This is a genomic window from Klebsiella sp. A-Nf5 (assembly GCF_002810545.1).
Taxonomy (GTDB): Bacteria; Pseudomonadota; Gammaproteobacteria; order Enterobacterales; family Enterobacteriaceae; genus Klebsiella; species Klebsiella variicola.
On the sequence record NZ_PIOG01000184.1, the window covers coordinates 1 to 54,695 of the forward strand.

Consider the following 54,695-nt stretch of genomic DNA (forward strand, 5'->3'; position numbering starts at 1 on the left):
CGATGACGGCTATCCAGACTGCGCTCATTACAACTTCACCAAACCACTAAAGCCCATAAAGGCCAGAGACATTAAACCGGCGGTAATCAATGCGATGGCATTACCACGAAACGGCGCGGGCACATCGGCCACTACCAGGCGCTCGCGGATCGCCGCGAACAGCACCATCACCAGCGAGAAACCGACGGCGGCGGCAAAGCCGTACAGCGCGGACTGCAGGAAATTGTGTCCCAGATTGATATTCAGCAGCGCCACCCCGAGAACCGCACAGTTGGTGGTGATCAGCGGCAGAAAGATCCCCAACAGGCGATAGAGCGCCGGGCTGGTTTTACGCACCACCATTTCAGTGAACTGGACCACCACGGCGATGACCAGAATAAAGGCCAGCGTGCGTAAATAAACCAGATTTAACGGGATAAGGATCCAGGTATCAATCAGCCAGGCACAAATAGAGGCCAGCGTCATCACGAAGGTGGTGGCAAGCCCCATCCCCATTGCGGTTTCCAGCTTTTTGGAAACCCCCATAAACGGGCACAGGCCAAGAAACTTCACCAGAACGAAGTTATTGACAAGGACAGTACCAATAAAGAGCAGTAAATAATCAGCCATCATGCGACCTGAAACGAAAAAAAGCCGCTTATTATCGAATAAAACGATACCGGCGACAACAGGTTAAATGTGGGGTTATTACGGATGAACAAAGGTCCGTTTTACCCGCTGTGAACGGCGAAAATAGGGCGCCAGGAGCGCGGCAGCCAACAATGGAAACAGCAGCTGACGCAAAGCAAGAACATCCGAGACGGGAGAGAAGGCAAAAGTCTTTATCGCCAGCAGCAGAGTGATGAGCAACCAGATAATATAGTGCTTAGGGACCAGCGAGCGCCGCTTGAAGAACGCGATAGTCAGCCAAAGCGTGTAATACCACATGGCGACAGCAAACAGCAGTGAAGCGAGCCACAGTACCATATGTCCGGTGCTCATAGCGCGCAGCAGGGCATACGTCTGCGTCGACATGAGGGCATTGGCAAAAAACAGCAGCGATAAGGAGGCGCTCAGCAGCGCCACCAGCAACCAGGCCAGCGGTGCCAGCAGCCATCCGCCGATGCGTTCTGCAGATTGAGACGTCATGTTACTCCCCTATTCAACGCCAGTAATGAAAATCAGGCCGGGAAGTATAAGCAACTGGCGTGAAGGATGACAGCCTTACTGCACGAATCGCCAAACGGATTTAGGCACCTGGCCCACATCGAACAATTTACCGCCGGAGACCAGCTCTGCCCGGCGGTGGTCGGCCGCACGATACATATTCACGATCTCTTCGGTGTCGGTCAGGGAGTAGTTAAGGTGATCAAATAGTTTTTCAAGACTTTCGAGCGAACTGATTTTGCGGAATTTTAATAAATAGTCCAGAACGGTCATTTTCGTATCCATTTTATAATCGGAATAATTATGTTGAATATTATCAGCATTCACTAAACCTACTCTCAACCAACGGCGCCTTCTGAATGGGGCCGGGTGGAATGATTCAGGTTATATAAACCCATGACAAGGGGCGAGAGCCGACCTTGAAGAGCAGGGAGAAGTTTAAGAATATTCTAAAACCAGACCGGGCGCCGAATGGCGCCCGCAAGTGAAGATTAACGCTGTTCGCCGTGACTGGCAATAACAGATTTGTACCAATAAAAACTCTTCTTTCGTTTGCGAGCCAGATTTTGCTGGTGATCGACATAGACAAAGCCGTACTGCTTTTGATACCCGTTAAGCCAGCTCAGCAGATCGATAAACGACCAGGGATAATAGCCGCGCACATCCGCCCCTAGCGCCAGCGCCTTTTCCACGGCGCCAATATGGCTGCTCAGGTAGTCGATTCGCGGGTCGTCGACCACTTCACCGGCAATAATCGGGTCTTTCGCCCCCAGGCCATTTTCGGTGATATAGATCGGGATATCGCCATAGCGTTCCTTGATCATCATAATGCCGTCCGTCAGCCCCTGCGGCCAGATTTCCCATCCCCATTCGGTATAGGTGCTCTGCGGATTACGCGCGAAATAGAACAACCCCTCCACGCCAGATTCGCCACCGGTGGGGATGTCGGGCGGCTGGGCGGACACCGTTTCCCGGCGATAGTAATTCAGCCCAATAAAGTCACAGCGGTTCTCGCGCAGCAGTGCGTCATCGTCCGGGGAAAAGCGCGGTACCCCCCACAGAGCCTGGGTCTGCGCCAGCAGAGCAGCTGGATAGGTGCCTTTCAGTACCGGGTCGTAAAGCCAGTGAGTATGGATGGCGTCAGCCAGTTCGGTGGCCTTTTTGTCTGCCTCACTGTCGGTGAGCGGAGTATGCGGCTGTAGCACATTGACGAAGCCAATCTCGCCCGCCACGCCACTCTCGCGGAGCGCCTTCACCGCCAGCGCATGGGCGATAAACACGTGGTGGCAGGCCTGAATGGCACGCGCTGGATCGCGGACCGCCGGGGGATGCAGACCGTTGATGTAGCCGTGGCCAATGAACACGATGGTTTCGTTAAAGGTCGCCCACAGCTTCACCCGTGAACCAAAGCGCGCATAGCACAGGCGGGCGTACTCGGCGAAGGCCTCGGCGGTACTACGTGCTTCCCAGCCGCCCTCATCCTGCAGGGCCTGCGGCAGGTCCCAGTGATAGAGGGTGATCATCGGCTCAATATTGTGCGCCAGCAGTTCGTCGATCAGATCGCTGTAAAACTGTACTCCCGCTTCATTCACTTCACCGCGCCCGTTGGGCATCAGTCGGGGCCAGGAGATAGAGAATCGATAACTTTGCAGGCCCATTTCGGCCATTAACGCGACGTCTTCGCGAAAACGGTGATAGTGGTCGACCGCGACATCGCCGGTGGTGCCTTCAAAGGTGGTACCCGGCAAGTGAGAGTAGATATCCCAGATTGACGGTCCTTTGCCGTCTGCGTCGTGCCCACCTTCAACCTGATACGCTGCGGTAGCGGCACCCCATAAAAAATTGTGCGGAAAAGCGGCCATGAATAAGCTCCCTGTCTGATGATAAAGGGAGTGTAATAAAAGCGATGATAACTGTGCAACCGGTTTCTGAAACCGGTTGCACAGTTGCGAGGCGGGTCACTGTTTTACGGCGGCGCTACTTTGTCTGCACCACATCCGCTGGCGGTGGGGCCTGATAGTTATCAATATGGTGCGCGATAACCAAAAGCAGTGCGGAAATACCAAAAACAATCCAGCCAATAAGTTCTACAATACGGGTAAAAACAGTCGTCATAACACATCAATATCCTTTGAACACAGCGTAAAATGTTACTCCATGGTCAGCAGATCACAAGGGGTATCTGTCTGATTTTGCACATGTGCGGGAAAAAATCAGGGTGTTAAATGATAAAATTTGCTCACTATTTGTAAGATTATTCTCATCAACATGATATTGACATCAGCTGAATAAGTGAGGCGGTAACATGAGTGACGCGATCCGGGTAGGGCTATTAGGTTACGGTTACGCCAGCAAAACGTTTCACGCGCCGCTGATCGGCGGCACGCCGGGCATGGCGTTGACGATGGTCTCCAGCAGCGAGGCCGGCAAAGTCCATGCCGACTGGCCAGGGGTCAGGGTGGTGAGTGCGGCAAAGGACTTGCTCAACGATCCTGATATTGATCTGGTGGTCATCGCCACCCCGAACGATACCCACTTTCCGCTGGCGAAAGCGGCGCTGGAAGCGGGCAAGCATGTGGTAGTGGATAAACCTTTTACCGTGACACTGTCACAAGCACGCGAGCTGGAGGGGCTGGCGAAGCATTGTGGCCGGGTGCTGTCGGTGTTTCATAACCGCCGCTGGGACAGTGATTTCTTAACCGTCAGGGCACTGATTAACGAAGGTCAACTGGGGGAAGTGTGTTACTTCGAGTCGCATTTCGATCGCTTCCGCCCCCAGGTGCGCCAGCGCTGGCGGGAACAGGGAGGCCCCGGAAGTGGGATTTGGTATGATCTGGGGCCGCATCTGCTCGATCAGGCGGTGGTGCTCTTTGGCCTGCCGGTGAGTATCACGGTCGATCTCGCTCAACTTCGCCCCGGCGCGCAATCCACCGACTATTTTCACGCCGTGCTGGCCTATCCCCAGAGGCGGGTGGTGCTGCATGGCACATTGCTCGCTGCGGCGGAGAGCGCGCGCTTTATCGTCCACGGCTCGCGGGCCAGCTATATTAAGTATGGCCTTGATCCCCAGGAGGAACGGCTAAAAAACGGTGAACGACTGCCGCAGGAGGACTGGGGGTATGATATGCGCGACGGTACTCTGACCCGCGCCGAGGGCGACGAACGAAGCGAGGAGACATGGCTGACGCTGCCGGGCAATTATCCCGCCTATTATGCCGCCATTCGCGATGCGCTTAACGGGGAGGGAGAAAACCCGGTCCCGGCCAGCGAGGCGATTCAGATCATGACGTTGATTGAGCTGGGTATCGAGTCGGCCAGACATCGCGCCACGCTCAGCCTGGTGTGAGGGGAAGCCCGGCAGCGCGGCCGCCGGGCCGATGATCAACCTTTCGCCACCCGCTGAATAAGAGCGGCTTTTTCCTGTTCGCTCAGAAACGCCTGGGTCAGACCGTTGATCTGCGCCTGACGGATCTGCTCCCGGCTCAGGCCCGCCGCCGGCGCCGCCACGGTGTACTCGTGAATAATATCGACGCCCTGCACCGCCGGATCGTCAGTGTTGAGGCTCGCCAGCACGCCGTGCTCAAGGAACTGCTTCAGCGGATGTTGGGCCAGCGAAGCCACGGTGCTGGTTTGCACATTCGAGGTCAGGCACGATTCAATGCCGATCTGATGTTCGGCCAGGTAGTCCATCAGGGCCGGATCCTCTACCGCTTTGACCCCATGACCGATACGCTCCGCGCCCAGCTCGCGGATGGCCTGCCAGATACTTTCCGGTCCGGCCGCTTCGCCAGCGTGGACGGTAATATGCCAGCCAGCGTCGCGGGCCTGATTAAAATGGTTGAGGAACAGCGCGCCCGGGAAGCCCAGCTCATCACCGGCCAGATCCAGCGCGGTGATGCCCTCGCGGTGGGCGAGCAGCGCCGCCAGCTCTTCCTGACAGGCCGCTTCACCGAAGGTGCGGCTCAGAATGCCGATCAGGCGGGCGTCGACCTGAAAATCGCGGCTGCCTTCACGCACGCCCGCGATCACTGCCTCTACCACGCCGTCGACGGGAAGCTGGTGGGTCATCGCCATATAGCGGGGAGAGAAGCGCAGCTCAACGTAGTGCAGACCATTGCGCGCGGCGTCTTCGACGTTCTCGTATGCCACGCGACGGCAGGCTTCCAGTGAAGCAAGGACTTTAACCCCCCAGTCGAGCTTGGCGAGAAAACTGACCAGATCGGGCTCGAGGCTGGTGACCTGGACGTGGGGACGCAGCGTGTCGAGGGTGGAAGCGGGAAGGGCGATATTAAACTCGCGGCCAAGATCGAGGATGGTTTGGGCCCGGATGTTACCGTCAAGGTGGCGGTGAATGTCGGTTAATGGCAATGAAGAATCAATCATGGTCGCACTCTTTTTTTAGTTAAAGTGCACGTCATTATACAACATGTACATAACTGTTTAAAAGCATTGAAAAAATCCATTCGATACAAACAGCTGGGGGCACTCAGGTCATTTTTCCGCTCTTTTCGCTGCGCCATTTAAAACAGCGAACGACGTTCATGATTGACGCGATCCTGACCAGACCAGAAAAGCGCACGCGCTGACCGCGGCGCCGGCAAGGCAGACCGCCTGCCATCCCCAATGGGAATAAAGTTGCGTGGCGACGATAGCGCCTGCCGCACTGCCCAGCGAATAAAAACACATATAAGCCCCAACAAGGCGGCTTGCCGCTGCAGGCCTGGCGGCAATAATCAGGCTCTGGTTGGTGACATGCACGGCCTGCACCGCAAAGTCCAGTGCGATAACACCCACTATTAGCCATAGCAGAGAGGTTTCGGCAAAGGCGATAGGCAGCCATGAGAGCGCCAGCAGCGCCAGCGCCAGGCCGGTCGAGCGCTGCGCCCATCCCTGGTCAGCCCACTTGCCCGCCCTTGAGGCGGCCAGCACGCCAGCGATGCCGGCCAGGCCAAACATCCCTGTCTGGGTGTGCGACAGGGAAAGGGCGGTGAGCGGCATGACCATGGTTGTCCACAGCATACTGAAAGCGGCGAAGATCAGTAGCGCCAGGATCCCGCGCTTTCTCAATTGCGGTTCAGTGGTATACAGCTGAAAAACTGACTTCAGTAAGGAAAGGTAAGTGGGCTTTTGCGACTGCGGCGTGGGCGAAGGCATGACTTTCCAGATGACGCCGGCAATCAACAACATCAGACAGGCAGCCGTGAGATAAACGGCTCGCCAGCCGGCGATATCAGCGATCGCGCCTGATATAAAACGAGACAACAGAATGCCTGAAACAATTCCGCTGGTCAGGGTACCCACCGCCTGGCCCCGTTTCTGCGGCGTCGCCAGTATCGCCACCCATGCCACCATCAGCTGCACCACCACCGCCATCAGGCCGACGATCAGCATGGCACCCAGCAGGATCGCGATATTAGGGGATAACCCTGCCACGACTAACGCCGCCACCGACAGCAACAGCTGAGTCATCATCACGTGTTTACGGTTCAAACCGTCCCCGAGCGGAACCAGGAACAGCAAGCCGATGGCATAGCCCACCTGTGTCGCGGTGATGACGCTGCCCATCATGCCGGGCGACACCTTCAGGCTGACCGCCATCGAGTCGAGTAACGGCTGAGCTGAATAAACGTTGGCTACCGCCAGCGCGCAGGTCAGTGAAAACAGCGCCGTTATCCCCGCGGTCAGCATCGTGGCAGGGGCGGAGGCGGTCGGGATCTCGTGCTCGGTACACAAACTTGCCTTGCATTTCATAAGAGGCCTGCACTCTGGTTGCTTTTTAAAACTAGTGTGCCTATAAAATTAGCCATAGTGGTTTTCTTTTGCAACTGCTACGTGTGAAGATTAAGCTGGCATCAGTAGACTGATTGACGGAGAGCATGCAGATGGCGAAACAGGAATCACTCAGAACCAGTGAATGTCCGGTGGCAAGGACGCTGGAATCAATTGGTGAGCGCTGGTGCCTGATGATTATTCGCGAGGCATTTGATGATGTGCGGCGATTCAGCGAGTTTCAAAAGAATCTAGGGCTGGCCAAAAATATCCTTGCCTCGCGGCTGAAGCACCTGGTTGATATCGGTATTTTCGCGATTTTACCGGCATCGGATGGCAGCGCCTACAAGGAATACGTCCTGACTGAAAAGGGGCGATCTGTGTTTCCCATTGTTGTGGCGATGCGGCAATGGGGAGAGCGTTATATGTTTGATTACGGGGAAACCTATTCTGTCCTGCTGGATAACGAACACGGTCAGCCGCTTCAGTATCTGGATGTGCGTTCCGCTCAGGGGGAGAAACTGCAACCTGGCGACTGCCATCGCCGGCGCGTTGTGTCGGATATCAGCGGTGAATGAAGGCCTGAAGAGGGGCGCGGTGCGGTGGGAATCGGTTCGATGACATCGCGCCCCGGCCGTACAGCGAAAAGCGGACATACTAGCGTTCGGCAACCTTCGTTTCAGGTAAATCTATGATAACCAGTGTGCCAAAGCTGCCTGTTTCCACAATATGAGGAATACCTGCTTTGGCGACATAAAGCTGGCCAGGCGTGACAGAGATTTTTTCTCCTTTCACATTCAGCTCCAGACGTCCGTCAATGACCAGTAATCCCTCGTCATACTCATGCACTTCTTCGCTTAATGAGCGTTCATCCATTCGTAAAACTTTGAGATTCGCTGTGCCAATGCGGCCTAATACTTGTGAGTGCCAGGCTTCCGGTAACACCTGTGCTTCTGCGCTAAGGTCATAAAGCGACATAACGTCATTCCCTTTGATGTTCGTTTTAGGCACTTATGTCATAGAAATGCTCTGCCGTCCTATAACAAATATGGAAAAACAAGTCGAAGAAGCGGCTAACCCTTTCTCCTCAGCCCCTTGCCCTCCAGGATTTTGTCGTATCTTTTTCCTGGAGGTTTCTGATGACAACCCTCTGCACGTTGCGACAGGCGACTCACCGCCAGCAGAATAATCATTTACATTTATATTTTATTTGAATGTATTCATGTTACATATTAAATTCTGCTTACTTTATCGACGATGAGGCAAGGATGCGGATGTGGAGAGCGTAATCCATAACAATATTGAGGGTTTTCTGCTGCTGCTATTAAGCATGTGGCCGATTCTGATTGTGGTCTTTATTGGCGTCGCGATTTCTTTCTATACCATGCTGCTACGCAAAACGGCGCTGGCCTGCCTGCTGTTCGCCGTCGCTATCGGCGCCGCAGGCTGGAGCCTCGCTTAGCATCCGATCTCAGGGTTTATCCAGCAGACTCATGCTGGAGGTGGCGGCGCCATCATTGAGATTGGACGGTGCATGCCAGTCGCGGCCAGCCAGTGCGCTATCGCCCTGGCCGCTGCTGGCGACCGTATCCTGTTGCGTCGACATCGTCGAGCCTTCCAGCGCTTCATCGGCCCCCGACTGATCGGGCAGGGAGCTGGTATACCCGCCATTGTTTGAGTAAGTATCCATACCATTCACTTCATTCGGTACCGTGTCGGTGGTGGTGCCATCATCGTTTATGCAAAATGATCCGCCAATGCCGTTAGGCTGGCAGTCCGCAGCGAAAGCCGGGACAGCCAGCGACGCCAGCAACAATAGCGGTAAGCCGATTTTCTTCATTCTCATCTCCATGCGCAACGTGGCTCGACAGATGCTCTCTACTATAGAGAAGGACAGGGCGGTGGAAGGTGACAAAACTGTTTAATTTTGTAATAGCGTACCGACTGCCGGTTGCCTGTTCGCTTCAGCACGTCGAGGCATGCTGCGCCTTCCCGGGTCGGCGCAATGCGGTAATCAATTGTTAATTCAACGTAAAGGTTAATGAAAATTTAAGAGAAGGCCGCTATGTTGGCGATATCACTCTTTCCATTAAGGAAATTCCATGCGCGATAAATATTCGGGCCTGCAGATCGGTATTCACTGGTTGGTCTTTTTGCTGGTGGTGGTGGCTTATGCGGCAATGGAGCTACGTGGATTTTTTCCCCGTAGTGACCGGCCGCTGATTAATATGATTCATGTCTCCTGCGGGATCACCATCTGCGCGCTGATGGTGGCGCGTTTGCTGGTGCGGCTGAAGTCGCCAGCGCCGCCGATCGTGCCGAAACCGTCGCCGATGATGACCGGTTTTGCTCATCTCGGCCATCTGGTTATCTATCTGCTATTTATTGCCTTGCCGCTGATCGGGATGGTGATGATGTACTGGCGCGGAAATCCCTGGTACGCCTTTGGCCTGACCATGCCGTATGCCCCGCAGAGCGATTTTGAGCGGGTGGACACCCTGAAGGCGATCCATGAATGGTTAGCCAACGCCGGGTACTTCGTGATTGGCCTGCATGCCCTTGCCGCGCTGGTCCATCATTACTGGTGGAAAGATAATACCCTGCTGCGGATGATGCCCCGTAAGCGCTAAATAGTCGTTACCGTTTTGCCTGACCCCGTCCCGCGACGGGGTTTTTTTTGCCTTTATGGGTAATAAAATATAGTATACCCCCCTATATGATACGGAGGCGTAATCGTGCCACATTCACCTGAAGATAAAAAACGGGCGCTCAGTCGCGTACGCCGCATCCGCGGCCAGGTCGAGGCCCTCGAGCGCGCGCTGGAGTCCGGCGAACCCTGCATGACAATCCTGCAGCAGATTGCCTCAATTCGCGGTGCGGCAAATGGCCTGATGGGCGAAATGGTGGAGATCCACCTGCAGGACGAGCTGGTTAGCGGCGAGACCACCCCGGACCAGCGGGCCGCGAGAATGGCAGAGGTCGGTCATCTGCTACGATCCTATTTAAAATAACATCACGACGAGGAAGAGACAGTTATGAAATCACGCGCAGCAGTTGCCTTTGGTCCTGGCCAGCCGTTAAAAATCGTTGAGATTGACGTCGCGCCGCCGAAGAAAGGCGAAGTTCTGGTGAAAATCACCCACACCGGCGTGTGTCACACCGATGCCTTTACCCTCTCCGGCGACGATCCAGAGGGTGTTTTCCCGGCGGTACTGGGCCATGAAGGCGGCGGGGTTGTCGTGGAAGTGGGCGAGGGCGTTACCAGCCTTAAGCCGGGCGACCACGTGATCCCGCTGTATACCGCCGAATGCGGCGAGTGCAAGTTCTGTAAGTCGGGTAAAACCAATCTCTGTCAGGCGGTGCGCGCCACCCAGGGCAAAGGGTTGATGCCGGACGGCACCACCCGTTTCTCCTATAACGGCGAACCGATTTATCACTATATGGGCACCAGCACCTTCAGCGAATATACGGTTTGCGCCGAGATCTCGCTAGCGAAAGTCAATCCGCAGGCGCCGCTGGATAAAGTGTGCCTGCTGGGCTGCGGTGTCACCACCGGTATCGGCGCGGTGCACAACACGGCGAAGGTCAAGCCCGGGGATAGCGTCGCGGTCTTTGGTTTAGGCGGCATTGGTCTCGCGGTGATCCAGGGCGCGGTGCAGGCGCAGGCCGGACGCATTCTGGCGGTCGATACCAACCCGGATAAGTTCACCCTCGCCAAAGAGATGGGCGCAACCGACTTTATCAACCCGAACGACTACGATAAGCCGATTCAGGATGTGATTGTCGAACTGACCGACGGCGGGGTGGATTTCAGCTTCGAGTGCATCGGCAATGTCAACGTGATGCGCGCGGCGCTGGAGTGCTGCCATAAAGGCTGGGGTGAGAGCGTGATCATCGGCGTAGCCGGTGCTGGCCAGGAGATCAAGACCCGTCCGTTCCAGCTGGTAACCGGCCGCGTGTGGCGCGGTTCCGCCTTCGGCGGCGTGAAAGGGCGCAGTCAGCTGCCGGGAATGGTGGAGGACGCCATGGCTGGTAAAATTCGCCTCGACCCGTTTATTACCCATCGCCTGCCGCTGGAGCAGATTAACGAGGCCTTTGATCTGATGCATGAAGGCAAATCGATTCGCACCGTGATCCACTTTGGCGACCAGTAATCGCTAACGCTGATGGCGTATCGTCACCCATACAAAAAGGGCCCGGATGGGCCCTTTTGCTTAGGTCGATCAGTGATGGTCTGGGAGCGCGTAGGCAATGATGTAATCGCCGCGATCCGGTGACTGACGGGCGCCGCCAGCATTGATAATAATGTACTGCTTACCGGTTTTCGGTGAGACGTAGGTCATCGGGCCGGACTGGCTACCGACCGGCAGACGCGATTTCCAGATCTCTTTCCCGTTCGCGGTATCAAAGGCGCGCAGGTAAAAATCCTGGGTACCGGCGAAGAACAGCAGTCCGGACTGCGTGGACAGCGACGCGCCAAGGGTCGGCATGCCGATCGGAATGGGCATGTGCATCCGGATCCCCAGCGGCCCGGTATCTTCTACGGTGCCAACCGGTACCTGCCACACCAGTTTGCCGGTTTTCAGATCCACCGCGGACATGGTGCCGAACGGCGGTTTCTGGCATGGAATGCCCAGCGGCGACAGGAAACGTTCGCGCATGGCGCCAAACGGCGTACCTTCCATCGGCACGATGCCCATCTCGATCCCGCTGGCGTCTTTCGCCACCTTCGCGCGCGGCACCATATAGTTTGCGAGACCCAGACGCATATCGTTGACGAACATCAGGCTGTTGTTCGGATCCACCGAAACGCTGCCCCAGTTCATGCCGCCGAGCGAGCCCGGGAACTGCAGGGAACGGTCTTCACCTGGCGGGGTAAAGACGCCCTGATGGCGCATCTCTTTGAACTGAATACGGCACAGCAGCAGGTCGATCGGTGTCGCCCCCCACATATCGGATTCGGTCAACGTCTGGTTGCCGATCATCGGCATCCCTACCGAGTAAGGTTGCGTCGGAGAGTAGCGTTCACCTTTGACGTTGCCCGCCGGTACCGGACGCTCTTCCACTTTGGCCACCGGCTCGCCGGTCTCGCGGTTGAGCATAAAGATCATGCCCTGCTTGCTGGTTTGCACCAGCACCGGGGTGGTACCGCCCTTGCCGTCAGGCAGATCGTACAGCAGCGGCTGAGACGGCAGGTCAAAGTCCCACAGATCGTGGTGCGTGGTCTGGAAGTGCCAGCGCACCTGGCCGGTGGTGGCATCCACAGCCACGATAGAGGAGCTGTATTTATCGTCCAGCGCGGTACGTTCGCCGCCAAAGAAATCTGGCGTGGCGTTGCCGGTTGGCAGATAGATCAGATTCAGCTTCGCGTCGTAGGACATCGCCGACCAGACGTTTGGCGTACCGCGCGTATAGGTCTGGCCTTCCGGCGGAACACCGGTCAGCGCTGGATTGCCGGGATCCCACGCCCACGCCAGTTTGCCGGTGTGGACGTCAAACGCGCGGACCACGCCCGGCGGTTCGCCGGTGGAGTAGTTATCCGCGACGCGGCCGCCCACCACTACCACATTGCCCGCTACCAGCGGGGTGGAGGTCTGCTGATAGTAGCCCGCTTTCACTTCACCCATGCCGACGCTGAGGTCGACAATACCGCCATCGCCGAAGCTTTCGCACAGTTTGCCGGTATCGGCATCAATGGCGATCAGGCGGGCGTCGATCGTCGGCAGGAACAGACGACGGGAACAGGCGGCAGGCTGCGTGCCTGACGCTGGCGCGGTTTGCGCCTGGCTATCTTCGTAATAGCCTAAGCCGCGGCAGCGCTGCCAGTTGGGCGAAGAGGATTTGGAGTCATAGCGCCATTTCTCTTTTCCGCTGTCCACATCCAGCGCCAGCACTTTGCTGTAAGGGGTGCAGACGTAGAGAGTATCGCCAATCTGCAGCGGGGTGTTTTGATCTTCCGCCCCGGAGCCATTGCTCTGCGGGATATCGCCAGTATGCGCCACCCAGGCCACCTGCAGCTGGTTGACGTTCTGTTTGTTGATTTGGTCCAGCGCGGCGAAACGGTCGCCGTGGGTGGTATTACCCCAGTGCGCCCAGTTTTTCTGCTGTTCGCCCGGCGCGACGGGCTTCACTGGCACCGCTTCAGTGGCGCTAACCAGTGGTTCGGATTTGAACATCCAGCCAAAGCTCACCGCCAGCGCCACGGCGAGAACGGCGGCGACGCCATATGCCGGGCCTTTTTTTGCCGGTGGGGTGGCGAGGAAAGGCCAGACCAGGGCGGCAAGGAAGGCCAGGACGCCGAGCGCAAACAGGCGCGAGAAGAGCGGCCAGTAGCTCCAGCCAGCGTCACTAATCGCCCAGATCACCGAGGCGATAAACGCCACGGCGTACAACAGAATACCGCCGCGGCGGTTGCGGAAAATCAACACCGCCGCGATGACCATCACCACGCCCATCAGCGCGAAGTACAGTGTACCGCCGACGAGGGCCAGTTTTGCCCCAAGAATACCGATAGCCAGACCGATGATGAGCATCAGTCCGGCGAGAAGCCACTGCAGGATCCGGGGGAATCCGCGCGGCGCGTTGCCAGTTGCCATGTAATCTCCTTAACCACTCCCGCCACTTCACGATGAACCAAATGAAACAGATATTTTCTGTTTTATTTTTGAATGAAGAGGTTTGTACCTTCATAAACGCAGGTTTATTGCTTGATGTGATTTCGAATGAACCATTTGGTGAAATCGCGATATGATAGATCTGTTAAAGAAATTTACGCAATTGTTAATGAATGATTTCGCACTAAATGATTATTTTGCTAAATGTGTTGCGCCGTCAGGCGCACCACATCGAAGCGCATAGGCTCCCCGGCAGGGGCTACCGGGGAGAAAGCGGGGTCAGGCAGGCATTGACTTGCGGATGGCGCTGAGCAGGGTTTGCGTACCTGGCGTGAGCGTCGCATCGACGCGGGTCAGAATGCCGATGGGCTCTCCGGCGCCCTGGGTGGCAATTGGCAGGGCGCTCAGCACACCCCGGCGAAGATCGTCTTTCACCGCCCCGGATGGCACGAACCACACATAGTCGAAATCGACCGTCAGCTGGCGTGACAGCGAAGCAGACAGCGTCTCGATGCACCCCGCGGGCATTTTACAGCCCTGGCTCTGGAGCAACGTTTCGGCGTTTTGCCGCGGTACGGTGCCCTTCGGTGAGACCACGACGGGCCACTCCATTACCCGGCTCAGGGTCACGGTCTCCTGAAGCAGGGGGTGTCCCGGACGAACCACCAGTTTCAGGGATTCGAGGAACAGTAGCTCATAGTTGAGCCCACTCATCAGATCCGGGTCGGACATGCGTCCGATACCGATATCGATCTCCCCGGATTTTAACCCCGCCAGCAGCATGGTGTTGTTCATGGTGGCGACCTGCAGCGTGATGTCTTTTTGCTGTTTATGGAACTGGCCGATCACCGTTGGCAGGATCCCCAGTGCGGCGGTAGGCAGCGCGCCGATACGCACAATGTCGTTATTCAGCCCCTCTTTACGGTTCAGCGCCTGACCCGCTGAGTTAAGGGCATCAAGTACCTTAACGGCATGAGTTAGAAACTGTTCGCCGACCAGGGTGAGTTGCGCCCCCAGACGGCCCCGCTCGAACAGCCGGGTACCGGTTAACTGTTCAAGCTCGTTTAGCGTTTTCGAGAGTGCCGGCTGGCTCAGATTTAAAGTTTCAGCCGCGCGCCCCAGCGTTCCCTGTTGAGCGACGGCCACGAAGGTGTGTAGATGGCGCAAGCGAATGCGCTGACTGAAGAGACCATTTTTTTCCATAGTAGATGATGTTAAAAACACAGCGGTGAAAGAGACAAGCGGCCTTGTTTAAATTTGATAACCAGATAGCAAAATATTATTAACATTTGACCTGATTACATTACAAGATCTTTCCCCACGGTTTAAAACGCCTTCCCCACGCAGGACGAGGGGAAGGCGTTTATCGTCGTGGCCGCTAGATATCGAAAAAGACGGTTTCGTTTTCGCCCTGCAGATAAATATCGAAGCGATAGACCACTTCCGAACCGCGAACCTCGCGTTCGGCGATTAAGGTTTTGCGTCTCACTTCCCACTCGATCAGATTCAGCACCGGGTCGCTGGCGTTGGCCTCGTGTTCATCGGCGAAATACATCCGCGTGTTCAGGCCGATGTTGATCCCCCGCGCGACCACCCACAGGTTGACGTGCGGCGCCATCAGGCGGCCATCGCGGCCGACAACCGGGCCCGGCTTAATGGTGTCAAAGCGCCAGACGCCGGAGGTGAAATCAGAGCAGGTACGCCCCCAGCCGCGGAAGCCCGGGTCGACGGCTTTCTGCTGCTGACGGTCGTCAGGATGGTTATAGCGTCCCGCGGCGTTGGCCTGCCAGATCTCCAGCAACACATCACGCACCGGTGTTCCGGAGCCGTCGATAACCCGGCCTTCAATGGTGATCCGCTCCCCGGTGGTATCCGCGGTGGTGAGGATCGGGCCAAAGTTTTTCTCAAAAATATGAAAGCCCGCGGCGTCAGGCGCCAGACCGATATGAACATAGGGTCCCGCCGTCTGCGAGGCGGTTTCAGGCAGATACTGTTTCATCGGGCGGCCCCCTGAGTACGATTTTCAAACAGCGTGGCGCGATGGCCGCGTAAAACAAGGTCGAAGCGGTAGGCCAGGCAATCCAGCGGTACGGCGGCGTGCATGTCCAGCTCGGCGATCAGCGTGCGTACGGCGTCGTCATTATTAATGGTCCGGACGATCGGGCACTGTTTGATCAGCGGGTCGCCTTCGAAATACATCTGGGTGATCAGGCGCTGCGCCCAGGCGTCACCCGAGAGCGAGAAATGAATATGCGCCGGACGCCAGTCGCTGGCCTGGTTACGCCACGGGTAGGGGCCGGGCTTGATAGTGCGAAAACAGTAATAACCGTTTTCATCGGTCAGCACCCGGCCGCAGCCGCCGAAGTTCGGGTCAATCGGGGCCAGATACTGATCTTTTTTATGTCGGTAGCGGCCGCCGGCATTGGCCTGCCAGACTTCCACCAGGGTGTTTTTCATCGGTCGGCCAAAACCATCGCGCACATAGCCGTGGACAATGATCCGCTCGCCAATCGGCAGGCCTTCTTTGGCATAGTTAAGGATAAGGTCATTATCCAGAGGGCCTAGATCGTCGCGGCTAAAGACCGGCCCGGTGATCTCTGACAGCGAGTTCTGCAGGGAGATCAGGGCATTCTTCGGTGAGCGCAGGACGCTGGTTTTATAGCCCGGCGCGTAAGCGGGCGGGTGACTACTGTAATCGCGATGGATAACCTCGCGCGGGGACCATTTGTCGTTCATCGGATACTCCGTGTAGACGGTAGAGGGGCATGTTGTTGTAATGTCGCCAGAAACAGTGTGTGTAAATGTATTGTTAATTTAAAGTGAAATCACCGGGTGTTTTTCATAACCGTGGGTTATGTTTTGAACAATGACTGGGGCCGGAAGCAGGTTATCGCCATCACAGTTTGTAAATTCTTCCCCCCGCCGTGAGGCAGCTTTCCTACACTCCAGGAAGTATTCACTGGAGGTAACACATCATGGCGAACACCATCACGGCTGATGAGATTCGGGAGCACTTTTCGCAGGCCATGTCGGCCATGTACCAGCAGGAAGTTCCGCAGTACGGGACGCTGCTGGAGCTGGTGGCAGACGTCAATCTGGCGGTACTGGAAAATAATCCGAAGCTGCATGAACAACTGGCCAATGCCGACGAGCTGGCGCGCTTAAACGTGGAGCGCCACGGCGCAATCCGCGTGGGCACAGCGGAGGAACTGGCGACGCTGCGTCGCATGTTTGCCATCATGGGGATGTATCCCGTCAGCTATTACGATCTCTCGCAGGCCGGCGTGCCGGTCCATTCCACGGCCTTTCGTCCCATCGACGATGCCGCGCTGGCACGCAATCCGTTTCGGGTTTTCACCTCGCTGCTGCGCCTGGAGCTGATTGAAAATCGCGCCCTGCGCGAGCGGGCCGAGGCCATCCTCGCCCGGCGCAAAATCTTTACCCCCCGCTGCCTGGCGCTGATTGCGCAGTATGAAGCTGAAGGCGAATTCACCTCTGCCGACGCGCGCGAGTTTGTGCAGGAGGCGCTGGAGACCTTTCGCTGGCACCGGCATGCTACCGTCGATGAGGAGACCTACCATGCTCTGCATCGCGAGCACCGCCTGATTGCCGATGTGGTCTGCTTTCCGGGATGCCATATCAATCACCTCACGCCGCGGACGCTGGATATTGATCGCGCCCAGGCCCTGATGCCCGAGTGTGGTATTGAACCCAAAGCGCTGATTGAAGGGCCACCGCGCCGGGAGGTCCCGATCCTCCTGCGGCAGACCAGCTTTAAGGCGCTTGAGGAGCCGGTGATGTTTGCTGGGGAGCATAAAGGCACCCACAGCGCCCGCTTTGGTGAAATTGAGCAACGCGGCATTGCGCTAACGCCAAAAGGACGCGCGCTGTACGACCGCCTGCTGCAGGCAGCGGGGACCGGAAAGGACAATCTCAGCCATCAGCAGCATCTGCAGGAGGTATTCCGCGAATTCCCGGACAGCGAATTTTTGCTCCGCCAGCAGGGGCTGGCCTGGTTTCGCTACCGCCTGACGCCCGCCGGCGAGGCGCATCGCCAGGCGTTTCGCCCGGGCGACGATCCGCAGCCGTTGATTGAGCGCGGGTGGGTGGTCGCCCAGCCGATTATCTATGAAGACTTTTTACCGGTCAGCGCAGCGGGTATTTTTCAGTCCAATCTGGGCAACGAAACGCAGGCGCGCAGCCACGGGAATGCCAGCCGCGAGGCCTTTGAGGCGGCGCTGGGCTGCCCGGTGGAGGATGAGTTTGCCCTGTACCGACAGGCGGAGGAGCGCAGCAAACGACGTTGCGGTCTGCTATAAAATCAGTACCCTGCTGGCATCAGCCTTACAGGGAGCAGGTTATGCAACATCCGTCGAAACCGTTGGCGAAAACCCGCCAGGGAACCGTGTCCGGGAGCGCAGAGCAGGGGATCCATATCTGGCGCGGCATTCCGTATGCCGCGCCGCCTGTGGGCCCGCTGCGCTGGCGCGCGCCGCAACCTCCTGCCCGCTGGCAGGGCGTCCGCCAGGCCGACGCCTTTTCCGCCGCCAGCTGGCAGGACATTGACTACTGCCGTGAGCTCGGCGGCGGCGATCCCGGCGCTTTCAGCGAAGACTGCTTATATCTCAATATCTGGGCACCTGCTGCTGCGGCGCAGCCGCTGCCGGTGATGGTCTGGCTGCACGGCGGCGGGTTTACCATCGGCGCCGGCAGCCTGCCGCCTTACGATGGCAAAGCGTTAGCCAGCCGCGATGTGGTGGTGGTGACGGTCAACTACCGGCTGGGCCATCTCGGCTTTTTCGCCCATCCGGCGCTGGAAGAAGAGGCAGGCGAACGTCTCTATAATTTCGCGCTGCTGGATCAGATTGCCGCCCTGCAGTGGGTTCAGGAGAATATCCATGCCTTTGGCGGGGATGCCGCTAACGTCACGCTGTTTGGCGAATCCGCCGGGGCGCGCAGCGTGCTGTCGCTGATGGCCTCGCCGAAAGCGAAAGGGCTGTTCCATAAAGCGATTATTCAGAGCGGGTATACGTTACCCGACCTGCCGCGAGAGAAGGCGCTGGAGAAAGGCCGCCTGCTGGCGGAACACTTTGCCTTACCGCAAGCCAGCGCTGAGGAATTGCGGGCGATCCCCGCGGAGGCCTTCTGGTCACTCACCGCACCGCTGAACACAGGGCCGGCCCCCATCGTCGGCGACGCGGTGCTGCCGCAGCCGATGCTGGAGACCTTTTTTGCCGGACGTCAGCACCCAATGCCGGTGATGATCGGCTCCAACAGCGATGAAGCCAGCGTGATGGCCGTGTTTGGCGTCGATATCGCCGGGCAGATCCAGAAGCTGCGCCGTGAGCGCCGCCTGGGTCTGGGGCTGATCAAACTCCTTTATCCCGGCGTGAAGGGCGATGAAGCGCTGGGGCGGGAAGTGTGCCGCGATATGGCCTTCACCACCCTCGGCTATGTGGTGATGCAGGCGCAGCAGCGCGTGGGGCAGCCGTGCTGGCGCTACTGGTTTGATTATGTTGCGGAAGCGGAGCATGACACCTATCCGCACGGCGCCTGGCATGGCAACGAGGTGCCCTACGTGTTTGATAACCTGCGGTTGACCGACCCGGTGTGTCAGTACGCCAGCGAAGCGGATCTGGCCTTCGCCGCTCAGGTCGCTGATTACTGGGCCCAGTTTGCCCGCGTCGCCAGCGGCGACCTGGCACTTTCCGGCGCAGTGCGCTGGCCGGCGTGTCTGCGTGGACGGGATCGTCTGTTGCGCATTGGCTTGCATAAGCGTGCCGGTTTTAAAGTGGAGAATCGCTTTATGCGCGCCCGGCTGGCGCTGTTTCGCCGGGTGATGAAGCATCACGTGACGCTCGAGTAAAGGTGGTTGTTCGTGGTTCCGCAAGGACATGACTCTGCTGAAAGCCACCGGCGGTGGAGAAACCGACACGTGATGAAGATGCCATACCAGGAACCGCTATCCGGTCCGATGACAGGCAGGCCTCAGACTGTGCCTTGCAGTCTCACTTCCCCGGAGATGAAAAAACGGGCTGTTCTGGTAGACAGGGCTTTTTTACCTTTTTTCTGCGGGCAACAATTGGATTATTAATCGTTTTTGTCTAGAGTGGGCGGAATTTATCACGCAGCGTGATGACGCGTTGCGAATCAATTCACCCGTGTAGAAGGACGCTTTCTCAGGCATGAACCGCAGACGTTTTCTTAAATCTTCCATGGCTGTTGCCGCCGTATGCGGAACGTCAGGAGTCGCCTCCTTATTCAGTCAGGCCGCTTTTGCCGAAGACGCGGGCATTGCCGACGGGCAAACGCGTCGTTTCGATTACACCGTGCTGCAGGGGATGGCCCACGATCTGGCGCGCCAGCCATGGGGCGGCGCCCCGCGCGATCTGCCGCCGACGCTGGCCAATCTGACTCCGCAGGCTTATAACAGCATCCAGTATGACGCCAACCACTCGCTGTGGAACAACATTGAAGAACGCAAACTGGACATCCAGTTTTTCCACGTCGGGATGGGGTTCCGTCGCCGCGTGCGGATGTTCTCTCTTGACGCCGCCACCCAGCAGGCGCGCGAGATCCATTTCCGCCCTGAGCTGTTTAAGTACAATGACGCCGGGGTCGACACCCGCCAGCTGGAAGGCCAGTCCGACCTCGGTTTCGCCGGATTCCGGGTGTTTAAAGCGCCGGAGCTGGCGCGCCGCGATATCGTAGCGTTCCTCGGCGCCAGCTACTTCCGCGCGGTAGACAGCACTTACCAGTACGGCCTGTCGGCTCGCGGGCTGGCGGTGGACACCTTTACCGATACCCCGGAAGAGTTCCCTGATTTCACCTCCTTCTGGTTCGAAACAGTCAAAGGGGACGCCACGGTATTTACCGTTTACGCGCTGCTGGATAGCCCGAGCATCACCGGGGCCTACAAATTCACCATCCATTGCCAGGATACCCAGGTCATCATGGATGTGGAAAACCACCTTTATGCCCGCAAGGACATCAAACAGCTGGGTATTGCGCCGATGACCAGTATGTTCAGCTGCGGCAACAACGAGCGTCGGATGTGCGATACCATCCACCCGCAGATCCACGACTCCGATCGGCTGTCGATGTGGCTGGGGAACGGCGAATGGGTCTGCCGGCCGCTGAATAACCCGCAGAAGCTGCAGTTCAACGCCTTCCAGGACAAGAACCCGCGTGGCTTCGGTCTGCTGCAGCTGGACCGCGATTTCTCCCATTACCAGGACGTGATGGGCTGGTATAACAAGCGTCCCAGCCTGTGGGTCGAGCCGCGTAACCAGTGGGGCAAAGGGGCCGTCAGCCTGATGGAGATCCCGACCACCGGTGAAACGCTGGATAATATCGTCTGCTTCTGGCAGCCAGAAAAAGCGGTGAAGGCGGGCGACGAACTGGACTTCCGCTACCGTCTCTACTGGAGCGCGCAGCCGCCGGTGAGCACTCCGCTGGCGCGTGTGCTCGCCACCCGCACCGGGATGGGGGGCTTCCCGGAAGGCTGGGCGCCGGGCGAGCACTATCCGGATAAGTGGGCGCGCCGTTTTGCCATCGACTTTGTCGGCGGCGATCTGAAGGCCGCCGCGCCGCGCGGTATTGAACCGGTGATCACCCTCTCCAGCGGCGAAGCGAAGCAGATTGAGATCCTCTATGTTGAGCCGTTCGATGGCTACCGGATCCTCTTCGACTGGTATCCGACCTCCGACTCGACCGATCCGGTGGAGATGCGCCTGTTCCTGCGCTGTCAGGGCGAAGCCATCAGCGAAACCTGGCTCTATCAGTACTTCCCGCCGGCGCCGGATAAACGTAACTACGTTGACGACCGGATCATGAAATAGTCCCGTGACAGCCGCGGCCCGCAGGCAACGCCTGTGGGCCAGTAGAGAGCCCCATGACTACAGACATTCCCGCAGTACCTGAGTCGATCCCGGTGACCGACGCGCTGACGCTTATCGCGATTGATGAGCGCTACGTCAGCGATCTGCACCAGCTGGTGGTCAAAAACCGCCACTGGCTGCAGCAATCGCTCAACTGGCCCGCCGAAGTGAACAGCGAAGAGGAGACCCGCCGCCATGTGCAGGGTAACGTGATTCTGCATCAGCGGGATTACGCCAAAATGTTTTTGCTGTTTCTCGACCATCGACTCGTTGGCGTCCTGTCGTTCAACCAGATCGAGCCGCAGAACAAAACAGCCTATATCGGTTACTGGATCGATGAAGAGCACCAGGGGCAGGGGCTGCTTTCCCGCTCCCTGCAGGCCTTTATCCACCATTATGCCCGCAGCGGGCTGGTGCGCCGGTTTGTGATCAAATGCCGGGTGGCCAATACCCGCAGTAACCAGGTGGCGTTGCGCAATGGGTTCGTTCTGGAAGGTTGCCTCAGGCAGGCTGAGTATCTGAACGGCAGCTATGACGATCAGAATATCTATGCGCGCATTATTGACCGCGACGAGGCGCTAGAGGGCGCCTAACAGCGGCGTGCGGGTGATGTGCTGCTGGCCGTCAAGCGTTTTCGGGCCGCGCAGATGAATGGCCTCACCCTCCTGCGCGGCGATCTGCACCTCGTCATTGATGGTGACCTGGTGCTCAATGATCACATCGCCGATGATGACGGTCCGCCCCTGAATCAGCACGTCGTCGTCGAGCAGAATCGGACCACCGCGCAGCTGCGCCTCGCCACCGACCATCGCCCGGTGCTTTAACAGGCAGTTGCCTTCAATCACCGCATTCTCCGCAACCTGCGAACTGTAGCGCACGGTGGGAATGGCATCCTCTCCGCGACCGGCGATCAGACGCGCGTGACCATAAACCCGGGCATTATCGCACACCCAGACGTCGTTTTCTTCGTTCCCCTCCAGTCTTGCCTGGTCGAATACTTCTGCCCGGTGTTCGACAAAAGCGTGCTCGACAAAGGCATCGCCGTAGATTTGCGCCTGGTGGAGAATACGCGAGGCGCTAACAGTGGCTCGCTGATAAATCTGCAGGACTTTGTCGCGATCGGCGGTCAGCCCGCGGGCGGCAATCACCTGGCAGTGGGGCAGGAGACGCGCTTCGTCGGCAAGACGACAATAGCCGCGTACCTGGCTGTGATTAACCGTGACGTTGTCACTTATCTGCGCGTGATGGCTAATGTGCGAGGCGTGAATGCATGCCCGTCCGCCGATGGCGGCCTCATGGCTGACCACGCAAGGCCCGGTTACGCGGGCGTCGTCGCGGATGCATGCTCCGGCGAAAACCACGCTGTTGGCATCGTAGATCCAGCACAAGCCCTGTTGGCTGAGAGCGCTTTCCGCGTCAACCCAGCCGCCTTCGCTGCCCGCTTTGACGTCAGCGAAATCGATAAGCGCCACTATCTGGCGCAGGGTGACGCTCTGTTTGCCATCCTCTTGCTGGTAACAATACTGCCGGGTCTGTTCGCTGAGACGGTATTTACGCATTCCCGATCCTCATTACTTATGGTTAACATAAACATAGCAAAGAACGCCGTAGCGCGCGGGATAAGGTTCCTTTAAAATGCAACTTCAAATTAAATTGATATCATCAACAAAATGAAGAGTAAGCAAACGCCGCGGCAGGTGCTGAACCTGCCGGCAGGCTACTTTGGTATGGTGCTCGGCACCATCGGAATGGGCTTCGCCTGGCGCTACGCCAGCACGCTCTGGCCGGTTAGCCGCAGCATCGGCGAGGGGCTGGTGACGCTGGCGATAGCGATGTGGGCGCTGCTCAGCATGGCGTTTATCAGCCGGGCGATTCGTTTTCCGGCGAGCGTGCTACGAGAGATGCGCCATCCGGTCAGCAGCAGCTTTGTCAGCCTGTTTCCGGCCACCACGCTGCTGGTGGCGATCGGGCTGGTGCCATGGTGGCGGCCGCTGGCGCTGGGATTGTTTGTGCCGGGGGTGGCGCTGCAGCTTGCCTATGCCGCCTGGCAAAGTGCCGGGCTGTGGCGGGGGACGCATCCTCACGAGGCCACCACGCCGGGACTCTATCTGCCGACGGTGGCCAATAATTTCATCAGCGCGATGGCCTGCGGCGCGCTGGGGTTTACCGACGCCGGGCTGGTGTTCCTCGGCGCCGGGGTCTTCTCCTGGCTGAGCCTCGAGCCGGCCATCCTCCAGCGTTTGCGCAGTGCGGGCGAACTGCCGACGCCGCTGCGCACCTCGCTGGGGATCCAACTGGCGCCTGCGCTGGTGGCCTGCAGCGCCTGGCTCAGCGTCAACGGCGGGGAAGCGGATACCTTCGCGAAGCTGCTGTTTGGTTACGGCCTGCTGCAGTTGCTGTTTATGCTGCGCCTGATGCCCTGGTATCTTCGCCAGCCGTTCAATGCTTCCTTCTGGAGCTTCTCGTTCGGTATTTCCGCACTGGCCACCACCGGCCTGCATCTCGGCCAGGCCAGGGCGGACGGCTTTTTTCACCATCTGGCAATGCAGCTGTTTATTTTTAGCAATCTGGTTGTCGGCCTGCTGTTACTGCGCACAATTTTGCTGTTGGTGAGCGGGAAACTGCTGGTACAGGTCGACCGGGAAACACTCCTGAATGAGAAGGAAAGATCATGACAACGCGTGACGCGGATTATTTTTGTGAAAAATATGGCCTGACTCGCACCCATTCCGAGGTGCTGCATGCTGCGACGGTGGTGCCGCCGGGGCGGGCGCTGGATCTGGGCTGTGGCAACGGGCGTAACAGTCTTTATCTGGCGGCGAACGGATTCACGGTGACGGCGTGGGATAAAAATCCGATGAGTATCAATAATCTGGAAAGTATTCGCGCTGCCGAGGCGCTGGAAAATCTCCGCACCGCGGTAACAGACCTCAATAGCCTGACCTTTGATGGCGAATATGACCTGATCCTCTCCACCGTGGTGATGATGTTCCTGGAGCCTGACACCATCCCGGGCCTGATCGCCAATATGCAGCGCTGCACCGCCGCCGGCGGCTATAACCTGATTGTGGCGGCGATGGATACCGAAGACTATCCCTGCACCGTCGGCTTTCCGTTTGCCTTTAAACCCGATGAGCTTCGTGAATATTACCAGGGCTGGGAGCTGCTGAAATACAATGAGGACGTCGGCGAGCTGCATCGCACCGACGCCAACGGCAATCGCATCAAATTGCGCTTCGCCACCCTGTTGGCGCGCAAGCCTGCCTGATACGCGGCGGCGTGGGAAGCTGAGCATGGCCCGCGCCGCGTAGTAAGGTGAAGAGCAGGGAAAATAAGCGAGGAACTCCCCGTAAAAAAGAGGGATAAAATGCAGGCTTCTGCCTGTTTTAAGTGATTATTTAATAACGTAATGTTCATCCTATCAATATTTGTAAATCTTCCTTGACGAAGCCCATTTTTTGTCACAAAACTAGTGGGTCTTATTTGCTATAACGTCTGCCGAAAAAAAACTGCATTTACAGGGATCTCTCTATGCGTACTCGCGTGTTATTGAAAGTCGCCGCTCTGGCGGGGATGTTAGCGTTGACCGGCTGTGCGTCGAAGGTGGCGCAACCGAATCAGTATTCGGGCTTCTTAAAAGATTATTCCAACCTGAAAGAAACGACCTCCGCCTCCGGCAAGCCTGAGCTGCGCTGGATCGATCCAAACTACAATCCGGCCAACTACGATAACGTCGTGTACCATCCGGTAACCTATTATCCCGTCCCGAAACCGACCACCCAGGTAGGGGAAAAGGCGCTGCAGGATATTCTGAATTACACCAACAAAGAACTGAAACAGGCTATTTCGGAGCGTAAACCGCTGGCCACTACCGCCGACAAACGCAGCCTCATCTTCCGTGGCGCGATCACCGGTGTGGACTCCAGCAAAGAGGGACTGCAGTTCTATGAAGTGATCCCGGTCGCCATGATTGTTGCGGGTACCCAGGCCGCCACTGGCCATCGTACTATGGACACCGACCTCTATTTTGAAGCCGAGCTGATCGACGCCAGCACGAACAAGCCGGTGATCAAGGTTGTTCGTAAAGGGGAAGGCAAAACCCTGGCTAATGAAAACACGCCGCTGACCGTCGATACCCTGAAGCAGGTGATCGATGATATGGCAGTGGACGCCGTCAAATTTGACCCTTCTCAGCGTTAATCGCACCAGCGCCGTCTGACCGACGGCGCTGTTCTCCCTGCCATCGCCTTCTCAGGCCAGCTTGCGACGCAGCAGCAGCTGTTCCGGTTTGGCAAACATCACCAGGTTACCCAGCAGGATCAGCGCCAGCCCGATAACGGCGTTGCTGTGCCAGATATACCCTTCATAGACGGTGGAAATGGATAACGCCACCAGCGGAAACAGCAGCGTACTGTACGCGGCTTTGCTGGCGCCGATGCGCCCCACGAGAGTGAAATAGGCCCCGAAGGCGATCACTGAGCCGAACAGCGCCAGATAAAGCAGGGCGCCAAGGTAGCTGACGGTCCACTCCGGCGTAAAGTTATCGCCACGTAGCAGGGCGATAGCGCCCATCACCAGCGTGCCGTAGAGCATCGCCCAACTGTTTGTGGTCAGGGTTTCCAGCCCTCGCCGCTGGTGGCGAATGCTGAACATATTGCCCAGTGAAAAGCCGTAGGTGCCCAGGGCGCTCAGACCGATCCCCCACAGCAGCGAGGCGTTCAGCCCGTTGGCCAGCAAGTCATCCCAGAACAGCGTGACAATACCGGCCAAACCCAGCGCGGCGGCGGCCCAGAAGCGGCCTGGCGGCTGCTGGCGGAAAAAAAGGAAGCTGTTAATGGCGTTAAACAGCACCGCCATGGAAAAGATAACCGATTCCAGCCCGGTATTGATCCAGGCCGCGGCCGTGTAAAAACACCAGAAATTAAAGCAGAAAACGCAGCAACCCTGCAGCAGGCAGCAGAGGTGATCTTTCGCGCGCAGCGGCCGCAGCCGTCGCGTGACAAGCAGAACTGCCAGCATCGTGACGCTGGCCACGGCGAAACGCCAGAAAATAGATACCGGCGCCGCCACCGGCCCCTGTTGTAAAAAAATCGCAATCCACGTCGTTCCCCAGATAACGACAACGAGTGCATAAAGTAATGCGTTCACCCTGACTCTCCTCTGCCTGTTGAAGGGAGGAGTATGCCGCCTGTCGCAACCGGCAGCTTTCACCCGCTTGTTGTCGGCTTGCAAATTCTTGCGCTTATTTGTCATTCGCCTGCGGTGAGGACTGGAAACCGCGCCGGAGTCTCCCTAAACTAGAGCTTTTACGGGCAGATGCGTGAAGGCGATGGGTTACGGGACGTTTGAAACATTACGGCGACAGAACGCGGTGCTGCGGGGCACGGTGGAGCTGAATTCCGGTATTCAACTGGCCGCCTGGTACAACAATTGCGATACCGTGACGGTGCGCAGCGATCACCATACGTTAAGCCTGTACGTCGCCGATGGCTATGAAAGCTATCAAAAGACGCCGCACGGCTGGAAAAATGGCGGCGGCCCGGATCGCTTTTGTCTGATGCCGAAAGGCGATGAGAGCGTCTGGGATATCCGCGGCGATCTGTCGTTTGTGCATCTCTACTGTACCGATGAGCATCTGCGCCGCGTCGGCGAAGAGGTGTGGGATCGTAGCCCGGCAAACTTCACTCTGCAGGAAAAAACCTTCGCCAGAGATGACAAAATCACCGCGGTGTACCGCCAGTTTTTGCTGGCCAATGACTGGCGACAGCCGGCGAACCAGTTGACCCTCAGCGCCGCGAGCAGCTTATTGCTCACCCATCTTATCCAGCACTATTCCACCGTACAGTGGCGTTTGCCGACGGTCACCGGAGGGCTGGCGCCGGGCGTAAAGCGTCACGTGCTGGCCTGGATCGATGCCCACCTCGATCAACCGCTGACCCTGGCCGACCTGGCGCAGCAGGCGGGACTGAGTGAATTCCATTTTGCTCGCATGTTCCGCCAGTCGCTGAATATTGCCCCGCATCAATACGTCATGCAACGGCGAATGGCGAAAGCGCAAAATCTGCTCTGCCACAGCGCGCTGGCGTTAACCGAGATTGCGCTGGCCTGCGGCTTCAGCTCCGCCAGCCATTTCAGCCATCGGGTCAAAGCCGCCACCGGCCTGACGCCGTCCCAGCTACGGGCGGCGCAGCGCGGATAAGACGCCGTAGCTCACCCCACCGAGCACCACGCCCCAGAAGGCCGACCCAATTCCTGCCAGCGTCACACCGCTGGCGGTGATCAGGAAGGTCAGCACCGCCGCATCGCGTTCACTGGCCTGATGTACCGCCTGAAAAAGGCTGCCGCCGATGGTGCCGAGCAGCGCCAGGCCGGCCAGCATCTGGATCCACGCCGTCGGTAAGGCCGACATCAGAGCGGTGATCGACCCGCCAAACAGACCGGCCAGCAGATAAAAACCGCCTGCCGCCATGGCCGCCAGCCAGCGCTGTTGCGGATCCGGATGCGCTTCCGGACTCTGGCAAATCGCGGCGGTGATCGCCGCGATGCAGAGGGAATACACCCCAAACGGCGCCAGCAATAGCGCCAGTCCTCCACAGACGACGAGCAGTGCCGACACCGGTACGGTGTAGCCAGATGCCTGCAGGGTGGCGAACCCGGGGGCGTTCTGCGAGGCCATGGTGACGAGGAAAAACGGCAGGCCGACGCTGAGCAGCAGCGCCGGGGTAAACTGCGGCGCGATCCACTCCGGTGCCGCGAAGGCCAGCGGTACGGCCGTCCTGGCGACGTCCCCGGAGGCCGCCGCGATCAGCGCCCCCACCACCAGCGCGGCGACTACCGCGAAGCGGGGCCACAGCGCTTTACAGAGAAGCCAGGCGGCGAGCATGCCGCCGCACAGCAGCAGATGGTCCTGCAAGCCGGCGAAGGCCTGCAAACCGAAACGCAGCAGGATCCCGGCCAGCATCGCGGCGGCCAGCGAATGGGGAATGATCTTCATCAGCCGGGCAAACAGGCCCGTCACGCCGCAAAGGACGATCAGCGCGTTGGCGAAGATAAATACCCCCACGGCCTCGGCGAGGGTGACTCCTTGTAGACCGCTGACCAGCAGCGCGGCGCCCGGCGTTGACCAGGCGGTGAGCACAGGAACTTTACGCCAGCCGCTCAGCGCAAGGGTGCTGATACCCATAGCGAGGCCAAGGGCCGTCATCCAGCCGGCGATCTGCCCGGGGGTAGCGCCAGCAGACGCAGCAGCCTGCCAGATAATGGCGGCTGAACTGGCGTAGCCCACCAGTACAGCGACGAAACCCGCCAACAGCGTGGGAAGAGGAAGGGTAAACGAGCGCATAGGGTTCTCTTGTGCGTTATAACATACAAATACTCTATCACTGTGCGTTATAGCGCACAAGGTGCGGGTGTGGAGAGCGTAAGACAGCTGTCCTCATCGGTGATATGCCGAGAAACGCCCTGTAGAATCAGGCAAATGGGGATATACTCTTGCCTGTATAAGTCAGGAGGTAGGATGAATATTGCGCAACATCTGGCGGCAACGCTCAAAACCCTGCGCCAGCAGCGTGGCTGGAGCTTGTCGCGTCTGGCAGAAGAGACGGGGGTGTCGAAAGCCATGCTGGGGCAGATTGAGCGTAATGAATCGAGCCCGACGGTGGCGACGCTGTGGAAGATTGCTACCGGGTTGAACGTGCCGTTTTCGGCGTTTATCGTTCCGGACGCCAGCGCGGCGCCTTCCGCTTTTGATCCGCAGCAGCAGGCGATGGTGGTGACCCCGGTCTTCCCGTGGGATCCGGAGCTGCGCTTTGACCATTTTTCGATAACCCTTGCCCCCGGCGCGTTGAGCGAATCGACGCCGCATGAGAGAGGGGTGATTGAACATGTGGTGGTGATTAGCGGCGCCCTGGATCTCTGTTTACAGGGGGAGTGGCATTTACTGCAGCCAGGTGAGGGACGGCGCTTCGCCGGCGATGAGGCGCATGCGTATCGTAACCGCGGCGTTCAGGCGGCCCATTTCCATTCACTTATCCATTATCCAAAAGAAAAAACCGCGGGCGAACCCGCGGCCAGACAAGATGACTGATGATAACCACTCACAACGTGACGAGGAAAATCCGGAATACGTGATGACAGTACGCTGCGCGAGGATGTGAAGGAACTATCTTTTCCATCAATACTTTGCTGAAAAATGAAAATTCGTCGTCGCGCGGTGGTGGAAAAGGTTTTCGTCTGTGCCCGGTTCTGACTACAATAGCCGCCATTTCGACCCCCTTATACTGGATAACAACACGCGTATGCGCCTGCACAATCATCGTCTTGAACTTCTTAGTCCTGCCCGCGACGCCGGTATCGCTCGCGAAGCGATCCTCCACGGCGCCGACGCCGTTTATATCGGTGGGCCTGACTTTGGCGCTCGTCACAATGCCAGCAACAGCCTGAGCGACATCGCCGGTCTGGTGCCTTTTGCCCATCGCTATGGCGCCAAAATCTTTGTTACGCTGAACACCATTCTGCATGATGATGAGCTGGAGCCGGCGCAGCGGCTGATTACCGATCTTTATGAGGCGGGCGTTGATGCGCTGATTGTGCAGGATATGGGGATCATGGAGCTGGATCTGCCGCCGATTGAGCTGCACGCCAGCACCCAGTGCGATATCCGCAGCGTGGAAAAAGCGAAATTTCTCTCCGACGCTGGCTTCAGCCAGATCGTGCTGGCGCGTGAACTGAATCTCAGTCAGATCAAAGCCATTTACGATCATACCGACGCGACCATTGAATTCTTTATTCATGGCGCGCTGTGCGTGGCTTATTCCGGTCAGTGCAACATTTCGCACGCCCAGACCGGACGTAGCGCCAACCGGGGCGACTGCTCGCAGGCTTGCCGCCTGCCGTATACTCTGAAAGACGATCAGGGACGGGTGGTGGCCTATGAAAAACATCTCCTGTCGATGAAGGACAACGATCAGACCGCCAACCTGGCGGCGCTGATCGACGCCGGGGTACGTTCCTTCAAAATTGAAGGCCGTTACAAAGACATGAGTTATGTGAAAAACATCACTGCGCACTACCGTCAAATGCTGGATGCCATTATCGAAGACCGCGGCGACCTGGCGCGCGCCTCGGCAGGGCGCACCGAGCACTTTTTTATTCCGTCTACCGATAAAACCTTCCACCGCGGCAGCACCGATTACTTCGTCAATGCCCGTAAAGGCGACATCGGCGCCTTTGATTCGCCGAAATTTATCGGGCTGCCGGTGGGCGAAGTCTTGAAGGTGGGTAAAGACCATCTTGATGTCGAAGTGAGCGAACCGTTAACCAACGGCGATGGCCTTAACGTGATGATCAAGCGTGAAGTGGTGGGCTTCCGTGCCAATACCGTGGAGAAAACCGGCGAAAATCGCTATCGGGTGTGGCCGAACGAGATGCCGGCGGATCTGCACAAAGCGCGTCCGCACCAGGCGCTTAACCGTAACCTCGATCACAACTGGCAGCAGGCGCTGCTGAAGACCTCCAGCGAACGCCGCATCGCCGTGGACGTTACGCTGAGCGGCTGGCAGGAACAGCTGGTTCTGACCATGACCTGTGAAGATGGCGTTAGCGTGACCCATACACTCGACGGGGAGTTCGCCGAAGCCAACCAGGCAGAAAAAGCGCTGGCCAATTTGCGTGACGGTGTCACAAAACTGGGGCAGTCCATTTACTACCCGCGCGAGGTGCAGGTCAACCTGCCGCCGCTGTTTGTCCCCAACAGCCTGCTCAACCAGCTGCGTCGTGAAACGGCTGAAATGCTCGATGAAGCGCGCCTCAACGCCTGGCAACGCGGCACCCGCAAGCCGGTCTCCGTACCGCCGCCGGTCTATCCGGAAACCCATCTCTCCTTCCTCGCCAACGTCTATAACCATAAGGCGCGGGCCTTTTACCAGCGCTATGGCGTACAACTGATTGACGCCGCCTATGAAGCGCACGAAGAGAAGGGCGATGTGCCGGTGATGATCACCAAACATTGTCTGCGGTTTGCCTTCAACCTCTGTCCGAAACAGGCGAAAGGCTCCATCAAGAGCTGGAAAGCCACGCCGATGCAGTTGATCCACGGCGATGAAGTGCTGACCCTGAAATTTGACTGTCGCCCGTGCGAAATGCATGTCGTCGGGAAGATTAAAAATCACATCCTCAAAATGCCGCTTCCCGGGAGCATCGTCGCCTCCGTCAGCCCGGATGAGCTGATGAAGACCCTGCCGAAACGCAAAGGGGCCTGATCCAGCACGACGCTACTGGCAGTGAGGCGCCCGCGGTTTGCGCGCATCCTGCCAGCGGTGATGCTCGCGCAGGTCGGCGGCAGCCTCCTCGCACTGACTGCGAAGCTCATCGCTGTCCGCCTCGTGCAGCAGCTGCTGTTCGAGGCTTTGTACCGGAAAGTAATCGTGCCCCTGACGATGGGCCAGCAGATGTCCTGAAAAAAGCGCGCACAGCAACAGCAGCGCGCTCATGCTTCTCCTCAACATACCTTTTCTCTGCGAATCAATGGCGTGGGCTTACTATGCCAGGCGCTGTGCAGGTTTTTTTCTCGGCTTCTCAAAGAAGGGCAAGATTTTGTCAACGGTGGCTGAAGGACAGTGAAAAAAAGCCTGGCGCAGAAGGCCAGGCCTGAGGGATTACGCTTTTGGCGGCAGCGGTTTCCCGCTGTGATCGCCGCCTGCGGCTGCTTGCCGTCACGCTGCGGCTGTTTGCCGTTGTGTTGCGCTTGCTTACCATCGTGTTGGCCGTTTTTCGCCGGCGGTTTACCCTGATGCAGCGCGCCTTTTTCTGGCGGCGGCGGCGGGTTGTCGGCAGCGAAAGCCCATGACGATATTCCCAGTGTCATTACGGCAGAGAGTAAAGCTAACTTCTTCATAGCAATATCCTTTCTTCTGATGTATCGCCGTATTTCATCAGGCAAAAGTGAAGATAAGATGGAGAAGTCCCTTTTCGGACTTCTCTGCATCCCACTCAGACTTTTAGCCCTGCGGCGGTCATCAGCAGGCGAAACAACAGGCTGATGGCGGCCAGCGTCAGTACGCTGCCTCCCCAGATCGCGATCAGCCACAGCAGACGTTTAGGCCAGGCAGTATGCATCAGTGATATCCCTCCCCAGGCTGAACTTTGCCGCGGAACACGTAATAGCTCCAGCAGGTGTAGCCAAGAATGACCGGAATAATCAGCAGTGCGCCCACCAGCATAAAGCCCTGGCTTTGCGGGGGTGCGGCAGCCTGCCACAGCGTGATGGCCGGCGGGATAATATGCGGCCAGATGCTTATCCCCAGTCCGCTAAAGCCGAGAAAGACCAGGCCCAGCGTCAGCGTGAAGGGCGAAACATGGCGGTCGCGCTGATGCAGCGTGCGCCACAGCCAGCCGCTGATAAGGATCACCAGCAGCGGCACCGGCAGCAGGAAATAGAGATTCGGCAGGCTGAACCAGCGGGCGGCAATTGCCGGGTGCGCCAGCGGAGTCCACAGGCTGATGACGGCAAACACCGCCAGCAGGGCAACCAGCAGCTGCCGCGATGCGCTGCGCATCCGCTGCTGCAGCGCGCCTTCGCTTTTCATCACCAGCCAGGTGGCGCCGAGCAGCGCATAGGCCACGCACAGCCCGAGTCCGCAAAACAGGCTGAACGGGGTCAGCCAGTCAAACATGCCGCCGCTGAAGGCGCGACCGCTGACGGTGAAACCATTGATCACCGCCCCGACCACCACGCCCTGGCTGAAGGTCGCCAGCAAGGAACCGCCAAAAAAGGCGCGATCCCAGAAGGGCCGGTGCGACGGTGTGGCCTGGAAGCGAAACTCAAAGGCGACGCCGCGAAAAATCAGGCCGATCAGCATCAGGGTCAGGGGGATCGACAGGGCGTCGATTATCACCGCGTAGGCGAGGGGAAAAGCGCCAAACAGACCGGCGCCGCCCAGTACCAGCCAGGTCTCATTGCCATCCCACACCGGGGCGACGCTGTTGACCATCACGTCACGCTCGGTGCTGCCCCGTACGGTGCCAAACAGCATGCCGATGCCCAGATCAAAGCCATCCATGACGATGTACATCAGCGTGGCAAAGACGATAATCACGAACCAGATCACCGATAATTCGATACCCATTAGCGGGACTCCTTCTGCAGATAACCTTCAGTGGCGGCGGACAGTGGGCGGGCTGGCGTACCGGTTGTCGCGGGCTGCACCTCCTGCGGCCCCTTGCGGATCAGACGCAGCATATAGCTGTAGCCGACGCCGAAGACGGCGCTGTAGACCACGATAAAGGTCAATAAACTGACCGACATATGCAGGTCACCGTGAGCGGAAACGGCGTCTGCAGTGCGCTGAACGCCATACACCACCCATGGCTGACGGCCCACTTCGGTGGTCACCCAGCCAGCGAGAATAGCAATCAGTCCTGAAGGGCCCATCCACAGCGCAAAACGCAGAAAGGGCCGTGAATGGTACAGTCGGCCGCCGCGACGCAGCCACAGGGCCAGTACGCCGAGCAGGAGCATCAGCATGCCAAGACCGGCCATCAGGCGAAACGACCAGAACACCACGGTAGCGTTCGGGCGATCCTCAGGAGCGAACTCTTTCAACGCCGGCACCTGTTTATCAAGGCTGTGGGTGAGGATCAGGCTGCCCAGGGCCGGGATCTCAAGCCCGTAGCGGGTGCGCTCCTGCGCCATATCAGGCCAGCCAAACAGCAGCAACGGCGTTGGCTCGCCCGGCGGGTTTTCCCAGTGGCCCTCAATGGCGGCTATTTTCGCCGGCTGGTGTTTCAGGGTATTCAGACCATGCATATCGCCGATCAGCGCCTGGACGGGGGCAACCAGCAGCGTCATCCAGAGCGCCATAGAGAACATCTTACGGATCGCCGGCGACTGATTGCCGCGCAGCAGATGCCAGGCCGCCGAGGCGCCGACAAACAGCGCGCTACTGAGAAACGCCGCCACTGTCATATGCAGTAAGCGGTAGGGGAATGACGGGTTAAAGATCACCGCCAGCCAGTCGACGGGCACCACCTGGCCATCGACGATCTCAAACCCTTGCGGGGTCTGCATCCAGCTGTTAGAGGCGAGGATCCAGAAGGTCGAGATGATGGTGCCCAGCGCCACCATACAGGTGGCGAAAAAGTGCAGCCCCGGCCCCACGCGGTTCCAGCCGAAGAGCATCACTCCGAGAAAGCCTGCTTCCAGAAAGAACGCTGTCAGGACTTCATAGGTCAGCAGGGGGCCGGTAATGCTGCCCGCGAACTGAGAGAAACCGCTCCAGTTGGTGCCGAACTGATAGGCCATCACCAGCCCGGAAACCACCCCCATGCCGAAGTTGACGGCGAAGATTTTTGACCAGAAGTGGTACAGCGAGCGCCAGGTGGGATTTTTGCTTTTCAGCCACAGGCCTTCGAGTACCGCCAGGTAGCTGGCCAGCCCAATGGTGATGGCGGGAAAGATAATATGAAATGAGACCGTAAAGGCGAATTGAATTCGCGCAAGATGGAATGCATCAAGACCGAACATGCAGGACTCCACAACAAAATTGATTCAGCGCAATTTTAGGCAGGGAAGAGGCAAGGGGGCAGAAGCAGTCCGGCCATTTTTTATCATAACAGTTGGCCGCTGTTATGATTTTTCACCCTCCAGCCAAACCGGGGTTCCGGATGCCGTACGGTAGCCGTATTTATCCTGTCGAGATTAACAGCCCTTTTGGGCTTAATTTATTTTCATTCATTAGTATGAGAATCAGTAAAACCGATGAGCCGGTTAATAGTGAATTAAAAAATATTAAATTGTCGAGACATTAGACAGTTCGTACTGTATTCACTGGATAATAAAAAAAGGGAATGCCAATGTCTGAAAAAGGATTACAGAGTCTGTGCATTACGCTCGGCGTGATGATTATCTTTTGGTTTGCGTTAATCTCGCTATTCTGGGTGGTGATATTTTAAACCCGTCTCGTCCTGACGGCGGCAACGTGGACGCTTCAGGTATAACAGTTACAGGAAACTATTATTTTTTTATAACTGATATATGATAAAGGGAGGTTAACGTACGGGGACGGCCGCAATGAAAAAGTATCAACAGCTGGCGCAGCAGCTGACCGAACAGATCGCGCTTGGCGTCTGGTTGCCTGGCGATCGGCTGCCGTCGCTGCGCGAGCAGGTGGTCAGCAGCGGCATGAGCTTTATGACCGTCAGCCATGCCTATCAACTGCTGGAAAGCCAGGGGCGCATCGTCGCCCGTCCACAGTCGGGTTATTATGTCGCCCCCCAGCCGGTGAAGCTCCGGCAGCCGTCGCCACCTGCCCTGGTGACCCGCGATGAAGCTGTCGATATCAATACCTATATCTTTGAGGTGTTACAGGCCAGCCGCCAGGCGTCGATGCTACCCTTTGCCTCGGCCTTTCCGGACCCGCGTCTCTTCCCGCTGCAGCAGCTTAACCGCTCGCTGGCGCAGGTGAGCAAAACCGCCACCGCCATGAGCGTCATTGAGAACCTGCCGCCGGGCAATGCGGAGCTGCGGCACGCCATTGCCCGACGCTATGCCCTGCAGGGGATGAACATCTCGCCGGACGAGATCGTCATTACCGCCGGGGCGCTGGAGGCGCTTAACCTCAGCCTGCAGGCGGTGACCGAGCCGGGCGACTGGGTGGTGGTGGAAAACCCTTGTTTCTACGGCGCCCTGCAGGCGCTGGAGAGGCTGCGCCTGAAGGCGCTGTCGGTGGCGACCGACGTCAAAGAGGGCATTGACCTGACGGCGCTGGAAGCGGCCCTGCAAAATTACCCGGTCAAGGCCTGCTGGCTGATGACTAACGGACAAAACCCGCTCGGCTTCACCCTTAGCGCCGAAAAAAAAGCGGCGCTGGTGGCGCTGCTGGCGCGCTATAACGTGATGCTGATAGAAGATGATGTCTACAGCGAGCTTTACTTTGGTCGCGAGAAACCGTTACCGGCGAAATACTGGGATCACCAGGATATGACGCTGCACTGCAGCTCGTTTTCAAAATGTCTGGTGCCCGGGTTTCGTATCGGCTGGGTGGCGGCTGGCAAACAGGCGCGGCGGATCCAGCAACTGCAGCTGATGAGTACGCTCTCCACCAGCTCGCCGATGCAGCTAGCCCTGGTGGATTACCTGTCTACCAAGCGCTATGACGCCCACCTGCGCCGTTTGCGCCGCCAGCTGGCGGAGCGTAAACAGCTGGCCTGGCAGGCGCTGCTGCGCCATCTGCCGCCAGAGGTTATCATCCACCACAGCGACAGCGGCTACTTTCTGTGGATTGAACTGCCGGAAGGGGCCGACGCCAGTGAGCTAAGCGCCCGGGCGCTGGCCTCGCACATCAGCATTGCCCCGGGAAAAATGTTCTCCACCTCCGCCAGCTGGACCTCGTTTTTCCGTTTTAATACCGCCTGGGGCTGGGGAGAACGCGAAGAGCAGGGGGTGAGGCGGCTGGGTGAGCTTATTCGTGAGCAGCTTACCTGACGACTCAGGCTATTTTTCGTCGCCATCAACTCTCGGCAAAAATAAACGCGGGTGAGTTTTTATCAAGGCCGGTCATTATTTTACCGGCGCTCACCATAGGAAATACGCATACCCCTCCTTTTTCTCTAACTCGTTGTCTATAATCCATAAAGTTCTGCTTGTGTTGGCGATTTTTGCGTAATGCGTCCCGGGTCACAACCTGAATAAATTCCCCAGGGGGCGTTAATCCGCTGACTACCCTTATTTCAGGAGATATTTTTACGGCACGGCTGCCGCTAATTACCTTGTGACAGGAGTAACACCTGATGAGCAAAAAAATTGCCCGTTGCAGCCTTTATGTGCTGAGTATGGCCTGTTTGACCGTGCAGGCGGCGGAGCCACTCACCTCGCTGGATAAACCGGAAGGGCGGCTCGATATTATTGCCTGGCCGGGGTATATCGAACGCGGCCAGACTGACAAGCAGTACGACTGGGTCACCCAGTTTGAAAAAGAGACCGGGTGTCAGGTTAATGTCAAAACCGCCGCTACCTCTGACGAGATGGTCAGCCTGATGGCCAAGGGGGGCTACGATCTGGTGACCGCGTCGGGCGATGCTTCACTGCGTCTGATCATGGGCAAACGCGTTCAGCCGATTAACACCGCGCTGATTGCCGGCTGGCGCACCCTCGACCCACGCATTGCGCAAGGGGCATGGTTTAACGTCGGCGGTAAAGCCTATGGCACGCCGTATCAGTGGGGGCCGAACCTGCTGATGTACAACACCCGCGTATTCCCGACGCCGCCGGACAGCTGGAGCGTGGTCTTCGTTAAACAGAACCTGCCGGACGGCAAAACCAATCAGGGACGCGTGCAGGCCTATGATGGCCCGATCTATATCGCTGACGCCGCGTTGTTCGTTAAAGCCACCCAGCCGCAGCTGGGCATTAAAGACCCCTATCAACTGACCGAAACCCAGTATAACGCGGTGCTGAAAGTACTGCGCGACCAGCAACCGCTGATCCATCGCTACTGGCATGACGCCACCGTGCAGATGAACGACTTCAAAAACGAAGGGGTGGCCGCCTCCAGCTCGTGGCCCTATCAGGCCAACGGCCTGAAGGCTGAAGGCCAGCCCATCGCCACCGTGTTTCCGAAGGAGGGGGTGACCGGCTGGGCGGATACCACCATGTTGCACAGCGAAGCGAAGCATCCGGTCTGCGCCTACAAATGGATGAACTGGTCGCTCACGCCGAAGGTGCAGGGCGATGTGGCGGCCTGGTTCGGCTCGCTCCCGGTGGTGCCAGAGGGGTGTAAAGCCAGCGCGCTGCTCGGTGATAAAGGCTGTGAAACCAACGGCTATGACCAGTTTACCCGGATCCACTTCTGGAAAACGCCGGTTGCCGAAGGCGGAAAATTCGTGCCCTACAGCCGCTGGACTCAGGACTATATTGCGATAATGGGCGGCCGCTAAGGACGGGAGGCAGACAATGACGTACGCGGTCGAGTTTCAGAATGTTTCGCGCCTGTACGGCGATGTGCGGGCCGTCGATGGGGTTAGCATAGGCATTCGCGATGGTGAATTTTTCTCGATGCTGGGGCCCTCCGGTTCGGGCAAAACCACCTGCCTGCGGCTGATTGCCGGTTTCGAGCAGCTCTCCGGCGGCACCATCCGTATTTTCGGTCAGCTGGCCAGCGAACTGCCGCCCTGGCAGCGGGATGTGAATACGGTGTTCCAGGACTATGCGCTGTTTCCCCATATGTCGATCCTCGACAACGTCGCCTACGGCCTGATGGTCAAAGGCATGGCGAAGAAAGCGCGCCATGCCCGCGCCCAGGAAGCGCTGGAAAAGGTGGCCCTTGGTTTTGCTCATCATCGCAAGCCTTCTCAGCTCTCCGGCGGCCAGCGGCAGCGGGTCGCTATTGCCCGGGCGCTGGTGAACCAGCCGCGGGTGCTGCTGCTCGATGAGCCGCTGGGCGCGCTGGATTTGAAGCTGCGCGAGCAGATGCAGGTGGAGCTGAAAAAGCTGCAGCAGTCGCTGGGGATCACCTTCATCTTCGTGACCCACGACCAGAGCGAAGCGTTGTCGATGTCAGACCGCGTGGCGGTGTTTAACAATGGGCGCATCGAGCAAGTGGATGCGCCGCAGGATCTCTATCTGCATCCGAAAACCGCGTTTGTCGCTGGCTTTGTCGGCACCGCCAACGTCTTTGAAGCCGAGGCGGCCCGGCGATTGTGCGGCATGCCGGGCAGCTGGTCGCTGCGTCCGGAGCATGTTCGCCTGCAGGGCGGCGGCGAGGTTCAGGTACAGGGCGTGGTGCAGGCGGTACAGTATCAGGGGGCGGCGACACGGATTGAGCTCAGGCTGGCGGAGGGGGACAAGCTGCTGGTCAGCCAGGCGAATATCGATGGCGCGGCGGCAGCCAGCGCCCCGCGGATGGGGCAAACGGTGCTGGCGTCATGGTCGCGGTCAGCGATGACCCCGCTGGAAAGCGGAGGCTGAGATGACCATGACGATGATTCCTGCGCAGACCGGGCGCGTATCCGGGATCTTCTGGCGTCGGCCAGCATTGGGCCTGTTTTTACTGCTGCTCGGGCCGCTGATGTGGTTTGGCATCGTCTATCTGGGATCGCTCCTGACCCTGCTGTGGCAGAGTATTTATACCTTTGACGACTTCACCATGTCGGTGACCAGCGACTTTACGCTGGCCAACCTGCGGGCGCTGTTCAACCCCGCCAATTACGACATTATTGTCCGTACCCTGGTGATGGCCCTGAGTGTGACGCTCGGCAGCGCCATTCTGGCGCTGCCGATGGCCTGGTACATGGCTCGCTATACCAGCGGCAAAATGAAGGCTTTCTTTTATATCGCGGTGATGTTGCCGATGTGGGCCAGCTATATCGTCAAAGCCTACGCGTGGGTACTGCTGCTGGCCAAAGATGGTGTGGCGCAGTGGTTTCTGGGCCATCTTGGACTGGAAGGGGCGCTGAATGCGCTTCTGACCGTCCCGGCGGTCGGCGGCAACACCTTGTCCACCTCCGGGCTGGGACGCTTTCTGGTGTTCGTCTACATCTGGCTGCCGTTTATGATCCTGCCGGTGCAGGCGGCGCTGGAGCGCATTCCGGGCTCCTTGCTGCAGGCGTCGGCCGATCTTGGCGCCGGGCCACGACAGACCTTCCGCTATGTGGTTCTGCCGCTGGCTATCCCCGGCATTGCCGCCGGATCGATTTTCACCTTCTCGCTGACGCTGGGCGACTTTATCGTGCCGCAGCTGGTCGGGCCGCCGGGGTACTTTATCGGCAACATGGTCTACTCACAGCAGGGGGCGATAGGCAATATGCCGATGGCGGCGGCGTTCACCCTGGTGCCGATCGTGCTGATTGCCCTTTATCTGGCGTTCGTGAAACGTCTGGGAGCCTTCGATGCACTCTGAACGCGCACCCTGGTATCTGCAACTGGCGACCTGGGGCGGAGTGGTGTTCCTCCACTTCCCGCTGCTGATCATTGCCATCTATGCTTTTAATACGGAGGATGCGGCCTTCAGCTTTCCGCCGCAGGGGCTGACGCTACGCTGGTTTAGCGAGGCAGCAGGGCGTAGCGATATTCTCGAATCCGTGACGTTGTCACTTAAAATTGCCGCCCTGTCGACGGCCATTGCCTTAGTACTTGGCACGCTGGCTGCAGGTGCCCTGTGGCGCAGCACTTTTTTTGGTAAGAATGCGGTATCGCTACTGCTGCTGTTACCGATCGCCCTGCCGGGGATCATTACCGGCCTGGCGCTGCTGACGGCGTTTAAAGCCGTCGGTCTCGAGCCAGGGCTACTGACCATTGTGGTGGGGCACGCGACCTTTTGTGTGGTGGTGGTGTTTAACAATGTCATCGCCCGCTTTCGTCGGACCTCGTGGAGCCTGGTGGAAGCCTCGATGGATCTGGGCGCGACCGGCTGGCAGACCTTTCGCTACGTGGTGTTGCCCAATCTGGGATCGGCGCTGCTGGCGGGGGGAATGCTGGCCTTCGCGCTGTCGTTTGATGAAATTATCGTCACTACTTTTACCGCGGGGCATGAGCGTACATTGCCGCTGTGGTTACTGAATCAGCTGGGGCGGCCGCGCGATGTGCCCGTCACCAACGTTGTCGCGCTGTTGGTGATGCTGGTAACGACGATACCAATCTTAGGGGCCTGGTGGCTCACCCGTGACGGCGATAACGACGCCGGAAACGGGAAATAAAACCATGAAACAGGATAATGCTATGCAACACAACCTTTTGATAAACGGTAAGTTAGTGGCAGGTGAAGGCGAAAAGGTGCCGGTATACAACCCTGCGACCGGCGATGTGATCCTGGAGATTGCCGAAGCGACAGCGGCCCAGGTCGATGCCGCCGTTGAGGCGGCGGATCGGGCGTTCGATGCCTGGAGCCAGACAACGCCGAAAACGCGCTCGGAATGTTTGCTGAAGCTGGCGGACGCCGTCACGGCGCAGGCGGAGACCCTGGCGCAGCTGGAGTCGCTGAACTGCGGCAAGCCGTTGCACTGCGTGATTAACGATGAGATGCCGGCCATTGCGGACGTCTTCCGCTTCTTCGCCGGCGCCGCCCGCTGCCTGCCGGGAATGGCCGCCGGAGAGTATCTCGAAGGGCATACCTCAATGATCCGCCGCGACCCGGTGGGCGTGGTGGCTTCCATTGCTCCGTGGAACTATCCCCTGATGATGGCGGCCTGGAAGCTGGCCCCGGCGCTGGCGGCAGGCAACTGCGTGGTGATAAAACCCTCGGAGATCACTCCCCTGACGGCGCTGAAGCTGGCGGAGCTGGCAAAAGATATCTTCCCCGAAGGGGTGATCAACGTGCTGTTTGGCCGCGGCAAAACGGTAGGCGACCCGCTGACCTCGCATGCCAAAGTGCGAATGGTTTCGCTGACCGGGTCGATTGCCACCGGGGCCCATATCATCAGCCATACCGCCTCGTCGATCAAACGCACCCACATGGAGCTGGGCGGCAAGGCGCCGGTCATTGTTTTTGACGACGCGGATATCGATGCGGTAGTCGACGGGGTACGAACCTTCGGCTTTTATAACGCCGGCCAGGACTGCACGGCTGCCTGCCGGATCTACGCTCAGCAGGGTATTTACGACCAACTGGTGGAGAAACTCGGGGCGGCGGTGGCCAGCCTGAAAATGGGCGCGCCAGAGGATGCCTCTACCGAGCTGGGACCGCTGAGCTCGCTGGCGCATCTTGAAAGGGTCAGTGCCGCAGTGGAAGCCGCAAAGGCACTGCCGCATATTAAAGTGGTCACCGGCGGTCGCCGGGCTGACGGCGCGGGCTATTACTTCCAGCCGACGCTGCTCGCTGGCGCCCGGCAGGAAGACGGCATTGTGCAGCGCGAAGTGTTTGGCCCGGTGGTCAGTGTGACGCCTTTCAGCGATGAAGCGCAGGCCCTGAGCTGGGCGAATGATTCCCAGTATGGTCTGGCGTCCTCAGTATGGACGAAAGATGTAGGCCGCGCCCACCGGCTTAGCGCCAGGCTGCAGTATGGCTGCACATGGGTCAACACCCACTTTATGCTGGTGAGTGAAATGCCGCACGGCGGCCAGAAACTGTCGGGCTACGGAAAGGACATGTCGATGTATGGCCTTGAGGATTACACCGTGGTCCGCCATGTCATGGTTAAGCATGGCTAAAGCATTGACCCTGTAGTGGCTGGCGATGATTGCGCGACGGTTGTGTTAGTTCGCTAATAGTCACAATGGCAAAAATTGTCAAAACTCTGCGAGGGGGATATGAGATTATTCTGATGCCCCTTCAAGAGCTAAGCCAATGTGAGTGCCGGAGATAAGCGCCGGATGGGGTCCGCCAGTCACCCAGGGCGCGTTGCGCCCGGCGGGTGAGGCGACAACGTCGCGGTTCGCGAGCGTATCCCGGCCTCTGCCTGTTGGCAGGGGCTTTTTTATGCCCGCCGCGTCGCGGGATGAAGACCGAATGGCCATCAGGAAACGCATCGTCTGCCCGCCATTCAGCGCTTGGTTTTTTTGCTCGGTAAACTGGCGCTACGACGGTCACGAATATAGGAAATAAGATTATACACCGCCGCGACCAGCAGGATCAGCGCGATGACCAGCGTGATGATTCCGGACATATCCACCTCGAAATATAAAAAGCGCCCTGGCGCCAAAACATTACCAATAGTTATGAATGTAAGTATTATCTGAAGGGAAGGCAAATGATATTTGTTGTCATTTAGCGCTATTTTTGGCGATTAACCGCGAGATCCACAATGAAGGGTTTATGTAACAACGGTTTGTAGCGGCCTTTTATCGTATTAAGATGGAGGCCCAGCACGGAATATCGCATTTTTGGTGAACGCGGCGACAATCTTTTCCCCCTGAGAACGGGGACATATTATCTTTATCAGACCAATCGAATTGCCCTGAACCGAAATTATTTCACGACTATAAATAAGGATTTAATATTTGCTGTTATTGCATGATATTTGTTCTGAATATTAAATATTCCGTGAGGCGGGCAAAATGCAGGCTGCAGGGGCGCGCGGGCGCTCCCGGGTTTGACTTTCCGTCGCTGCTCATGCGATCATTTAGCGCATATTAGGTTTAACGTTGATGTCGCTGTGAAAATTTTGGCTTTTATTCTGCTGGCTATCGGCGCTGTGACGCTGAGCTATGGTAACGCCCCGGCAAAACGCATTCAGGGCTGTGAGAACGCGGGAGTGGGGCAGGCCGTCTGCGCTGCCGCCGAATGGGATAGCGAACAGATGAATTTTCTGCCGCACTATAACCATGAGCTTAATAAGGTTATTGCGGCAGGCCAGTCAGCACCTGTCGCTTATAACCCTAATAATATCGCTAATGTCCGCACGTAAAGTCCGTGCGTAAAAAAGCAGCCCCAGTGGGCTGCTTTTTTAGGTTTCGTTGCTGAGTAAAATCATTAAAACCAGCCAAATCTCACGGACAGCAGGCTGATAAGTACGCACGCGGCGCAGACATTAATCAGAATGACGGTTTTGCTGGAGACATCCATAACGCCACCTTAATGAGTAAGTCCCTAAAGGTATAGTACGGCGCCTGCGGTTGCGCTATCGGATTAAGACGAATCAGGCTTTATTCTCAATATTCAGCCCGTTTCAGAATTTGTTATACAGGTATCTCTGAATCACGACGTCATGGCAGATAATCATCCCACCATGGAACGCCCCTCAGGGAAGGAAGAGTAAGAATGACGTTATATCAAAAAATGCTGGTGTTTTACGCCATTATGGGCGTGATATGCGCCGTGATTAGCTGGTTTTTGACCAAAGAGAGCCGGGTGATCCGCCTGCTGGCGGCCCTGTTGATCGGCGCCACCTGGCCGTTCAGCTTTCCGATGGCGCTGCTCGTCTCGCTGTTTTAACCTTCAGATGCCGGACGGCAGAAAAGGGTGGCGGAAAGGGTAAGATTACTGTATAAAAAACCAGTAACCTTATCATGGAGGCATACAGGTGAACGGTTTCTTTTCTTCCGTCGCAGGCGCCACGCTGCGCTGGCTCGATCTTCCGGGAGATGGCCTCCCGGTGGTGTTTATCCACGGCCTCGGCTGTGCGTCATCTTATGATTATCCCCGCGTCGCCAGCGATCCTGCTCTGAACGGACGGCGCAAAATACTCATCGATCTGCCAGGCTTCGGCTACAGCGATAAACCGCACGAATTTAGTTACAACATACATATTCAAGCGCAAGTCGTGGAGCAGCTACTTAACCATCTGCGCCTGCAGCGCTTCGCGCTGTTCGGTCATAGCATGGGAGGAAGCATCGCCATCGAAGCGGCGGGGTTGCTGGGCGAGCGCGTGACCACGCTGCTGGTCTCAGAACCCAATCTGTTCGCCGGCGGTGGTGAGTACAGCAGGCGCATTGCGGCGCAGACAGAGGCGGCCTTTATTGCCGAAGGCTATGCCAGAATGCTGGCTGAGGAGCGCTCGCCATGGGCCGGCTGTTTGCAAAACAGCGCGCCCTGGGCCGTCTGGCGGGCCGCCAGCAGCCTGATGCGTGGCAGCGATACACCCTGGTTTACTCAGCTCTGCCAGCTGTACTGTCAAAAAAGGCTGATCGTCGGCGAGCTCTCGCTACCTTATGCCGATATTGACCTGGCTGAGGCGCAGGGGATCCCGGTCGGGATTGTGCCCCGCGGGGGGCACTCGATGGCGTGGGAGAATCCGCAAGGGCTGGCGCAGATCATCGCCAGCCAGGGTTAAAAGAATACCGGCTCAGAAAGGGAGTTCGCGGGGCTGGGTCTGGAGTGTTATCCAGCGCAGTTCGGTGAATTCCGCGATGCCGGCCCGCCCCCCAAAGCGGCCATAGCCCGAGGCTTTGCAGCCGCCAAACGGCATTTGCGCTTCATCATGCACCGTTGGGCCATTGATATGGCAAATGCCCGTTTGCAGACGTTGCGCCACGTTCCACGCTCTGGCGCTGTCGCGGCTGTAGACCGCAGCGGAAAGACCGTATTCACTGTCGTTGGCCACCGTCAGCGCCTCTTCTTCATTCTTAACCCGAATAATCGCTTTTACCGGGCCGAAGGACTCTTCGTTCCACAGCCGCATCTCGCGGGTCACGCCGTCCAGCAAGGTCGGCGCCATGTGGGTATCGCTGGCTTTACCACCGGTTAGCAGGCGAGCGCCTTTGGCTAACGCATCGTCGATTAAGGCGTTGCAGCGGGTGATGGTGTTCATATCAACCACCGGCCCCGTCAGGCTGGCGGGCAGGGCGGCGGCGCGCCTGGCCAGCAGCGGGATAAACACCTCTGCTACGGCGTTGTCGACAATAATGCGCTCGGTGGACATGCAGATCTGGCCGGCGTTGGCGAATGCGCCAAAAACCGCGCCCGCCGCCGCTTGCTCGATATCAGCATCGTCCAGCACCAGCAGCGGCGCTTTACCGCCGAGCTCCAGCACCGCCGGTTTAAGATATTGCCCGCAGGTGCGGGCGATAATCCGCCCCACCGGCGTGGAGCCGGTAAAGTTAACGCGCCGCACCGCCGGGTGGGCGATGAGCGACTCCACCAGTGCCGGCGCATCTTCAGGCGCACAGGTAAGATAGTTCACCACCCCAGGTGGGAAGCCCGCCGCGTCAAGGGCGTCGATAATCAGTCCCTGAGTGGCCGGCGACAGCTCCGCGCCCTTGAGGATCACTGCGTTGCCGCAGGCCAGCGGCGTTGCCAGCGCCCGGGTAGCCAGAATCAGCGGTGCGTTCCACGGCGCCATGCCCAGCACCACCCCCGCCCCCTGGCGGACGCCCATCGCCAGGTTGCCCGGCACGTTGGAAGGAATAATTTGCCCTTCAATTTGGGTGGTCAGCGCCGCCGCTTCGCGCAGGATATCGGCCGCCAGATGAACGTTAAAGCCGGCCCAGTGCGCGGTCGCGCCGGTCTCCGCCGCCATGGCGGCGATAAATTTAGCCTCCCGCAACAGCATATGTTCCGCCGCGTCGAGCAGTAAACGGCGTCGTTCCGCCGGAGAGGTATCACGCCACAGCGGGAAGGCTTTGGCCGCGGCTTCGACGCAGCGTTTGCCGTCGGCGAGACTGGCGGCCGCAGCCACCGAGGCGACGTCGTCGTGGGCCGGGTGGCGTCGGGTAAAGGTGCGGCGGCCTTCGGCATCGTGCCACTGGCCGTCAATGTACAGATTGCAGGTGATTGTCATGGTGGAAACCTCTTGTTCTGCGGTTCCCCCAGTGTACCGGGCACTACTGACAGTGAGCGTGAGCAGGGCGGTTATCGCACATTTTTTTGCAGGAATTATGTGTGGCTCACAACATCCCGACACTTGCTGGCGTAAAAAACAGCGCTACGCCGATTAAACCAGCGATTTCAGCGTGATTTGCATAAGGTGATAGCCATTGATTATTTGCCGGGGGCGGGCGCCTGTGCTGATATTACGGTTCTTATAATCAATAATCAGGACTTATAACCATGTCTACAGGGAAAACCACGCTGGCGCTGCTGCTGAGCGCACTGCTGCCGGCCGGCACCGCCTGGGCCGCAGGCAATGACACACTGGTCTACTGCTCAGAAGCCTCTCCGGAGTCCTTTAATCCGCAAATCGCCAGCTCCGGCCCGTCGTTCGTCGCCAGCTCGCAGGTGCTGTATAACCGCCTGGTCACCTTTGACCCGGTGAAGAACACGCCGATCCCGTCGCTGGCCACCGAGTGGCACGTCTCTGAGGATGGCAAAACCTGGACCTTTACTCTGCGTCAGGGGGTGAAGTTCAACAGCAACAAATTCTTCAAACCAACCCGCGATTTTAACGCCGACGACGTCCTGTTTTCCGTGCTGCGCCAGATGGATCCTCAGCATCCCTATCACAAGGTGTCGCAGGGGAATTATGAGTACTTCCACGACGTGGGCCTCGATAAGTTGATTAAGTCGGTGAAAAAGGTCGATGACTATCACGTCCAGTTCGTGCTTAACGAGCCGAACGCGGCGTTTCTTGCCGACTGGGGCATGGACTTCGCCTCTATTCTGTCGGCGGAGTATGGCGAGGCGATGCTGAAGAAAGGGACGCCGGAGAATGTTGATAACTGGCCTGTCGGTACCGGGCCGTATGCCCTGCAGCAGTATAAAGTGGATTCCCAAATCCGCTATATCGCCAATCCCCACTACTGGGAAGGCGAGGTACCGACTAAGCACCTGATTTTCTCCATTACGCCGAACGTCGAGACCCGTCTTGCGAAACTGCAGACCAACGAGTGCCAGATTATTCCTGCGCCTTCGCCGGTTCAGTTCCCGGTGATTAAGGGCAATAAAGATCTGGCGCTGCATGCGGTTGAGGCGCTGAACGTCGGCTATCTGGCGTTCAACACGGAGAAAAAACCGTTTGATAATGTGCTGGTGCGCCAGGCATTAAACTATGCCACCGACAAGCAAGCGATCGTCAAGGCGGTATTCCTCGATTCCGGCAGCGTGGCGAAATCACCGATCCCATCCACGATGCTCGGGTATAAGAAAGATCTCCCGGACTATGACTACGATCCGCAGAAAGCCAAAGCGCTGCTCAAGCAGGCGGGTCTGGAGCAAGGGACGGAAGTGACCCTGTGGTCGATGCCGGTCCAGCGCCCCTACAACCCGAACTCGAAGCGGATCGCCGAAATGATCCAAAACGACTGGGCTAAAGTGGGCGTGAAAGCGAAGATTGTCAGCTATGAATGGGGCGAATACCTTGCTGGTATGCGCAAGGGAGAAGATGACAGCGCATTGTTTGGCTGGATGTCGGACAACGGCGACCCGGACAACTTTGCCGGCACGCTGCTCAGCTGTGATAATATCCAGACCGGCTCCAATGTCGCCCGCTGGTGCGATAAGTCCTATGACGCGCTGGTGAAGAAAGCGCTGCTGGTGAGCGATCCGCAGGCGCGCGCCAAACTCTATGAACAGGCGCAAGCGATCTTCTACCAGCAGGCGCCGTGGATCACCCTGGCGACAGGCAAGACCTTCTATGCCACCCGTAGCAACGTCAGCGGCTACCGCGTGAGCATGATGGGGAGTGATTTTTCCAAAGCGAAGCTGAATTAAGCGAAAGGAGAACAGGATGGCACATCTGGATGAGGTTATCGTCAAAGTCGATGACACCCTTGCCGAGGGCGTTATCACTCATATGAATGAGCTGCTGATCGCCCTGAGCGATGATCCACAACTCAGCCGTGAGGAACGCTATACCCAGCAGCAGCGCCTGCGCACTGCCATCGCCCACCATGGGCGACAGCATCAGGAAGAGCTGGACGCACGCCGCGAGCAGCTGACGAAAGGTGGCGCGATCCTCTGAAGATGCGCTCAGAACTGGCGCCTGGCCACCAGCCAGGCGCCCACCACCAGCATCACCGCGCCGCATACCGGCCCAATCAGCGCCCGCACCGGCACGCCGTGGGCGCGTACTAAATCCATGATCAACCCGCCAACCAGCTGGCTGGCGACCAGTACCGCAATGGTGGTGGCCGCGCCCACGCTCTGATAGCCGCTGATGCTGGCGAAGACGAAAAAGGACCCCAGCAGGCCGGGGATCAGCGTCCACCACTTCACGCTCAGGGCCAGCTCCTGAAAGCCGGCGACGCCCTGGCGCAGCAGTAACATCGTCACGAAAATAACGATCCCCACCAGCGAATTGAGCAGCATGGCGATAAGGATCGTTGACGCCGACTGGGTGATACGCACCATCAGGGTATTTTGCACCACCAGACCAACGCCGGCGGCGACCAGACAGGCGAGGGTGAGCGACGCATTCATGCCTTGCCGTCCGGATCCTGACGCTCATCCAGCTGCAGCTGCATAAAGGTGAGATCCAGCCAGCGACCAAATTTGGTTCCTACCTGCGGCATCTGCCCGGTGGTGATAAAGCCCAGCGTTTCATGCAGATGCAGCGAAGCGTGGTTCTGCGATTCGATACCGGCGACCATCACATGTTTATTCAGCCGACGCGCTTCGGCGATCAGCGCAACCAGCAGTTTGCGACCCAGTCCTTTCCCCTGATGATCGGGGTGAACGTACACCGAATGCTCCACGGTGTGGCGGAAACCGTCAAACGCGCGCCAGTCGCCAAACGAGGAATAGCCGGTGATGACGCCGTTTTCCTCGTTCACCAGCACCGGAAAGCCGGCCAGCTGGCGGGCTTCAAACCACGCGATACGGTTGTCGGTATCCACGGTTTTATCATTCCAGATGGCGGCGGTATGCACGACGGCGTGGTTATAGATCTCGGCGATCGCCGCACAGTCGTCTTTAATGGCAGGGCGGATGGACATAGCAAACCTCAGTTTTTGTACACTATAGTAGTACGATATTATTACAATAATGAACATCGCACTGTCATCCGTTTTCCGCATAATTTTTTCTGATGACCCGGTAATAACGCGGCCCGACGGGCAGTTGTGTAATGGGTGGTCGCACACTATAGTATTACGTTATGAATACTATAGAAGACAACCTCAATCAGCGCATCAGTGCACGCATCCGCATCGAGCGCGAGTCCCGCGGCTGGTCGCTGAACGACCTCGCCGAACGGGCCGGCGCCTCACGGGCGATGATCCATAAAATCGAGCGCGGCGAAAGCAGCCCGACGGCCTCGATGCTGGGCCGTCTTTCCGGCGCCTTCGGCATCAGTATGTCAACGCTGATCGCCCGGGCGGAAATGCAGGAGGGTAAGCTGCTACGCTTCGCCAGCCAGCCGGTGTGGCACGACCCGCAAAGCCACTATCTCCGCCGCCATGTCTCGCCGCGCAGCGATCTGCCGATCGATCTGGTGCAGATTGAGCTGCCGCCCGGCAGCGATGTGCCCATGCCGGCCTCTTCCTATGCGCTCGCCCGCCAGCTTATCTGGCTGCAGCAGGGCGAGCTGGTGTTCATCGAAGGGAATACCCGTCATGAGATGCAGAAGGGGGATTGTCTGGAGCTTGGCCCGCCCAACGACTGTCGCTTTATCAATGAATCTGCGGAGACCTGCGTCTATCTGGTGGTTCGCCTTAATCAATCGCCATCCGGCTCTTAATGGTAAAGCACGTTGCGCATAAAGCAGCTAGCCTCAGTACAGTCTGCTAACAAGAGGAGTTTGCTATGACAGATCAACCGCAACGCCAACACCGCTGGGTACTGGCTTCCCGCCCCCATGGTGAACCGACGGCAGAGAATTTCCGCCTGGAAGAGAGCGAGGTGCCGACGCCGGGACCGGGGCAGGTTCTGCTGCGTACCGTTTATTTATCGCTCGACCCCTATATGCGCGGGCGCATGAGCGACGCACCTTCTTATTCGCCACCGGTGGCCATTGGCGCGGTGATGGTGGGAGGGACCGTGAGCCGCGTGGTCACCTCAAATCATGCTGATTTTCAACCCGGCGACTGGGTGCTGGGCTACAGCGGCTGGCAGGATTATGAACTCTCCGATGGCAACGGACTGGTGAAGCTGGGTGACGACCCGCAACACCCGTCCTGGTCGCTGGGAGTTCTGGGGATGCCGGGCTTCACCGCCTACATGGGATTGCTGGACATCGGGCAGCCGAAGGCGGGCGAAACGCTGGTGGTCGCCGCGGCCACCGGGCCGGTTGGCGCCACGGTCGGACAGATCGGCAACATTAAGGGCTGCCGTACCGTCGGGATTGCCGGCGGCGCGGAGAAGTGTCGCTATGCGGTTGAGACGTTAGGTTTTGATGTCTGCCTTGACCATCGCGCCGCGGATTTCGCCGAACAGCTGGCCCAGGCCTGCCCGCAGGGCATTGACGTTTACTACGAAAATGTCGGCGGCAAGGTCTTTGACGCGGTGCTGCCGCTGCTGAATACCGCGGCGCGGGTCCCGGTCTGCGGGCTGGTGAGCGGCTATAACGCCACCGGTTTGCCGGACGGGCCGGATCGTCTGCCGCTGCTGATGGCGACCATCCTCAAGAAGCGCATTCGGATGCAGGGCTTTATTATCGGCCAGGATTACGGGCATCGGATCGCGGAATTCCAGCAGCAGATGGGGCGCTGGGTGCAGGAGGGGAAAATCAAATATCGCGAACAGCTGATCGACGGTCTGGAGCAGGCGCCGCAGGCGCTGATCGGCCTGTTAAAAGGTGAGAACTTCGGTAAGGTGGTGATCCGCGTCGCGGCGGACGACTAGTCCGGCGGATCCGACTTACTCTGCCCCTTTTCCCGCGACGGAAAAGGGGCATGTCAGGCGTGTCAGGCGTGTCAGGCGTGTCAGGCGTGTCAGGCGTGTCAGGCGTAAAAGGCTAACCGCTGGGCGAGCAGATCGACAAAGGCTTCGCGGTCCACATCCAGCATCAGGGTGGTATTGGGCCGATTGCCAGTCAGATGGTAGTAATCGACCACCGTCATCCCCTGGGTATATTTTCCTTCCGTTTCCACGCCGACCCAGCGTTCGATAGTGGTAAATATCTCCGGCTTGAGGAGCCAGGCGATGGTGCAGGGATCGTGCAGCGGCGCGCCGTCGAACCCCCACTTTTCATCCTTGTGGTAGGCCATAAAGAAGTCGAGCAGCTCGGCGACAATGGTCGACACCGGATTGCCAATCTGGCGGAATCGCTCGATATCGGCGGGAAGGATTTGCGCCTTATGGGTGACGTCAAGGCCTGCCATCACCACCGGGATCCCCGACTGAAAGACCATTTCCGCGGCCTGCGGATCGACGAAAATATTAAACTCTGCCGCTGGCTGCCAGTTGCCCAGCCCCATTGCGCCCCCCATGATCACGATGCGGGCGATTTTCGCGTGCAGCTCCGGGTGGCAGGCGAGCAGCAGAGCCACGTTAGTTTGTGGTCCGGTGGCCACCAGAGTTACCGGCTCCTGGCTCTCGCGCAGCACCCTGGCCATCAACTCGACGGCGGTGCAGTTCTGCGGGGCAAAGGTCGGTTCCGGCAGGCTTGGGCCATCCAGTCCGCTCTCGCCGTGCACGTTATCGGCGATGATCAGATCGCGCATCAACGGTTTCCGAGCGCCGCCGGCAACCGGGATATCCGGCCGGTTCAGCAGCGTCAGCATACGCAGCACGTTGCGCAGGGTCTTGTCCGGCGTCTGATTGCCGGCGGAAGCGGTGACGGCTTTCACCTCCAGCTCCGGCGAGGCGAGGGCGAGGACCAGGGCGATCGCGTCATCATGTCCCGGATCGCAATCAATCATCATCGGCAGTGCCATAGCAGCTCCTTGTTGGCGTTGTTCTGTGACCAGACTAACGCTGTGAGGCGAGGCAGACGAGATGGTGTGCAGAATAGTGTGATGGAGGCCACGATTGCTGCGATGGCATCGCGTATCGTCAGGCGATCGTCCGCAGTCATATTGCCTCACCTTGCGATGGCGCAAGCCGGCGCCCGGCGCGGCGCGATATAATGAAAAAATCGCTAATCCTTACGGATATTAATGGTTTGCTTTTCAGCGAGCGGATTCTTATCCTTAAGAAAACTCAAGAGGTTATTACGATGAAAGATGTAGTAGATAAATGCAGCACCAAAGGCTGCGCCATTGATGTCGGTACCATCATTGATAACGAGGACTGCGTCTACCGGGCTGAGAAAATGTTCCCGAGCCGCGAAGAAGCAGAATCCACCGTTGCCGCCGTGCGCGAACGTGCCGCCGCCGCGGCGCCGGCCAGTGAACCGCCGCAGGTCGATTACACCATCGCCGCCGCTGGCGACGAGGTTAAACTCGATCTCTCCATCGCTTTCTCCTGCCAGGCGGAAAAGATCATTTTCGAGTTATCCCTGCGAAATCTGCTTTAACCCGCGTCCGTGAGGAAAACGCCACATCGTTAAGCCTTCCCCGCCAATCACCGCCGGCGGGGAAGGGGCGTGTTATTCGAAGCGCCAGGCGAGGTTCAGGCCGATGCCGTAGTTGCGTCCGGGAGCAGGCTCGTAGTAGCGCCCGTTGGATTCATTAACGATAACGGACCCGACGTACTCCCGGTCGAAAAGGTTGTCGACGCGGCCGAACAGATCCATGTCCATCCTGCCGTAGCTCCATTTATAGCCGGTCGTCAGGCCAACCACCGTCCAGGAAGGCGCTTTAGCCGTGTTTTCGTCATTGGCCATGATGTCGCTCATGTAGCGAATATCGCTGCCGGCGTACCAGCCCTGCTCCGGCTGGTAGCCAAAGGAGGCGTAGCCCATATTGCGCGCGATCCCCGGAATGCGGTTGCCGTTGCAGCTGGCGTCGTCGCAGACGTTGGTGCGATAGGTCGCGTCCAGCCAGGTCCATGCCGCCTTCAGACGCCAGCTCTCGCCAAACTGCTGATCCAGCCCCAGCTCCATCCCCTGACGACGGGTCTTGCCGGCGTTTTTATAGCTGGTGCGCCCGCCGCTGCTGCTGTCGACCACGATCTCATTATCGGTATTGGTCTGGAACAGGGCGGCGGTGAACAGCCCGTTGCCAATCCGCGTCTTACTGCCGATCTCCACCGTGTCGTTGGTGGAGGGCTTCAGGCCGAAATTGAGGCCGCTCTGGTTATCGGAGCGGTATGACAGTTCGTTAATGGTCGGCGTCTCGAAGCCGCGGCCAGCGGAGAGGTAGACGTTCCACGCGTCGGTCAGGGCATACTTCAGCGAGCCTGCGGGCAGCCATTTGTGATAGCTGGCATCGCCGCTGTCATCGCCATTGCCCGGGGTGATGTAGTAGTCATTCGAGTCGAACCATACTGAGCTGTAGCGAACCCCGGCATCGAGCGAGAGTTTTTCCGTTAACTGCCACTGGGTCTGCAGGTAGGGGTCGACGTTCCACATCAGGTTGCGTTCGTTACGGCGCAGCGCGCCCTGTTCGCCATACTGTGGCGCGCCGTTGACCATCACAAAGTTATCATACCCTTTGCGGCGCTCGCTCATGTTCTCGTAATCGAGACCGGCGGTCAGGGTGACGGGCACCAGCCACTCTCCGCGATGGGTCAGGCGGGTATCGATCCCCTGGTAGTGACGGGTGAGATCGATCACCCCGCCGGCATGGCTCGGTTTCAGCTGCGGCGCGCGCGGGATCGACTGGAACTGCGTGGTTTCACGTTCACCGGCGTACATCATGACGCTGAGATCGTCCTGGGCGCTGAGCTGGCGCTCATAGCGCAGGCCGGCCTGGGTCTGCCGGGTATTCTTGCGGGTATTATACTGGTCGCCGCGCGGCGACTGGCGCGGGTTATCGCGCCATTCGTCGGCGGTTAAGCCGCCGGCGTCATTGGCTTTGATATCCACGCTGTTCAGCAGCAGCGTCAGCTTACTGACATCGTTGATGCGCACCCCCAGTCGGGCGTTCGCCAGATTTTTGCGTGCGCCGCTGTGATCGCGATAGCCATGAGTGGTGAAGCGGTTGGTCGAGACCGTGTAATCC

Annotated in this window: 59 protein-coding genes and 1 pseudogene (1 of these 60 running past the window's edge); 31 read left to right on the plus strand and 29 right to left on the minus strand. The window is 58.3% G+C overall.

The window, feature by feature from the left end; all coding sequences use genetic code 11:
- Positions 1-27 precede the first annotated feature (27 nt).
- From rsxA to blr, 5 genes are all read right to left on the minus strand, one after another.
- The gene (gene rsxA, locus CWM53_RS19590) at positions 28-609 is read right to left on the minus strand and encodes an electron transport complex subunit RsxA (RefSeq protein ID WP_002907658.1); all 582 of its coding nucleotides are present in this window, start codon (positions 607-609) and stop codon (positions 28-30) included.
- A 78-nt stretch (positions 610-687) separates the two neighbouring features.
- Positions 688-1,128 (minus strand): DUF2569 domain-containing protein, encoded by a 441-nt coding sequence (locus tag CWM53_RS19595; protein WP_100729597.1) that lies wholly within the window; start codon positions 1,126-1,128, stop codon positions 688-690.
- Between the two features lie 75 nt (positions 1,129-1,203).
- Positions 1,204-1,419 (minus strand): transcription modulator YdgT, encoded by a 216-nt coding sequence (ydgT, locus tag CWM53_RS19600; protein WP_004202843.1) that lies wholly within the window; start codon positions 1,417-1,419, stop codon positions 1,204-1,206.
- Positions 1,420-1,637: 218 nt separating this feature from the next.
- A complete protein-coding gene (locus CWM53_RS19605; RefSeq protein ID WP_100630580.1) occupies positions 1,638-3,008 on the minus strand; it encodes a GH1 family beta-glucosidase in 1,371 nt (456 codons plus the stop codon).
- Positions 3,009-3,123: 115 nt separating this feature from the next.
- Positions 3,124-3,261, minus strand: a complete 138-nt coding sequence (gene blr, locus CWM53_RS19610) for a division septum protein Blr (RefSeq protein WP_061154391.1) — start codon at positions 3,259-3,261, stop codon at positions 3,124-3,126.
- Between the two features lie 190 nt (positions 3,262-3,451).
- Here blr and CWM53_RS19615 point away from each other — a divergent pair, with 190 nt between their 5' ends.
- Complete coding sequence (locus CWM53_RS19615) at positions 3,452-4,492, plus strand: oxidoreductase (RefSeq protein ID WP_074385676.1); 1,041 nt, start codon at positions 3,452-3,454, stop codon at positions 4,490-4,492.
- A gap of 35 nt (positions 4,493-4,527) precedes the next feature.
- On the opposite strand, the gene add is transcribed toward CWM53_RS19615, so the two are convergent.
- A complete protein-coding gene (add, locus tag CWM53_RS19620; protein ID WP_012541536.1) occupies positions 4,528-5,529 on the minus strand; it encodes an adenosine deaminase in 1,002 nt (333 codons plus the stop codon).
- Positions 5,530-5,685: 156 nt separating this feature from the next.
- Positions 5,686-6,834 carry an MFS transporter gene (locus tag CWM53_RS19625; RefSeq protein WP_100630743.1) on the minus strand — a complete coding sequence of 383 codons (1,149 nt, stop codon included), beginning with the start codon at positions 6,832-6,834 and terminating at the stop codon, positions 5,686-5,688.
- A 194-nt stretch (positions 6,835-7,028) separates the two neighbouring features.
- Between CWM53_RS19625 and CWM53_RS19630 the strand changes: the two genes are divergently transcribed.
- Positions 7,029-7,493, plus strand: coding sequence for a winged helix-turn-helix transcriptional regulator (locus CWM53_RS19630; RefSeq protein WP_074386180.1), 465 nt, complete (start codon positions 7,029-7,031; stop codon positions 7,491-7,493).
- A 79-nt stretch (positions 7,494-7,572) separates the two neighbouring features.
- Here CWM53_RS19630 and CWM53_RS19635 read toward each other — a convergent pair whose 3' ends face one another.
- On the minus strand, positions 7,573-7,893 hold the full coding sequence (locus CWM53_RS19635; protein WP_061154396.1) for a cupin domain-containing protein: 321 nt from the start codon (positions 7,891-7,893) through the stop codon (positions 7,573-7,575).
- A gap of 298 nt (positions 7,894-8,191) precedes the next feature.
- Between CWM53_RS19635 and CWM53_RS19640 the strand changes: the two genes are divergently transcribed.
- Positions 8,192-8,377, plus strand: a complete 186-nt coding sequence (locus CWM53_RS19640; RefSeq protein ID WP_008804653.1) for a hypothetical protein — start codon at positions 8,192-8,194, stop codon at positions 8,375-8,377.
- Positions 8,378-8,386: 9 nt separating this feature from the next.
- Here CWM53_RS19640 and CWM53_RS19645 read toward each other — a convergent pair whose 3' ends face one another.
- On the minus strand, positions 8,387-8,755 hold the full coding sequence (locus tag CWM53_RS19645; protein WP_012968055.1) for a hypothetical protein: 369 nt from the start codon (positions 8,753-8,755) through the stop codon (positions 8,387-8,389).
- 262 nt (positions 8,756-9,017) lie between these two features.
- Between CWM53_RS19645 and cybB the strand changes: the two genes are divergently transcribed.
- The 3 genes from cybB (at position 9,018) to CWM53_RS19660 (ending at position 11,069) form a co-directional block, all read left to right on the plus strand.
- Entirely contained in the window at positions 9,018-9,545 is a 528-nt protein-coding gene (cybB, locus tag CWM53_RS19650; protein ID WP_008804655.1) for a cytochrome b561, read from the plus strand.
- A 105-nt stretch (positions 9,546-9,650) separates the two neighbouring features.
- The gene (locus CWM53_RS19655; protein WP_004101746.1) at positions 9,651-9,926 is read left to right on the plus strand and encodes a metal/formaldehyde-sensitive transcriptional repressor; all 276 of its coding nucleotides are present in this window, start codon (positions 9,651-9,653) and stop codon (positions 9,924-9,926) included.
- A 24-nt stretch (positions 9,927-9,950) separates the two neighbouring features.
- A complete protein-coding gene (locus tag CWM53_RS19660) occupies positions 9,951-11,069 on the plus strand; it encodes an S-(hydroxymethyl)glutathione dehydrogenase/class III alcohol dehydrogenase (protein ID WP_012968056.1) in 1,119 nt (372 codons plus the stop codon).
- A 69-nt stretch (positions 11,070-11,138) separates the two neighbouring features.
- Here CWM53_RS19660 and CWM53_RS19665 read toward each other — a convergent pair whose 3' ends face one another.
- The 4 genes from CWM53_RS19665 to pcaH form a co-directional block, all read right to left on the minus strand.
- Entirely contained in the window at positions 11,139-13,511 is a 2,373-nt protein-coding gene (locus tag CWM53_RS19665) for a glucose/quinate/shikimate family membrane-bound PQQ-dependent dehydrogenase (RefSeq protein WP_100729598.1), read from the minus strand.
- 297 nt (positions 13,512-13,808) lie between these two features.
- Positions 13,809-14,732 (minus strand): LysR substrate-binding domain-containing protein, encoded by a 924-nt coding sequence (locus CWM53_RS19670; RefSeq protein WP_012541541.1) that lies wholly within the window; start codon positions 14,730-14,732, stop codon positions 13,809-13,811.
- A gap of 175 nt (positions 14,733-14,907) precedes the next feature.
- Positions 14,908-15,528 carry a protocatechuate 3,4-dioxygenase subunit alpha gene (pcaG, locus tag CWM53_RS19675; protein WP_100675501.1) on the minus strand — a complete coding sequence of 207 codons (621 nt, stop codon included), beginning with the start codon at positions 15,526-15,528 and terminating at the stop codon, positions 14,908-14,910.
- Entirely contained in the window at positions 15,525-16,265 is a 741-nt protein-coding gene (gene pcaH, locus CWM53_RS19680; RefSeq protein WP_004202816.1) for a protocatechuate 3,4-dioxygenase subunit beta, read from the minus strand. The genes pcaG and pcaH overlap by 4 nt, the downstream gene beginning before the upstream one ends.
- A 239-nt stretch (positions 16,266-16,504) precedes the next feature.
- Here pcaH and CWM53_RS19685 point away from each other — a divergent pair, with 239 nt between their 5' ends.
- The 4 genes from CWM53_RS19685 to rimL all read left to right on the plus strand — a co-directional run bounded on the left by CWM53_RS19685 (position 16,505) and on the right by rimL (position 22,002).
- Complete coding sequence (locus tag CWM53_RS19685) at positions 16,505-17,848, plus strand: VOC family protein (RefSeq protein WP_074385680.1); 1,344 nt, start codon at positions 16,505-16,507, stop codon at positions 17,846-17,848.
- A gap of 41 nt (positions 17,849-17,889) precedes the next feature.
- Entirely contained in the window at positions 17,890-19,395 is a 1,506-nt protein-coding gene (locus CWM53_RS19690) for a carboxylesterase/lipase family protein (protein ID WP_100750837.1), read from the plus strand.
- Between the two features lie 319 nt (positions 19,396-19,714).
- The gene (locus CWM53_RS19695) at positions 19,715-21,370 is read left to right on the plus strand and encodes a glucan biosynthesis protein D (protein WP_074385682.1); all 1,656 of its coding nucleotides are present in this window, start codon (positions 19,715-19,717) and stop codon (positions 21,368-21,370) included.
- Positions 21,371-21,423: 53 nt separating this feature from the next.
- On the plus strand, positions 21,424-22,002 hold the full coding sequence (gene rimL / locus CWM53_RS19700) for a 50S ribosomal protein L7/L12-serine acetyltransferase (RefSeq protein ID WP_060875735.1): 579 nt from the start codon (positions 21,424-21,426) through the stop codon (positions 22,000-22,002).
- On the opposite strand, the gene ydcK is transcribed toward rimL, so the two are convergent.
- Entirely contained in the window at positions 21,988-22,968 is a 981-nt protein-coding gene (gene ydcK / locus CWM53_RS19705; protein WP_074385683.1) for a YdcK family protein, read from the minus strand. The two genes, rimL and ydcK, sit on opposite strands and share 15 nt — an antisense overlap.
- 111 nt (positions 22,969-23,079) lie before the next feature.
- Here ydcK and tehA point away from each other — a divergent pair, with 111 nt between their 5' ends.
- The 3 genes from tehA to CWM53_RS19720 all read left to right on the plus strand — a co-directional run bounded on the left by tehA (position 23,080) and on the right by CWM53_RS19720 (position 25,609).
- Positions 23,080-24,084: a dicarboxylate transporter/tellurite-resistance protein TehA gene (gene tehA / locus CWM53_RS19710; RefSeq protein WP_100729599.1), complete on the plus strand. Its 1,005-nt coding sequence runs from the start codon at positions 23,080-23,082 to the stop codon at positions 24,082-24,084.
- Complete coding sequence (gene tehB, locus CWM53_RS19715; protein ID WP_100630572.1) at positions 24,081-24,677, plus strand: tellurite resistance methyltransferase TehB; 597 nt, start codon at positions 24,081-24,083, stop codon at positions 24,675-24,677. Before tehA ends, tehB begins: the two co-directional genes overlap by 4 nt.
- Positions 24,678-24,940: 263 nt before the next feature.
- Positions 24,941-25,609: a DUF3313 domain-containing protein gene (locus tag CWM53_RS19720; RefSeq protein ID WP_061154410.1), complete on the plus strand. Its 669-nt coding sequence runs from the start codon at positions 24,941-24,943 to the stop codon at positions 25,607-25,609.
- Positions 25,610-25,660: 51 nt separating this feature from the next.
- Here the strand turns inward: CWM53_RS19720 and CWM53_RS19725 are convergent, their stop codons facing one another.
- Positions 25,661-26,557 (minus strand): DMT family transporter, encoded by an 897-nt coding sequence (locus CWM53_RS19725; RefSeq protein ID WP_074385686.1) that lies wholly within the window; start codon positions 26,555-26,557, stop codon positions 25,661-25,663.
- Positions 26,558-26,738: 181 nt separating this feature from the next.
- On the opposite strand from CWM53_RS19725, the gene CWM53_RS19730 reads away from it, so the two are divergent.
- The gene (locus tag CWM53_RS19730) at positions 26,739-27,608 is read left to right on the plus strand and encodes an AraC family transcriptional regulator (RefSeq protein ID WP_100729600.1); all 870 of its coding nucleotides are present in this window, start codon (positions 26,739-26,741) and stop codon (positions 27,606-27,608) included.
- On the opposite strand, the gene CWM53_RS19735 is transcribed toward CWM53_RS19730, so the two are convergent.
- Positions 27,585-28,751 carry a benzoate/H(+) symporter BenE family transporter gene (locus tag CWM53_RS19735; RefSeq protein ID WP_100675506.1) on the minus strand — a complete coding sequence of 389 codons (1,167 nt, stop codon included), beginning with the start codon at positions 28,749-28,751 and terminating at the stop codon, positions 27,585-27,587. The genes CWM53_RS19730 and CWM53_RS19735 overlap by 24 nt on opposite strands.
- A gap of 174 nt (positions 28,752-28,925) precedes the next feature.
- On the opposite strand from CWM53_RS19735, the gene CWM53_RS19740 reads away from it, so the two are divergent.
- Positions 28,926-29,495: a helix-turn-helix domain-containing protein gene (locus tag CWM53_RS19740; RefSeq protein ID WP_061154414.1), complete on the plus strand. Its 570-nt coding sequence runs from the start codon at positions 28,926-28,928 to the stop codon at positions 29,493-29,495.
- 10 nt (positions 29,496-29,505) lie between these two features.
- Here CWM53_RS19740 and CWM53_RS19745 read toward each other — a convergent pair whose 3' ends face one another.
- Entirely contained in the window at positions 29,506-29,673 is a 168-nt protein-coding gene (locus CWM53_RS19745; protein ID WP_165785099.1) for a hypothetical protein, read from the minus strand.
- A 33-nt stretch (positions 29,674-29,706) separates the two neighbouring features.
- Between CWM53_RS19745 and CWM53_RS19750 the strand changes: the two genes are divergently transcribed.
- The gene (locus CWM53_RS19750; protein WP_100729601.1) at positions 29,707-31,668 is read left to right on the plus strand and encodes a peptidase U32 family protein; all 1,962 of its coding nucleotides are present in this window, start codon (positions 29,707-29,709) and stop codon (positions 31,666-31,668) included.
- A 12-nt stretch (positions 31,669-31,680) separates the two neighbouring features.
- Here the strand turns inward: CWM53_RS19750 and CWM53_RS19755 are convergent, their stop codons facing one another.
- From CWM53_RS19755 to CWM53_RS19775, 5 genes and pseudogenes are all read right to left on the minus strand, one after another.
- Positions 31,681-31,914 carry a DUF2554 family protein gene (locus CWM53_RS19755; protein ID WP_061154416.1) on the minus strand — a complete coding sequence of 78 codons (234 nt, stop codon included), beginning with the start codon at positions 31,912-31,914 and terminating at the stop codon, positions 31,681-31,683.
- 150 nt (positions 31,915-32,064) lie between these two features.
- A pseudogene (locus CWM53_RS19760) lies at positions 32,065-32,303 on the minus strand (hypothetical protein).
- A 95-nt stretch (positions 32,304-32,398) separates the two neighbouring features.
- Positions 32,399-32,524: a DUF2474 domain-containing protein gene (locus CWM53_RS19765; protein WP_048271748.1), complete on the minus strand. Its 126-nt coding sequence runs from the start codon at positions 32,522-32,524 to the stop codon at positions 32,399-32,401.
- A complete protein-coding gene (gene cydB / locus CWM53_RS19770) occupies positions 32,524-33,534 on the minus strand; it encodes a cytochrome d ubiquinol oxidase subunit II (RefSeq protein ID WP_008804677.1) in 1,011 nt (336 codons plus the stop codon). The genes CWM53_RS19765 and cydB overlap by 1 nt, the downstream gene beginning before the upstream one ends.
- Positions 33,534-34,931 carry a cytochrome ubiquinol oxidase subunit I gene (locus tag CWM53_RS19775; RefSeq protein ID WP_100729603.1) on the minus strand — a complete coding sequence of 466 codons (1,398 nt, stop codon included), beginning with the start codon at positions 34,929-34,931 and terminating at the stop codon, positions 33,534-33,536. The genes cydB and CWM53_RS19775 overlap by 1 nt, the downstream gene beginning before the upstream one ends.
- A 546-nt stretch (positions 34,932-35,477) precedes the next feature.
- Here CWM53_RS19775 and CWM53_RS19780 point away from each other — a divergent pair.
- The 6 genes from CWM53_RS19780 to patD all read left to right on the plus strand — a co-directional run bounded on the left by CWM53_RS19780 (position 35,478) and on the right by patD (position 42,548).
- Entirely contained in the window at positions 35,478-36,890 is a 1,413-nt protein-coding gene (locus CWM53_RS19780) for a PLP-dependent aminotransferase family protein (RefSeq protein WP_100729604.1), read from the plus strand.
- Between the two features lie 305 nt (positions 36,891-37,195).
- A complete protein-coding gene (gene ydcS / locus CWM53_RS19785; protein WP_100675509.1) occupies positions 37,196-38,341 on the plus strand; it encodes a putative ABC transporter substrate-binding protein YdcS in 1,146 nt (381 codons plus the stop codon).
- A gap of 16 nt (positions 38,342-38,357) precedes the next feature.
- On the plus strand, positions 38,358-39,371 hold the full coding sequence (locus tag CWM53_RS19790) for an ABC transporter ATP-binding protein (protein WP_100729605.1): 1,014 nt from the start codon (positions 38,358-38,360) through the stop codon (positions 39,369-39,371).
- A 1-nt stretch (position 39,372) separates the two neighbouring features.
- Positions 39,373-40,302: an ABC transporter permease gene (locus CWM53_RS19795; protein WP_100729606.1), complete on the plus strand. Its 930-nt coding sequence runs from the start codon at positions 39,373-39,375 to the stop codon at positions 40,300-40,302.
- The gene (locus CWM53_RS19800) at positions 40,292-41,098 is read left to right on the plus strand and encodes an ABC transporter permease (protein ID WP_008804683.1); all 807 of its coding nucleotides are present in this window, start codon (positions 40,292-40,294) and stop codon (positions 41,096-41,098) included. The genes CWM53_RS19795 and CWM53_RS19800 overlap by 11 nt, the downstream gene beginning before the upstream one ends.
- 22 nt (positions 41,099-41,120) lie before the next feature.
- Entirely contained in the window at positions 41,121-42,548 is a 1,428-nt protein-coding gene (gene patD / locus CWM53_RS19805; RefSeq protein WP_100729607.1) for an aminobutyraldehyde dehydrogenase, read from the plus strand.
- Between the two features lie 332 nt (positions 42,549-42,880).
- Here patD and CWM53_RS31240 read toward each other — a convergent pair whose 3' ends face one another.
- The gene (locus CWM53_RS31240; protein WP_004175940.1) at positions 42,881-43,003 is read right to left on the minus strand and encodes a small membrane protein; all 123 of its coding nucleotides are present in this window, start codon (positions 43,001-43,003) and stop codon (positions 42,881-42,883) included.
- A 489-nt stretch (positions 43,004-43,492) separates the two neighbouring features.
- On the opposite strand from CWM53_RS31240, the gene CWM53_RS19810 reads away from it, so the two are divergent.
- The gene (locus CWM53_RS19810; RefSeq protein ID WP_100729608.1) at positions 43,493-43,744 is read left to right on the plus strand and encodes a hypothetical protein; all 252 of its coding nucleotides are present in this window, start codon (positions 43,493-43,495) and stop codon (positions 43,742-43,744) included.
- A gap of 65 nt (positions 43,745-43,809) precedes the next feature.
- Here CWM53_RS19810 and yncL read toward each other — a convergent pair whose 3' ends face one another.
- Positions 43,810-43,902 carry a stress response membrane protein YncL gene (yncL, locus tag CWM53_RS19815; RefSeq protein ID WP_012968073.1) on the minus strand — a complete coding sequence of 31 codons (93 nt, stop codon included), beginning with the start codon at positions 43,900-43,902 and terminating at the stop codon, positions 43,810-43,812.
- A gap of 195 nt (positions 43,903-44,097) precedes the next feature.
- Here yncL and CWM53_RS19820 point away from each other — a divergent pair, with 195 nt between their 5' ends.
- Both CWM53_RS19820 and CWM53_RS19825 read left to right on the plus strand, forming a co-directional pair.
- Positions 44,098-44,271: a GhoT/OrtT family toxin gene (locus tag CWM53_RS19820; protein ID WP_008804686.1), complete on the plus strand. Its 174-nt coding sequence runs from the start codon at positions 44,098-44,100 to the stop codon at positions 44,269-44,271.
- Positions 44,272-44,359: 88 nt separating this feature from the next.
- The gene (locus tag CWM53_RS19825; RefSeq protein ID WP_100729609.1) at positions 44,360-45,109 is read left to right on the plus strand and encodes an alpha/beta fold hydrolase; all 750 of its coding nucleotides are present in this window, start codon (positions 44,360-44,362) and stop codon (positions 45,107-45,109) included.
- A gap of 12 nt (positions 45,110-45,121) precedes the next feature.
- On the opposite strand, the gene CWM53_RS19830 is transcribed toward CWM53_RS19825, so the two are convergent.
- Entirely contained in the window at positions 45,122-46,555 is a 1,434-nt protein-coding gene (locus tag CWM53_RS19830) for an aldehyde dehydrogenase (protein ID WP_023297722.1), read from the minus strand.
- A gap of 269 nt (positions 46,556-46,824) precedes the next feature.
- Between CWM53_RS19830 and CWM53_RS19835 the strand changes: the two genes are divergently transcribed.
- Positions 46,825-48,423 (plus strand): ABC transporter substrate-binding protein, encoded by a 1,599-nt coding sequence (locus tag CWM53_RS19835; RefSeq protein WP_100729610.1) that lies wholly within the window; start codon positions 46,825-46,827, stop codon positions 48,421-48,423.
- Positions 48,424-48,439: 16 nt separating this feature from the next.
- Entirely contained in the window at positions 48,440-48,673 is a 234-nt protein-coding gene (locus CWM53_RS19840; RefSeq protein ID WP_061154428.1) for a YdcY family protein, read from the plus strand.
- Between the two features lie 8 nt (positions 48,674-48,681).
- On the opposite strand, the gene CWM53_RS19845 is transcribed toward CWM53_RS19840, so the two are convergent.
- Positions 48,682-49,131, minus strand: coding sequence for a DMT family transporter (locus tag CWM53_RS19845; RefSeq protein WP_032730509.1), 450 nt, complete (start codon positions 49,129-49,131; stop codon positions 48,682-48,684).
- Entirely contained in the window at positions 49,128-49,646 is a 519-nt protein-coding gene (locus tag CWM53_RS19850; protein ID WP_012541564.1) for a GNAT family N-acetyltransferase, read from the minus strand. The genes CWM53_RS19845 and CWM53_RS19850 overlap by 4 nt, the downstream gene beginning before the upstream one ends.
- A gap of 161 nt (positions 49,647-49,807) precedes the next feature.
- On the opposite strand from CWM53_RS19850, the gene CWM53_RS19855 reads away from it, so the two are divergent.
- Positions 49,808-50,389, plus strand: a complete 582-nt coding sequence (locus CWM53_RS19855) for a helix-turn-helix domain-containing protein (protein WP_074385702.1) — start codon at positions 49,808-49,810, stop codon at positions 50,387-50,389.
- Positions 50,390-50,454: 65 nt separating this feature from the next.
- Positions 50,455-51,492, plus strand: coding sequence for an NADP-dependent oxidoreductase (locus CWM53_RS19860; protein WP_100630568.1), 1,038 nt, complete (start codon positions 50,455-50,457; stop codon positions 51,490-51,492).
- Positions 51,493-51,590: 98 nt separating this feature from the next.
- On the opposite strand, the gene rihA is transcribed toward CWM53_RS19860, so the two are convergent.
- Positions 51,591-52,526, minus strand: coding sequence for a pyrimidine-specific ribonucleoside hydrolase RihA (gene rihA, locus CWM53_RS19865; protein WP_100729611.1), 936 nt, complete (start codon positions 52,524-52,526; stop codon positions 51,591-51,593).
- Here rihA and CWM53_RS19870 point away from each other — a divergent pair.
- Together CWM53_RS19870 and CWM53_RS19875 are read left to right on the plus strand one after the other, a co-directional pair.
- On the plus strand, positions 52,488-52,718 hold the full coding sequence (locus tag CWM53_RS19870) for a hypothetical protein (protein ID WP_046620343.1): 231 nt from the start codon (positions 52,488-52,490) through the stop codon (positions 52,716-52,718). The two genes, rihA and CWM53_RS19870, sit on opposite strands and share 39 nt — an antisense overlap.
- Before the next feature lie 89 nt (positions 52,719-52,807).
- Complete coding sequence (locus CWM53_RS19875; RefSeq protein WP_023322718.1) at positions 52,808-53,107, plus strand: DUF406 domain-containing protein; 300 nt, start codon at positions 52,808-52,810, stop codon at positions 53,105-53,107.
- A gap of 72 nt (positions 53,108-53,179) precedes the next feature.
- Here the strand turns inward: CWM53_RS19875 and pqqU are convergent, their stop codons facing one another.
- Positions 53,180-54,695, minus strand: partial view of a TonB-dependent receptor PqqU gene (gene pqqU, locus CWM53_RS19880; protein WP_165785100.1) — the 3' portion only. It continues 590 nt past the right edge of the window; 1,516 of the gene's 2,106 nt are visible here — the last part of the coding sequence; the start codon falls outside the window, past its right edge; its stop codon occupies positions 53,180-53,182.

Excerpts from the sequence above, each read along its gene's own strand:
- CWM53_RS19605 (WP_100630580.1), bottom strand. The coding sequence starts at position 3,008 with ATGGCCGCTTTTCCGCACAATTTTTTATGGGGTGCCGCTACCGCAGCG.
- CWM53_RS19750 (WP_100729601.1), top strand. The coding sequence starts at position 29,707 with ATGCGCCTGCACAATCATCGTCTTGAACTTCTTAGTCCTGCCCGCGAC.
- pcaH (WP_004202816.1), bottom strand. The coding sequence starts at position 16,265 with ATGAACGACAAATGGTCCCCGCGCGAGGTTATCCATCGCGATTACAGT.
- CWM53_RS19670 (WP_012541541.1), bottom strand. The coding sequence starts at position 14,732 with ATGGAAAAAAATGGTCTCTTCAGTCAGCGCATTCGCTTGCGCCATCTA.
- ydgT (WP_004202843.1), bottom strand. The coding sequence starts at position 1,419 with ATGACCGTTCTGGACTATTTATTAAAATTCCGCAAAATCAGTTCGCTC.
- CWM53_RS19660 (WP_012968056.1), top strand. The coding sequence starts at position 9,951 with ATGAAATCACGCGCAGCAGTTGCCTTTGGTCCTGGCCAGCCGTTAAAA.
- CWM53_RS19855 (WP_074385702.1), top strand. The coding sequence starts at position 49,808 with ATGAATACTATAGAAGACAACCTCAATCAGCGCATCAGTGCACGCATC.
- CWM53_RS19630 (WP_074386180.1), top strand. The coding sequence starts at position 7,029 with ATGGCGAAACAGGAATCACTCAGAACCAGTGAATGTCCGGTGGCAAGG.
- CWM53_RS19690 (WP_100750837.1), top strand. The coding sequence starts at position 17,890 with ATGCAACATCCGTCGAAACCGTTGGCGAAAACCCGCCAGGGAACCGTG.
- CWM53_RS19835 (WP_100729610.1), top strand. The coding sequence starts at position 46,825 with ATGTCTACAGGGAAAACCACGCTGGCGCTGCTGCTGAGCGCACTGCTG.
- CWM53_RS19795 (WP_100729606.1), top strand. The coding sequence starts at position 39,373 with ATGACCATGACGATGATTCCTGCGCAGACCGGGCGCGTATCCGGGATC.
- tehB (WP_100630572.1), top strand. The coding sequence starts at position 24,081 with ATGACAACGCGTGACGCGGATTATTTTTGTGAAAAATATGGCCTGACT.
- CWM53_RS19870 (WP_046620343.1), top strand. The coding sequence starts at position 52,488 with ATGTCCCGGATCGCAATCAATCATCATCGGCAGTGCCATAGCAGCTCC.
- CWM53_RS19745 (WP_165785099.1), bottom strand. The coding sequence starts at position 29,673 with ATGGCGGCTATTGTAGTCAGAACCGGGCACAGACGAAAACCTTTTCCA.
- CWM53_RS19735 (WP_100675506.1), bottom strand. The coding sequence starts at position 28,751 with ATGCGCTCGTTTACCCTTCCTCTTCCCACGCTGTTGGCGGGTTTCGTC.
- CWM53_RS19830 (WP_023297722.1), bottom strand. The coding sequence starts at position 46,555 with ATGACAATCACCTGCAATCTGTACATTGACGGCCAGTGGCACGATGCC.
- CWM53_RS19850 (WP_012541564.1), bottom strand. The coding sequence starts at position 49,646 with ATGTCCATCCGCCCTGCCATTAAAGACGACTGTGCGGCGATCGCCGAG.
- CWM53_RS19780 (WP_100729604.1), top strand. The coding sequence starts at position 35,478 with ATGAAAAAGTATCAACAGCTGGCGCAGCAGCTGACCGAACAGATCGCG.
- yncL (WP_012968073.1), bottom strand. The coding sequence starts at position 43,902 with ATGGATGTCTCCAGCAAAACCGTCATTCTGATTAATGTCTGCGCCGCG.
- CWM53_RS31240 (WP_004175940.1), bottom strand. The coding sequence starts at position 43,003 with ATGTCCGGAATCATCACGCTGGTCATCGCGCTGATCCTGCTGGTCGCG.
- tehA (WP_100729599.1), top strand. The coding sequence starts at position 23,080 with ATGAAGAGTAAGCAAACGCCGCGGCAGGTGCTGAACCTGCCGGCAGGC.
- cybB (WP_008804655.1), top strand. The coding sequence starts at position 9,018 with ATGCGCGATAAATATTCGGGCCTGCAGATCGGTATTCACTGGTTGGTC.
- CWM53_RS19800 (WP_008804683.1), top strand. The coding sequence starts at position 40,292 with ATGCACTCTGAACGCGCACCCTGGTATCTGCAACTGGCGACCTGGGGC.
- cydB (WP_008804677.1), bottom strand. The coding sequence starts at position 33,534 with ATGGGTATCGAATTATCGGTGATCTGGTTCGTGATTATCGTCTTTGCC.
- ydcK (WP_074385683.1), bottom strand. The coding sequence starts at position 22,968 with ATGCGTAAATACCGTCTCAGCGAACAGACCCGGCAGTATTGTTACCAG.
- ydcS (WP_100675509.1), top strand. The coding sequence starts at position 37,196 with ATGAGCAAAAAAATTGCCCGTTGCAGCCTTTATGTGCTGAGTATGGCC.
- CWM53_RS19645 (WP_012968055.1), bottom strand. The coding sequence starts at position 8,755 with ATGAAGAAAATCGGCTTACCGCTATTGTTGCTGGCGTCGCTGGCTGTC.
- pcaG (WP_100675501.1), bottom strand. The coding sequence starts at position 15,528 with ATGAAACAGTATCTGCCTGAAACCGCCTCGCAGACGGCGGGACCCTAT.
- CWM53_RS19720 (WP_061154410.1), top strand. The coding sequence starts at position 24,941 with ATGCGTACTCGCGTGTTATTGAAAGTCGCCGCTCTGGCGGGGATGTTA.
- CWM53_RS19615 (WP_074385676.1), top strand. The coding sequence starts at position 3,452 with ATGAGTGACGCGATCCGGGTAGGGCTATTAGGTTACGGTTACGCCAGC.
- CWM53_RS19875 (WP_023322718.1), top strand. The coding sequence starts at position 52,808 with ATGAAAGATGTAGTAGATAAATGCAGCACCAAAGGCTGCGCCATTGAT.
- CWM53_RS19740 (WP_061154414.1), top strand. The coding sequence starts at position 28,926 with ATGAATATTGCGCAACATCTGGCGGCAACGCTCAAAACCCTGCGCCAG.
- CWM53_RS19840 (WP_061154428.1), top strand. The coding sequence starts at position 48,440 with ATGGCACATCTGGATGAGGTTATCGTCAAAGTCGATGACACCCTTGCC.
- CWM53_RS19730 (WP_100729600.1), top strand. The coding sequence starts at position 26,739 with ATGGGTTACGGGACGTTTGAAACATTACGGCGACAGAACGCGGTGCTG.
- CWM53_RS19790 (WP_100729605.1), top strand. The coding sequence starts at position 38,358 with ATGACGTACGCGGTCGAGTTTCAGAATGTTTCGCGCCTGTACGGCGAT.
- rimL (WP_060875735.1), top strand. The coding sequence starts at position 21,424 with ATGACTACAGACATTCCCGCAGTACCTGAGTCGATCCCGGTGACCGAC.
- CWM53_RS19820 (WP_008804686.1), top strand. The coding sequence starts at position 44,098 with ATGACGTTATATCAAAAAATGCTGGTGTTTTACGCCATTATGGGCGTG.
- CWM53_RS19635 (WP_061154396.1), bottom strand. The coding sequence starts at position 7,893 with ATGTCGCTTTATGACCTTAGCGCAGAAGCACAGGTGTTACCGGAAGCC.
- CWM53_RS19665 (WP_100729598.1), bottom strand. The coding sequence starts at position 13,511 with ATGGCAACTGGCAACGCGCCGCGCGGATTCCCCCGGATCCTGCAGTGG.
- CWM53_RS19595 (WP_100729597.1), bottom strand. The coding sequence starts at position 1,128 with ATGACGTCTCAATCTGCAGAACGCATCGGCGGATGGCTGCTGGCACCG.
- CWM53_RS19845 (WP_032730509.1), bottom strand. The coding sequence starts at position 49,131 with ATGAATGCGTCGCTCACCCTCGCCTGTCTGGTCGCCGCCGGCGTTGGT.
- CWM53_RS19695 (WP_074385682.1), top strand. The coding sequence starts at position 19,715 with ATGAACCGCAGACGTTTTCTTAAATCTTCCATGGCTGTTGCCGCCGTA.
- add (WP_012541536.1), bottom strand. The coding sequence starts at position 5,529 with ATGATTGATTCTTCATTGCCATTAACCGACATTCACCGCCACCTTGAC.
- CWM53_RS19775 (WP_100729603.1), bottom strand. The coding sequence starts at position 34,931 with ATGTTCGGTCTTGATGCATTCCATCTTGCGCGAATTCAATTCGCCTTT.
- patD (WP_100729607.1), top strand. The coding sequence starts at position 41,121 with ATGCAACACAACCTTTTGATAAACGGTAAGTTAGTGGCAGGTGAAGGC.
- rihA (WP_100729611.1), bottom strand. The coding sequence starts at position 52,526 with ATGGCACTGCCGATGATGATTGATTGCGATCCGGGACATGATGACGCG.
- rsxA (WP_002907658.1), bottom strand. The coding sequence starts at position 609 with ATGGCTGATTATTTACTGCTCTTTATTGGTACTGTCCTTGTCAATAAC.
- CWM53_RS19625 (WP_100630743.1), bottom strand. The coding sequence starts at position 6,834 with ATGCTGACCGCGGGGATAACGGCGCTGTTTTCACTGACCTGCGCGCTG.
- CWM53_RS19860 (WP_100630568.1), top strand. The coding sequence starts at position 50,455 with ATGACAGATCAACCGCAACGCCAACACCGCTGGGTACTGGCTTCCCGC.
- blr (WP_061154391.1), bottom strand. The coding sequence starts at position 3,261 with ATGACGACTGTTTTTACCCGTATTGTAGAACTTATTGGCTGGATTGTT.
- CWM53_RS19685 (WP_074385680.1), top strand. The coding sequence starts at position 16,505 with ATGGCGAACACCATCACGGCTGATGAGATTCGGGAGCACTTTTCGCAG.
- CWM53_RS19755 (WP_061154416.1), bottom strand. The coding sequence starts at position 31,914 with ATGTTGAGGAGAAGCATGAGCGCGCTGCTGTTGCTGTGCGCGCTTTTT.
- CWM53_RS19765 (WP_048271748.1), bottom strand. The coding sequence starts at position 32,524 with ATGCATACTGCCTGGCCTAAACGTCTGCTGTGGCTGATCGCGATCTGG.